Genomic DNA, 57,671 nt, shown 5'->3' with positions numbered 1-57,671 from the left:
TGGCTGCACCAGCAAGGCAATAACGCCAGCTAAAGTTTTGTCCGATTAAGGTAACAACCGGGACCCCCACAATGGTTGCAACGGTTAGGCCCATAAATACTTTCGACATGAAGCTTGCTCGTTTACCTGATGGGGCAATGTCTGCTGCCAGCAATATAGCAGCGCCAAAATAAGCACCGTGGGGTAGCCCACTTAAAAAACGAAACAGTACTAATTGCTGCAATGATGTTGCAATAGCACTTAGACCATTAGCTACACACATCATAGCTAAAAAAATTAACAAAGCTTTCCGCTTACGCATATTAGCCGTACTGAGCATTAATATTGGAGCACCAACTACTACCCCTAATGCATAGGCGCTTATAGCAAAGCCGGATTGTGCAGGTGTTGATGCAAATGTTTCGCTGATTAACGGGAGCATCGGCATCATCGAAAACTCAGAAAGGCCTAAAATAAATGTGCCAAGTGCCAGCACCAATAAAATAGCAGAAGTACTTAGCGCATTGTTAACAACGCTAGGTTGCAAAGACATAATTAACCCTTGTAGATAGAAGCATAAAGAATGTAAGAGAAGAACAAACTACGTTAAAGCTCTAAATCAGTAATGCAGAATACGTAATATTGCTATACTTCAACTTTATTAGGAACGTTCCAATAGGTGTGATTTTACAGCCCGATATTTAATAATCAATGATTAATTTGATCTATTAGCAAGTAAATAAGGTATTGTGAGGGTCGAGTTTAAATAAATATTTCGGAGCAATAAGATGAAAAAATTAAGTAGTATAGTATGCCTATTGGCTATTTTGCTTGTGGTACTTCCAGGGCCTTTGTATAAATGGCAGTTAATTGAGCTTAGTACTGCTTTTACCGGCATTCGCTACGGTGTATTTGTGGCAATTGCAGGGCTTATTTTACTTGTTGTTCAAGCTGGCTTTTTTCGTAAAAGCACACACTGGCCATTATTTGCTATAAATGCAGTACTAGCCATTGTCGCAGTGGCTATGCCTCTTAGTATTATGAGTAAAGCTAAAAGTGTACCGCCTATTCATGATATTTCGACCGATGTAGTTACCCCACCTGAATTTGTTGCTATAGCAGAGCTACGAGCTGATGCCCCTAATTCAGTTGAGTACGCAGGACCAGAAACCGCAGCGCAGCAGCTTAAAGCTTACCCAGATCTAACCACACTAAAATTTAAAGAAAATACAAAACATGTTATTCGCGTGTCTATTGACTCGGTAAAAAGCTTAGGTTGGAACCTGTGAGTGCTGATGTTGAAAACGGAATAATTGAAGCCACAGATACAACCATGTGGTTTGGCTTTAAGGATGACGTTGTTATCCGAGTGACTGCTAAAGGTGATGGCAGTGAGCTAGATATCCGTAGTAAGTCACGAGTAGGCAAAAGTGATTTAGGTAAAAACGCAGAGCGTATAAATCAATTTATTGCCCAATTAAGCACTGAACTTACTCAGCTATAATTACCTCAGGTTAATCATACTTTGGTAGGGCATGCTACTAGGTAGCATGCCCGCTATTAATTATTATAAAGAACTGGGGTGCGACAATTTGTCGCGTGTTCAGCCTTGCCTCCAAGTTATATACTTTGCTCATCTAAAACTCGTTGTAAATAAAGAATAAAATGAGCAGCAAATTATCATCTTTAAAAACACAGTATGTACTTTCTCCTTTAACGCTTAGTATTGCATGTTTACTTTCTCCCTATGCACTTGCTGATAATTCAATTGAACACATTGAAGTTCAAGGTCAACATATTAATTCTCATGCAAATTTAGGTAATGCAGATCAGCTCCTAAGTGAATTAGGCGTTGATTTTTCTGCGGCGGGTGGTGTGTCAAGCCTACCGATTTTAAACGGTATGATGGGCGATAGAGTAAAGGTTTTAGTCGATGGGGCAGATATTACAGCGGCATGCGGTAACCAAATGAACCCACCTTTGTCTTATATATCAGCAAGCCAAATTACCTCATATCAAGTGGTGGCAGGTGTTTCACCTGTGAGTGCTGGTGGCGATAATATTGCAGGGGTGATCAGTGTTAATTCTATAGCACCTCAGTACAGTGATAGTGATGCATTAAGCTGGCATTCGGGTTATGTTTCTGCACAATATCGTAGTATTAATAACGCGCAAGCTGTGGGAGTTGGCGCTCGTATTGCCAGTGACACATTCAGTTTAAACTATCAAGGCGCATATGAAGACGCTGATAGTTATGAAGATGGTAATGGCGACCTTGTTTTAGATACCTTGTATCGCGCCCAAAACCATGCATTAACAGCAGCATTAAGAGATGAAAAACAACAACTCGTTGTTAAATTAACGCATCAAAAAATACCGTTTCAAGGGTTCCCAAACCAATATATGGATATGACTGATAACACCAGTTATGGTTTGATCAGCCAATATAAACGCACTCTCGACAGTGGTGAGTTCCAAGCTCAGATCAACTATAACGATGTAAAGCACGAAATGGGTTTTTTCACGGCGGAAAAAACCGGCATGATGCCGATGAATACCGATGCGCAAGATATGAGTTATCAACTTAACTGGCGTTTAGAACTCAATAAAAACACCACATTATTATTAGGACAAGAATACTTTGGTTATCGTATTGATGATTGGTGGCCAGCAATTGAAGGTTCAATGATGATGGGGCCGAATGAATACGTAAATATAAATGATGGTGAACGCGATCGCTACACTGCTTTTGCAGAGTTACAAAAGCAGCTAGATAAAAAGTGGTGGGTATCAGCGGGCGCACGAATTGAATATGTGCAGACGGATGCTGGCGAAGTACAACCTTATAGCGATATGGCCATGGATGGCGGCATGGACGATATGTCAGATATGGATTCAATGGGCGATATGTCATCGATGATGATGGATGACCCAAATCAAGATGCAGCAATGGCATTTAATGCTATGGATAGAGAACGTAGCGATACATTAGTTGATGCAAGCCTACTCGTGCGCTATCAAATAACAAATGAAGATGAGCTAGAATTTGGCTTAGCACGTAAAAATCGGGCCCCTAATTTATATGAACGCTACAGCTGGGGAGTGAGTACCATGTCAACCAGTATGATTGGCTGGTTTGGTGATGGTAACGGTTATATTGGTAACCCTGATTTAGAAGCAGAAACCGCACATACACTCAGTAGCAGTTATACTAAATCAGCGAAAGATGATACTTGGCAGATAAGCGCCAATGTTTGGTATACCCAAGTTGATGATTATATTGATGGCACGATTGTGGGGAACACTAACCGTACTGAAATGGCCATTACGCAGCGAAATACGCTCCAATTTACTAATTTAGATGCTACTTTATACGGTGGAAAAATTGAAGCCGCTGTACGAATCAGCGATAGCAAAAGCGCAGGTACATGGGACTTAACAGCGGCTATTACCAGTACTCATGGTGAACGTGATGACAGTAATGAACCACTTTATCAAATTATGCCGTTACACAGTAAAATAGCATTAGCTCAGCAAATGGGTAATTGGCAGAGTTCACTCAGTTGGGAATGGGTTGATAGTAAAACACGTATTGATCCTCGTCGTCTTGAAAATCAAACAGATAGTTATAGCTTATTCAATTTACAGACGAAAGGTACGTGGGATAAGCTAACCGTTAAACTAGCTGTAACAAACTTACTTGATGAATACTACCAACAGCCACTAGGTGGGGTGAGTATTGCCCAATATAAGGTGGATATGAGCCAAGGCTTTACGCAACTTGCAGGGCAAGGTCGCTCAATCAATTTGGCTATGAGTTATAGTTTTTAGAATTATAAATTAAGAATAAAGCTATGACTATAAATAGCTTTATTCTTCTTCAGTTTCATCTACATGATTAAGTTGGCTTTGCTCTAACGCTAGCTTTTCGCGCTCAGCCTTTGAAATGTATGCAGGCTTATTACTTTTATGTAATTTTGCGTTAGCGCGTTTATCTTTTTCTGGAATTTAGTGACGATCTTCTTTCTACGGTTCATGTTTGATTGCGCCGACGGCTACTTAAAATTGGTGGCGTAGTATACAGCGTATAAGTAACGTTTAGCTATTTAAATATTCAATATGCAAAGCTAGCTTAAAGGGAGTCAACAGCGTTACAATTATAACTTCTTGCCTACCTTTTATTTTATAGGAATTTGCTTTGAAAAATTTTGTTTTAGCCAGCCTAGCATTACTCACCTCTAGCGTTCACGCAAACGTTAATAAGATCAGCGAAGATGCGGCGATATACGCAGTGAATACTTACCAAGATGCACAAATTCATACTTTGGCTAACTTAGTGTCATACCCCACAGTTAATAAAGAAGGGGTGGCTACACCATCAAACCCAGACTTTATTGGCTTTAAAGCATTGTTAAAAATGAAAGCGGCAGAGCTTGGCTTTGACTATCAAGACTTAGGCTACACCGTGTTGATTGGCATGGGTCAGCAAGCTGAAAAAGTCACCATAGTAACTCATGGCGACGTGCAACCGGCTGATGCGAGTAAGTGGCAGCAAAGCCCATTTAAAGTAGATAGCACGTCAGAGTCGGGTAAATTAACAGCCCGTGGTACAGAAGATGATAAAGGTGCAATCGCTACAGCACTTTATGCAATGAAAGCCATTAAAGATCAAGGCATAAAGCTTGAAAACCGCATAGAACCGATGATTTATTTAGCTGAAGAGTCAGATTGGGGCCCGCTTGAAGAGTTTATGAAAACCTATCAACAGCCTAAATATGCGGTAACCATTGATGCATCGTACCCAGTTGTCGTAGCAGAAAAGGGTTGGAGCTTAATTGCGCCAACGTTTTCAGGCAACTCAAACCAAACAAGTGTATATGTGAGTAATTTAGAAGGCGGAGCATTTGTAAGCCAAATCCCAGAGGATGCCAGCGCTATCTTAAATAATGCGACAGAGGCAGATATTGAAACGCTTAATACCAATATTGCCGCACTTAAGGATGTCAAAGTTGCTGTTACTGAAGTTAACCAAGGTATTAAGGTTTCAGTTAAAGGCACGTCAGCGCATTCATCAGAGCCAGAAGCTGGCTTTAATGCCATTGCTCATTTAGCAGAAGTATTTAAAGGTATTGAACTTGAAAATAACAGCGACGGGCAGGCTATTGAATTTATAAATCAGTTAATTGGCCTTGATTTATATGGTAATAATTTTGGTGAGATTGCTTATAAGCATGATTTTATGGGGCCGATGACAGTTTCGCCTACGTTATTAAAACGAAATGGTAATGAAATTACCTTATCTGTGAATTTGCGCCGTCCAGTAGGTAAAGATGAAACTGTGCTAAAACAACAAATCGACACGGCATTGGCTAATTGGCAGGCTAGTAATCAGGTTGCGTTAAAAGATACACAGGTCATCATTGGCACACCGATGCTGCTTGATAGCGCACCCCATGCCCAAGCATTACTGGATATATTTAAACACTTTACGGGTGATAAAGATGCTGGCTTTGTATCGATAGGAGGGGAACAAACGCAAAGTTATTTGATAATGCAGTGTCGTTTGGTCCATCCATGCCAGGCAAAAAATACACAGGTCACTCAGAGCATGAGTTTATAACCGTTGAACAACTTAAACTCAATCTTAAAATGTACACCGCGATGATGGTAAAACTGGGCAATATGTAATTTACTAAGCCCTGCTGATTGAGTGTAAACTACGATTAGGGGAGTTTACACTCAACTATCAACTATCCAGCAGACAGGTTAAATTTGAGCCGTGTTTTTGGGTTTTGTTCCTGTACTTTGCTTTGTGAGCGTTGCGTTGTTAAATCGATTATAGGTTTATTGCGTACACACATTAAAACCTTATTCGCTACCTGACAGCTGCCTTGATATAGCTTGTTGTTTAACTCATAGCTGCAACGTTCATTTACATTTTTATCTTGGCATACATGCCAGGGCTGATCACTCACATGTCCTGCATGTGAAAGGGTATGGCTTGAATAGAGTATAATAAAGCCAAACAATACTGATGATAATTTATTTAATTTAGTTAAAATCATGATCACTCCTGTTATTTGGCTATTTCGCCACTATAGCAACCAATAAACATATTTTCGGCAACACTGGCTGCGTGATAGTGATAGCCTCTGATGTCATCATAATGACCTCTACAGCTGTCAAGATCATCATCTTCATTCCCTTGTCCGTCGAGCATACCGAAAATACCATAACCATCAAGCGCATAACCTAGCATACTTGCATGGTCATCTGATTGCTCTAGGGTTTCGCTACAACCGGCCGCACCATGATAATGATACCCTTCAACTAAATTGATATGGCCAGCACAATCATCAAATGCGGCAATCGTGTAAGCTCCTAAAATCGCATCAACAGGCGCAGGAGGAGCAAGTGCGACACCATTAAGGGAAATACCCACATTATCGCGTCCAATTGCTATGGCGTTATTCGCTTTTATTGGGGTGATGGGAATTAATACACTTTGACTAATACCACCATTAACATACTCTATCGAGCATTCAACGCAATGGTTTTGATATTGCTGTTCAACATCTGGTCTTGCTGCCCCTTCACAGGAAACTTGGCTGTCAGTAATTTTTATTTCGCCTGTACTTTCATCATAAAGTTTCCAGTTATCATCATTATAATGGGTCGCAAGTTGAGTAATGAACTCGCCGGTTAAATCATATACTTCGCCATCACCATCAAACCAGATCCCAGCTTCCTGGGCATTTGATGTGGTATACCGTGGGCAGAAAATACCTATATCGTGGCTTGCTGGTGCACCAGCTATTTCTATTTGATAACATTGAGATTCTTCATTATTAGTGAGTGTACAGGTTTGGGTAATAATCTCTGAATCAAGTGCACCATTAGTGAAGTTAAGTGGGTTAACTTCAATGATTACCTCAATGTTAGTTGATGATGAAGAATCAGTAGCTGCATCTTGTATTATGTCATTCTCAGAACTACCGCATCCTATTAATAACATGGCTAAAGCGAATGCTGCGACATTCTTTCTATTTATAGGGTTGTCACTCATATCTGTACCTTATAGTTGGCTATAATTTATTCTATTAAAGAAATGTGCAAATACAGTGCAAAAAAATAGAAAGATATAATTCACCTTTATAGTAGTGAGCTCAGCTAAAAAGAGGTGTTGACTATTGGGCTTAAAGCCTGAAAACACTCTTGGGGCTAAAACTCACATGGTGGATTCTCAAGAATTGCTTGTGATGTTACTTGGCCGAATAATGCTTGAGTAGCAGCATCACCTGGTAACGTATCACTAAATGTTAATAAGTCTGCAGATTCACCTGTTATTGTTTCGTATAACACTATTGATGAAAGTGATGTACCTAATAATGTAGCGTGATTATTATCTGACATATACATCTCTAGCTCTGGTGATATTGTCAAAGCTTGATTCCATGTTAATCCAATAGGCGCAACACAACTACGCTGTGTTTCAGCAATACCAGCATGGATCCCATGCACGTAAATTGCATCTTGTGGTCTATTAGCAAGGGGGTGTTCAGGATAGAGGATAGGGGTAGCACCGATTGCTTTTGCCTGTTGTATCAAAGTTACTGTAGCATCAACCGGATAGAGTACAGTTTGGCTTTGCGAATACTTTTGGCCTTGTAGAATCACATGGGTCCATTGCTTATTTTGCAGTGTTTTAATTATACTTTCATCATTAGCAATATTATCAATAAAAACCCCTTGGTGAGTTACAATATTCACTATTTTATTAGCTGCGCTATGAGAGAATATTTTTTTTTAATAAAGACTCAACGTTTGTGACATGGCTGTTACCTAATATTAAAATGTTATATGTATCTAGCTCTCGATTGTCAGGGATAGCTAAATTATCTGTCGATTTGACTGGTTGAGATGGGCCATCTGCAACCGGAATTTCATCCTCTGAAGTTTTTGAAGAGCCACCGCCACATGCGCTTAGCATAAGCATTACAGTATAGATAATTAAATGTTTGTTCATTTTTCCCTCGTATTTATTAGTTTCAAGCGCAAATGGAGCTCGGTCAAAACTGTTTGTTTAACATACGTATTTTTAGTTTGTATAAAAAATATAGAGTTTTGCACTAGGGTAAAAATAACCCGTTATATCATGAGTACAAATTAAACTTGGCGCGCTATTAAGTACAACAATCTAGCTTTATGTCAACGTAAAATCAACATATTGAATATAAAATGTTAATTTTGTGTTTTTTTTGGTGTGGTACTTTTAATATTACATAGGCATATGTGTAACAAATGCTTAGAAGGTAAAGTCAATAAATTAATTCTTTTGAAGATTGTTTAGTTGTAACTGTGCACATAACTAGATCTATCTTTTATAAAGTACTTAACAATTGTGCCTTAAAATGGTAAAAAGTTTCTATAAGGATAATAAATATAAAAGCTGAGTAGCAGTTACAATGGATTTTTTAAATTTAGCATTTACTTTCCCTACAGCCATTTTTACGGCGCTTCTTTTGGTTGTGATACTTTTTTGGCTGATAACTCTTGTTGGTTTTGCTGATATAGATATGTTTGAATCAGATCTCGATATTGATGCCGATGCGGCACAAACTTCAAGCGTGTCATCATGGTTTAACCTGGGGTTTGGTGGGGTGCCAATTACAGTTTCACTTAGCCTCATCGTGATGACCAGCTGGTTAATCAGTATTTATGCACATAAATTATTTGCTCACCTATTAGGTGATAGCATTTTATTTTATCTGTTTGGCATGCTAATGCTGTTGGCGAGCTTACTTGTAGCACTTCCTCTTGCTGCTATTATAACTAAACCTCTACAGCGCTTTTTTACCAGCGCCGAAACTTCAAAAAGCACAGACTTAATTGGGTTAGAATGCATTGTAGTTACAGGGAAAGTGACTAGCACTTTTGGTCAGGCTCGCGTGCAGTTTCAAGGTACTGAGCAACTCATTCAAGTGCGAAGTAACGACAATGAACCGTTTTCATCAGGTGACACAGCCGTGTTACTTGAACACCTCAAAGAACAACAGTGTTACACCATAACCCGTAAACCATGGTAAATGGCTTACGTAATTGTACCTGTAGCATATAAAAATCGACAATCAAGTTAGGACATAACATGGAATTTTTAGATAACCTCATCCCTATACTCACGTTTGTAGGTATAGCAATAGCGATCATTTTTGCTATCTTGCTTATCGTTGGTAAGTTTTACCGCAAGGTTGAGCAAGGCCAAGCTTTAATCATCAACAAAATGAAAAACGAGCCTGATGTCACTACAACGGGCGGTATTGTTTATCCGGTGATCCATAAAATGGAAGTAATGGATATTTCGACCAAGCGCATGGTACTTGAACGTAAAGATAAAGGTGGCTTGATCTGTAAAGACAATATCCGTGCCGATATAGCCATTACTTTCTATATACGTGTTAATGAAAACAAAGAAGATATTTTGCGTGTAGCTAAACATGTAGGGTGTGCACGTGCATCTGAGCACGACACGCTGCAAGAGCTATTTGAGGCAAAATTCTCAGAAGCGCTTAAAACGGTTGGTAAACGGATGGACTTCGTTGAGCTATTTACTCATCGGAACGAGTTTCGTGACAACATAAAAGAAGTGATAGGCCAAGATTTATCAGGTTATACCCTTGAAGATGTTGCGATTGATTACCTTGAACAAACCTCAATAGATAAATTAGATTCACAAAATATTTTAGATGCAGAAGGTATTCGTCGCATTACAGAAATGACGGCTTTGCAAAATGTATCGACCAACCAATTAAAGTGTGATGAGCGCGCTAAAATTGAGATTCAAAATCAAGAGGCCACCGAGAAAACACTCGAAATTGAGCGTCAAAAGCAAGACGCCATGTCACGTCAAGTGCGCGAAATTGAGACTGTAAAAGCCCGTGAATTTGCAGAAGCTGAAAAAGTGCGCCAAGAAGAGCGCCTTAAATCGGAGCAAGCACGCTTACAAGCCGATGAAGCAATTGGAATCGCCGAACAAAACAAACAACGTGAACTAGATATAGCAGAGCAAAATCGTTTGCGTGTGCTCGGTATTGAAGAAGAAAAAGTATCGCGCTCGCGTGAAATTGAAGTGATCGAGCGTGAAAGAGAAACCGAAATTTTACGCATCAACAAAGAAAAAGCCCTTGAGGTTGAGCGTAAAGAAATTGCGGATGTGGTGCGCGACCGTGTAATTGTCGAAAAATCAGTGGCCGAAGAAGAAGAACGCATTAAAGACGTTAAAGTATTGGCTGGCGCAGAGCGTGAAAAAGAAGCGGTAATTATTCGTGCCAAGGCCGAGGCGGAAGAAGCGCTGGTGAAAGACATTGAAGCGGCAAAAGCACAAGAGCAAGCGTCAGAATACAAGGCGCGTGAGCTTGAAACAATGGCCAATGCAGAACTTAGAATTGCAAACCAACAGGCAGAGTCTAAGAAGATTTTAGCGCAAGCGCAGCAAGTTGAAACAGCCGCTAAGGGCCTTGCTGAGGCTGACGTAATTAAAGCGAAGGCAGAAGCAAATGCAATACAAGGTGAAACAGACGCGCGTGTATTGCAACAAAAACTGCAAGCGCAAGCACAAGGTGATCGCGAGATTGGCTTAACACAAGCCCAAGTACAAACCGCGATGGCTGATGCAAACGAGAAACAAGGTGAAGTAGAAGCAATTAACCTTGAACGTAAGATGCTCGCAGAAGCAAAAGGCCTTGAAGAGAAGCTACAAGCGCTTAATGCAATGGATCAAGATGCCCGCGATTACGAAAGCTTTACGCTGCAACTAAACCAACAAAAAGAGTTAGTACTTGCTAAAATTTCAGCAAGTAAAGACATTGCCGAGCATCAGTCTCATATTATGGCAAAAGCACTGGGTGATGCCGATATCAATATTATGGGTGGGGATGGTCAGTTCTTTAATCAATTTATGAGTGCAATCAGTTTAGGTAAATCAATTGATGGTTTAGTTGATGAAAGCCAAACAGTGCAAACGGTGTTTAAAGATCACTTAAACGGCGACCGTAATTTAATAGAAGACCTAAAAGGTGTATTAGCAGGGGCAAATGGCTCAGCTGAAACACTAAAAAACTTTAACATGAGTAAATTACTTAAGCAGCTAAGTAATACAACGGCAGCTGAAAAAAGCCAATTACTGAGCATGTTAGGCGGCAATTTAGGTAGCGGCTTAGATGATAAAATTAAACTAGATCCCAAAGACTAGTTTTGCCAATGCTAAGAGCCGCAACAGCAAATGTTGCGGCTTGCTTTTATTAAATATCAGGAAAGGTTTTCATGACGGACGTAACTCAACAAGCGCTAGAGCAAGGCTCTTACGATTTAATTAAGCGCCGCTTATCTAATTTTGGCACTGATTTAAAAACCCAAATAGACACAGTAAATAAGCAACGTATTGAAGAGTTTGGCAGCACAGAGTTACAAGTCAAAGGGCGCGTACGCGTTCGTACTGAACAAAACTGCACCCCCCGCGATATTGTTATTGTGGGTGATAAAATCATTTTTGCTTATAACGTACAGTTAGGCTTAAAAAAAGAAACCGCTATTAGTGATGTATTCAGTGTTCAAAAGCTAGTTGAACAAGATGATCATTACGAAATAGAACCTTACCCTGATACCACCCGATTTTTAACCGACAGCCGGTTTATTCGTGATTTTGAAGAGCTGTATACCTATTACAAACAAACCAGCCTACAGCACCTATACCAGCAAAATGGTAAGCTGTTTGCGTTATTCCAAATTGGTGACAAGTTAACAGATGTACGCGTTTTTCGCTGGGAAATTCACCCAGATAACACCATTAATTACATTGATAACCGCGGTGAGCGAGATATTCAACACGCTCATGACTACGATTTTGAATGGCTCAAAACAGATCGCAACGATCACATTGAAGGGCGTTTTGCCCACATAAATATTGCCGACCAACTGTTTGTTGAAACCACCGGTGGTACACTCACCATTAAAATCGAAAACAGCACAGACACAGGCGAAGGTATTTACCAAGAAGCGGTGGATGATAAAAATCAATCCCTTGCTGACAGTGATGTTGATTATGCGCTGGTGGGTGACTTAATACTCCTTAAAATACTGCCATACCGCGAAAAAATATGGCGCTATTTTATTTATAATACGCGTACACAACAGGTTATGCGCCAAGACGCTATTGGCAGTGCATGTGTAACCTTACCAGAAGACCACGGGATTATTTTTCCCGGTGGTTATTATTTACAATCAGGCCAAGCCCGCTCATTTGAAGAGCAAATAGACGATTTAGAGTTTCACCGTCATGTTAAATCACCTAACGGTGAAGATGTTTTGTACGTGTTTTACGAGCCAAGTGAAGGGCGTTATGCGCTGTTTGCCTACAACATTATTGATAAAAACCTGCAAAACCCAATCTACTGCCACGGCTACGCTATTTACAACGATGGTTTAACACTGACCTTTAAAGCAGACAAAGACGAAGCGGAGCGCGTTCACCCAATACAAATTTGGCAAAGCCCGTTTGTTTCCAGTGAATTTGCTGCCAATGCTCCAGTACTTACCAGCTTTTTTGGCAAAATAGGCAACCCTGATTTAGTGCGCGGTATTTCTGATTTATACAGTGTGTGTAAAGCTATTAGCGAGCAAAGCCCAAGCCTCAATCACTATGAAGATATGATAGCGTTAAGCCGTAATATTTTTGACCGCTACCATTGGCTTAACGAGAGCGAATTTGCAGAGATTGCAACAAGCCTGCACAGTATATTTGAAACCGCCGAACAAGTGCTTGACGAGTTTGAAAAAGTCACTGAAATTCAAAATAAAGCTAAACAATCACTGGTTGATATTAATAAGCAGTACACGGAGGTCACCCGTGAAGTGCGCCCAGATAGCTTTAAAACCGCGCCTGAGTTTGTGCAAGCAATTGACGCACTCAAAATATTAAAAGGGCAAATAATCAGCCTTGAAGATATTAAGTACATTGATCTCGATGCCCTTAACGAGCTACAACAACACGTTGATGAAAAGCTTAGCGAAGTAAGCCAAGCTACAGCGGCATTTTTACAGCAAGACAGTGCCTTGCAACCTTACCATGATAAGTTAGGCGAACTTGAAGCACTGAGCACAAAAAGCGAAAGTGTCAGCGAGCTAAAAACCTATATTGCAGCCCTGGATGAGCAAAGTGTAGAACTTGATTTACTTAACCACACGATGCTTGATTTGGACATTGATGACAGTCGCGTTCGTACGCAAATATTAGAAGATATCAGCGCCGTTTATGCACTGGTTAATCGTGCAAAAGCCAGCATTGAAATACGCCAAAAAAGCTTAGGCAGTGTTGAGGCAAAAGCGGAATTTGCAGCGCGTTTTAAACTGTTTTCGCAAAGCATTACCAATGCGCTGAATAATGCAAAAACCCCTGAAGCCTGTGATGACCAACTTTCACGGCTGCTTATCCAGCTGGAGGAGCTTGAGTCTCAATTTAGTGAGTTTGATGAATACCTAAGCGAAATTATTGCCAAGCGTGATGACGTTTACGAAAGCTTTGAAGCACACAAACAAAGCCTGATTGATGCTCGCCAGCGCCGCGCTCTTAATTTGGCCAATGCCGCAGAGCGTATTTTACAAGGCGTCAACCGCCGCGCTCAAAGCTTTACTGAGCTTGATAAACTCAATACCTACTTTGCCGCTGACCCGATGATCAGCAAGTTACGCGCATTAACTGACGAGCTTAAAGAATTAGGCGATGAAATACGCGCAGATGATATTCAATCTAAGCTTAAAGCCAGTAAAGATCAGGGCATTCGTTCACTGCGTGATAAACAAGATATTTATACCGATGGCGGTAACACGGTCAGCATTGGTAAGCATGCATTTAGTGTAAACAAGCAACTGCTTGATTTAACGCTGTTGCCGCGCGATGAACAATTAATGCTGCATTTAACAGGCACTGATTATTTTGAAGCCATTGAAGATGAGCAAAGCCTTGCCACACTTGAGCAAAGTAAGCATTTATGGCAACAAGCTCTGGTATCTGAAAATGACACAGTTTACCGCGGTGAATACCTTGCAGCGCAATTATTGCTAGCGTGTGAAAATAGCGAGCACTCGCTTACTTTTAGCCAGCTACACGATGCGCAAGCGGATGGCAGCTTATTAAATGTAGTACAAAAGTTTGCTGAACCGCGTTATCAAGAAGGCTATGAAAAAGGCATACATGATCACGATGCATGCGCTATTTTAAGCACCTTACTGACGCAAAAAAGTACCCTAGACTTACTTATTTACCCCGCCAGTTGCCGTATCATTGCGCAATTATTTAGTGCGCAATTAAGTACAGAGCAGTTAAGTAATTTTTATCATCAGGCAAATAACGCCATATTGATGGATAAACACTTTGCAGCAACACAATTTATTACCAATTTAACCGAACAAATAAGCACGCAAGTCAGTCATTTTTTACCGCAAGTTGCGTTACTGTGCCAACGCTTCACTGATTTTTCATGTGATTTAACAGCCGGATATTTGATACAACAACTAGCGCAACAAAAATCACCAGATAAGCTTAGCTTTGTGGTGTCGCAACAGGCTAAAAAGCTTGCCGAACAATTCACAAATGAGGCAAAGGTAAAAGGCTTTAGTAGTGAATTAGAGAGCGCGCGTAAAAATGTGAACAGCACCGATGAGCGTGCTTTGTTGTATTTAAGCTGGTTAAACGCGTATTGCTTACATTACCCACAGATAAGCGCTGTTGAGCAAGCGGAAGCCGCTAATTATTTGCACTTAAGTGCCAGCATAGGGTTAACTTACCAAGTGCTAGATGTAACCCCTGCAACGCAAGTTGAAAACCTAATGGGGCAACATAAGCGGGTAAAAGAGCAGGTTCTTAACCTTGATTATGCTGAATTTTATGCTCGTACACGGGACTACATCACCGAGCAAGTACCTGCATTTGAGCAATATCATCGCCTGCGTACCGACATACTTGCAGAGCAAAAAGAGCGCCTACAACTCGATGAGTTTAAAGCCCGGCCTTTAAGTTCATTTGTGCGTAACCAGCTTATTAACAAAGTGTACTTCCCAATTATTGGCGATAACTTAGCCAAACAAATTGGCTCTGCGGGTAAAAATAAACGCAGTGATTTAATGGGCATGTTATTGCTTATATCACCACCCGGTTACGGTAAAACAACGCTTGTTGAATACGTGGCAAATCGACTAGGGCTGACCTTTGTAAAAGTAAACTGCCCATCAATAGGGCACGACCAAGTCTCACTTGACCCAGCGCAAGCGATTAATGCAACCGCTGAAAAAGAGATTGCTAAAATCAACCAAAGCTTCGAAATGGGCAATAATGTAATGCTCTATTTGGATGACATACAGCACACTAATCCTGAGTTTTTACAAAAATTTATTTCATTGTGTGATGGTTCGCGCCGTATTGATGGTGTGTGGAACGGTAAAAGTAAAACCTACGATTTACGTGGTAAAAAGTTTGCCGTGGTTATGGCGGGTAACCCGTACACGGAATCTGGCGAGAGCTTTAAAATCCCTGACATGCTAGCCAACCGTGCTGATATTTATAACTTAGGTGATACCTTAGCCGGCTGCGAGCAAGAGTTTGCCATGAGCTTTATTGAAAATGCATTAACCTCAAACTCAGTACTTGCGCCGCTTGCTAATCGTAATATGGAAGATTTATACAAACTTGTGCGTATTTGCGAGGGCGAAGATATCTCATTAAATGAGCTTGAACATGGTTACTCTCAAGCCGAGGCAAACGAAATTAAAGCGGTATTAACCCGCTTAATGACCATTCGTAACACAGTGCTAAAAGTAAATGCTCAGTACATCGCTTCAGCCGCACAAGACAATAACTACCGCACTGAGCCGCCTTTTAAACTGCAAGGTAGCTACCGTAATATGAACAAAATGGCAGAGAAAGTCGTCGCTGCCATGAACGATGAAGAGCTTGAAAATCTAATACGCGATCACTATCGCGGCGAGGCGCAAACTCTCAGTAAAGGCTCAGAAGAAAACTTACTTAAACTAGGAGAGTTGCGCGGTACACTCAGTGATGAGCAGCAGCAGCGCTTTGCACAGATCAAATATGATTTTGTAAGGCTCAATAAGCTCGATGGCGCGGGCAGCCCGGTAATGATGGCTGTTGAACAAATGAGTTATTTGCATGAATCATTGCAAAATATTGCCGGTAAGTTGAGCAAAACTAACCTCAGCCACGATTACAGCGAATTATTGCAAACACTTGGGCTCAATGTGCAAGGGACAGACAACAACCATGCAATACAAGCACTTGCGCAAGCTGTTGAAAGCGGCTTTGGGCAAACACCGTACAAAGACGTGCTCAAACAGCTAGCAGACAACACGGCTGAAAATAACACGAATCAAACATTAGCTATGCTGGGGCAACAGTTAGCAGAGTATTTAGCCTCTTTAGATAACAAAGAGCAGCTTCAAACCTTGATAGAGACCATAGCGAGTAACAATACGGCTTCGCATATTGATGCATTAAGTGAGCAGCTGAGGGACTCTATTAAAAATAATAATATGCAACACGGTGTGCAACAGCTTATTGCTGCGTTAAATAGCCAAACCGAGCAATTAAATACAAAAGCCGAGCTCGCAGAGCTTACCCAAGCGATAACCAATACTAACCCTAACAGTGCTATTTTAGCATTACAGCAGGCATTACTTGCTGGTAGTGAGGTACAAATAAACGCCTTGAGTGAGCAATTGCTTAGCGCATTGACTACACTGGATCACAGTGAAAAATTAGCCGATATATTAACAGCGCTAAAAAGCACCAACAGCAACGAGCAAACTCAACACTTAATAAGCCAGTTGCTCAGTGAGTTAAAGGCTGCGAATAATCGTGATGTGCTTGAGCTTATTGCACAGCAAAGCGTAGATAATACGCAACAAAACGCTTTGCAACACAGCGAACAAAAACAGGCCTTAGAGACACTCACAAGTGCAATAAAAAATCAGCCAAGGCAAGTGGTTACGCAGGTAAGCGAAAAAGATCAGCAAGATGGTTCTATGCCAACGTTGTTATAAAAAACATAAGTTGTTTTTAAACATAAAGGAGAAAAAGAGATGGAAATCAACGCACCAGAATTATACGACTCAATGGGCGAGGCAAAGATAGCCGCTATTTATGTGAATGACGGTCAAGAAGTCATTGTTAATCAAGCACTGTTTGATGTAGAACTTGAAAAAGCCGTGTTAGAGGTAGTGACACCACAAGCAGGCGTTATTCATAACTTTAAAGCAAAAGTAGGTGACATTGTAAGCTCAGAACAAGTCATTATGCACTTACGCGAAAAACGCCACGGCGAACACACCGCAGATAAAAAATTACCGCTGGAAGAGGAAGTTGCTTTATTAAGAGAAGAAAACGAGCGACTCAAAAAACTGCTAGCACAACAGCAACTAACAGCTGCTTGTTAGTCGTTTAGAATAATTGTTCAAGCCACTATTTTACCCAATGGTACAGTTTTGGTTGAGTGTATTTATTGTTTTTGTGTTTTCCTCCCAAGTAAAAATGGGGAAAGGACTCTTTGATAAAATTGGTATATTTGAAAGGTCATTATGAAATATCTCTTTATTGTGCTTTTAACTTTTAGCTTCTCAAGCCTTGCTTGTATGCCTTCGGTGAATATCGATATCGCAGAGGTATTCGTGGAAGTGCCTAATCCAGTTTTTGAAGAAGGAACGGTTATTAACGCGAAGACAGGAAAGGTGACTGCCAAAATATCTTTTAATGAAAAAGGGAAAGTTGTTAAAATTAAAAATTTGGATTTGACGCCTTCTTCTTTGCCTTTAGCGCCAATTGAAGAGGCTTTATACTCATCAAAACGACATTTTTCTTCGCAGAAAGCTACATCACATAATATTGCAATTGATTTTCCAATTGAATTTAAAGAGAAAATAAAATTCCGTTTTAATTTAAGCCCGCCAATTATTGAAAAATAGAGTATTTCAAATATAAAAAATGCATCAAAAATAACGTCAAATGTTTGCTCGGCGTTTATTTTTCGCTTTATTTTAGCCAAGTATTACCCGCAACGCTAAGGGCACTTAGTCTACCTTGAGTTTGAATGCATAATAATAAATCAGCGTGTTTACACGGGTACTTTGATGTTTTCAGGGTATTTATAAATGGAAAAATATCCATGAAATCAAAACCCAACGAAGATTTTGATGTTACAGCATGACCTTATTGGTGATACGTCTCTTTAGATAGATAATGTCTTTATGCTTTAGGATAAACCACAATTTTAGTCTCTTAATGCAGTATTAGGTTTTAAATTATGCTCAGTATTTTACTTATGGTAGGTGCTATACAATTCGGCGAGATAAAAGCTTGCAGTGATCCTTCTATAACGGCATTAGATACCTTCCAAACTAGAGTGGAGTATCTAGGTAAGACACCACAACTTTTTGCCGATGACAATTTAAAAGTTAGAGCCTCATTGCCGTCTGCTTGCTCGTATGTAAACTCAGAATCTGAAGTTAAATTCGATGTAACAAGTGAAGGTCAGATTACGAATTATAAAGTTTTGTTTGAACACCCTATAAGAATTCATTCCCGTGTAATCAAAAGGGCAATACTAAAAACCCCAGTTAATAAAAGTGCCTGGGGCACAATCGGAAATAAGGTAAGGGTTATTTATGTTCAATATAAAAATAAAATCGAACAAACACATCAAAACTGACCCTACGGCTAAGCAGCTGTGTTTTAAAAAAAGCTAGCTAATAGAGCTAACGTGCCACATCAATAAAAGTACCTTGAAAAGGTATGATTAGATTTAAAAGCGTGTACAATTCTTTTCGGTAAATTTTGGTGCTTTATATAAAACCATATAATCACCTTTCCTTAACCTCATAATTTAATGGAAAATCAATCATGTGGAAGTGTTTAGTTTTATTATTTTTACTAACTGGGTGTGCGGTACAGTATGAGGTTCCAACCTCTGGCGATACTGCAAATGTTCGAATTGGCACGCGTGTTGGCAACGACCACACATGGGTTTATGGATACAGTAATGCACAGTGTGATGATAAAAAAACGTGGTTAAGGTTAATTGGTGAGCCAATGGCGTCGTGGGCTGAATCTTCCAAGCGATTAGGTATGCCTTTGTGGGATTACCCTAATGGGGCAGCCCATGAGATTTTAGTTCCCGCTAATAAGGCGCAATACATTATGGCCGTTCAAAATCACTACACATTTAAATGTGGTACTTTCATTTCTCATACATTTGATAAAAATAAAGATTATGAAATCATTATTGGCGACCAACATCGCTGCTCAGCAAGCATTTATGAAATAGTACCTACGTCAGAGCAAGCAACGGATTTTAAAAGGGCGCTAATAAAAACAGTGAGCATGGTTGATGGTGTATCCCAAGCGTGTAAGGATAAGTTTTAATACAAGCTTACTGTAGCAAGAAATTTTTAAGCTAGTAATACCGCCCGCAATAATACTAAATTATTTAGAGGGTTGAACCTGACGCTAACGGCGTTTAAAACTTCTGATTTACGACTGCATGGATGCAGGAGGTAGAGCAATGCAGAAGCAATTGCGAGAACAACTAAATAACGTAATTTTGCCTTGTTAGTGGCGAGGTTTTCTTACCTCAAAATTGACTCCTCAATTAAGCGAATTGGTATAACCATAAACATCAAAAAGCCAAGCAAAATAGCTTGGCTTATAAACAATTAATAGTTAACTACTGTATTAATTTAACTGCGTCGACAGTGATATTTCAGCATTCATTAGCTTCGATATTGGGCAACCTTCTTTGGTTTGTACGCATAGTTCGTCAAACTTTAGTTGTGAAATACCCTCAATCTTAGCCTCTACATTGAGCGCAATGTGGCTCACTTCAAAGCCATCATCAACCTCATCTAGACTAACAGTTGCGGTGGTTTTGATGTCATCGGCTACATAATCTGCTTCAGTGAGTGCCAGTGAGAGCGCCATGCTGTAACAAGCACTGTGGGCTGCTGCAACCAGCTCCTCTGGGTTAGTGCCAGCTTTGTCTTCAAAGCGAGTGTTGAACCCATATGGCTGGCCCTCAAGTGCACCGCTTTCGCTACTTATTGATCCTTTACCTGATTTAATATCCCCAGACCAATTGGCTGATGCTGATTTTTTAATCGTCATAATGTCTCCTTGGGTTTGTTGTGTAAAGTTTGCAATAACATTGCAAGCTCTTCATGCTTATACCGGCTAATCGGTATTTACACGATACTCGAGTAGGGTTTTGCAATATTGACACCAAGGTTTATTTTGCGTTTCGCCTACACCGCTCTGAACAGTAAATTACGTTGTCCCAGTCCCGTTGCCATTTTTTGCGCCAGGTAAAGTCACGGTTGCAAACGGGGCAGGTTTTTTGCGGTAAATGTAATTTCTTATGCGCCATTGTTACGTTTCTTTTTAGTGTTTTTTGGTCGCGGTGTAACGCTTACATGGGCTTTGAGTATCGCTGGGATAGCCTGTTGTACATCGCGCCGTTTACGGTATTGCCACAGCCTATCGCGCGCTTCTTTTGAGGCTTTTGTTAAATCCACCATAGGTTCAGGGTAGTCTTCGCCTATTTTAAAGTCGTTAAATAACGCTTCCATTGGCGTTTGTTGCCATGGTTCATGTAAGTATTCTATGGGCAGCTTTTCAAGTTCTGGGCACCACTTTTTTATAAACTCTCCGTTAGGGTCTTGATCTTCAGACTGCTTGATTGGGTTGTAGTGGCGAATGGTGTTGATACCGGTCACTGAGGCTTGCATTTGTATTTGCGGATAATGAATGCCCGGTTCAAAGTCTAAAAAGTAGTTAGCTAAGGGGAAACTCGCTTGCTGCCAGCTTATGTTTAAGTGGTGGGTTACAAAGCTGACCAACATGGCGCGCATTCTAAAATTAATGTAGCCGGTGTGTTTTAAGCAGCGCATGCAGGCGTCAATAATCGGCACGCCTGTTTGCCCCTGGGCCCAACGCTGTATATCCTCAGCGACCTTATCGTCGTCGCGGTAGGGAAATTGATGATACCCCGCATTAAGCGCTTTAAATTCCATTGAACATTCACTTTCAAACTTTTGCATAAAATGGCAATGCCAATGTAAGCGCGAGACAAACGCCGCTAGTGGGCGCTTCCAGCCTCGTTTGTCAGGGTGGTTTGAGTCATATGCATCGATTGCCTTTTGGTACACTTGCCTAAGGCTAATGTTGCCCCACGCTAAGTAAGGCGAGAGCCTAGAGCAATGGGTTTGGCTTAAACTGGGGCTTGAAATGCCTTTTTGATAGCCTTTGCCTCTACTTTCAAAAAAGCTTTGCATGACTTGCTGGGCTTTCAACGCACCGCCAATTTGAAAGTGTGGGTTTTGCTCTGTATAGGTATCGGGTAAAGAGGGGGCTTGGTAATCGTTTAATGTCACCGTATTAACGTTTTTCCAGTTTGGAATAGCAATAGGGCTGTGCATGTATTGATGCCAATGTTCGTTCCAGCCTTTACGATTTTTGGCCCCGCGTATAACCCCACCTGTAGAAAACTCAAGCCAGTTTATTGCATGGTGTTTACACCATTTTTTTACTGCTTTGTCGCGCTCAAACGTATTATTTAAGCCGATTTCTTGATGGCTCAATAAGCTGGCAATTTCAAACTGCTTGTTTAATGAATCGAGTAGTTCATCCATAGGGTTGCTGAACAGATAAACGCGGGCATTAAAGCGCGCGAGCTGTTTATTCATTTCAATCAACGATTGATAAACAAAACGCCAATGACGCTCGTTATAGTGAGCATCATCAAGCAGCAGCGGCTCAAAATTATAAATAAGCAGGGTCGGCAGTGCGCTGTCAAACGCGTACTTAAGTGGCTGATGATCAGATAAACGTAAATCTCGTTTAAACCAGACTATATTAACTTTTTCGCGCATTAGTAACTGCTTAATGGCCAATCTGCAGCATCGGCTGAGTCTATGCTATAAACCTCATCACCTCGCCAGCGCTTAATAAAGGTATTTCCGGGGTCATAAGTGTGAGTTTGTTTAACTAGGTTAAAATGCCTGCCAGAGCGAGGATCAGCACCCACCCCAGCAAGATATTGCCAGTTGCCCCAGTTCGCTGCTACATCGTAATCAATGAGTTGCTGTTCAAAGTAAGCCGCACCAAAACGCCAATCTAATTTGAGCTCGTTGACTAAGCAGCTGGCAACCAGTTGACGTCCACGATTAGACATATAGCCCGTTTGATTGAGTTGTTTCATACACGCATTAACAATGGGGTAGGGGGTGGTGCCCATGCACCATTGTTTAAAGCGTCCAGGATAAAAACTGGTGAGTGGTTTGTTTGAACTTATGCCGCTAAATGCAAATAATTGATGGTCATAGCGCACACTATAAAGCTGAAAATATTCACGCCAAAGTAGCTCAAAGTAAATCCAGTAAGTTGAATCATTCGCTCCGTGTTGTTGCTCATATTCTTGCAATGCGTGCATGATTTGTTGCACCGACACATTACCATTGGCAAGCCAAGGCGAAAATTTAGTTGAATTTGCCATGCCATCAAGGGCATTACGAGTCAGTTTATATTTGCTTGGAGCTGAACTTGAAAAGTACTGGTCAATATGGTTTTTAGCTGCTATTTCACCCGCATCAAACTCACAGTTTACCTGTTCAACCTTAGGTAAAGATTTAGGCCAAGGTACAGGGGCAATTAACGGCGCAGGGAAATGGCTTGGTCTCTGTACAGGCGATTTTATAGAGAGGTTTGATGATTCTACCTTTTTACGAAATTTACTGAATGTTGACGGCAGTTCACTTAAATCAAAGGGCAGTTGATGCATGTCATACAAGGTAAATGTATTACTTTGTTTAAGTGTAATCTCGCTGTATTTATTGGTGATAGCAGTGAGAGATTGCCGTTCGTATAAGCCAATTTGGTCACTGCAGTAAATCACACGGGTATTGTGATGAGAGTAATAATGATCAATCACGTCCAGCGGCGCTTTAAAATAAACCACCAAGTGTTGGCCGCGTGCATTTAGCTGGTTGTTTAATTGGTGCAGCGATTTAACCAAAAACGCCCATCGCTGTGCGCCTAATGTTTGACAGTTAAAACGGTTGCTTTTAAACCACTCAGGGTTAATGCAATAAATAAAGCTGATTGATGAGCTTTGTTCGCATGCACGCCTTAAAAGCCTGTTGTCTGATAACCGTAAGTCATTGGTGAACCAATATACAGAGTGTGTCATATAATAAACTTGCCATTAGGGTTTTACTAATCCATTGTGTTTCAATACGTGACAAACACTGAACACGTTTAATACGTGTGACTTTTTATTTCTTCATTACTAAAGCGAGCGATATGTGTTTTTAGATTTAACCCAGCATCACGAAAAACCAAGTATTTATAACCTACTAGTAGGCGGTATTACTCCTCGCCCAATTGCGTGGGTAAGTACGCTTAGTGCTGGTGGCGTGGCAAATATTGCGCCTTATTCATTTTTTACTGTGGCCAGTGTTAACCCTCCTGTATTAAGTGTTACTCAGGTAAACCCACGAGATAAACAAAACAAAGATACACTAACTAATTTAATCACAAATAAAGAGTGCGTGGTTAATATTGTCAGTGAGCAGCAAGTTGAGAAAATGAACCAAAGCTGTGCAAACTACTCACCTGAAGTCAGTGAATTTATAGCTGCAAATATCGAGTCTACAGCAAGCCAAACAGTAAAACCTTTAAGTGTCGCGTCATCAAAAGTTCGTTATGAGTGCACCCTTCGCGAGGTGATTACCATTAGTGAACAATCCGCTGGTGGTAAAATGATGTTGCTTGATGTCGTAGGGGTTTTTATTGATGACAGCGTGCTTATTGATGGCTATATCGACCCGAATGCTTTAAATACCATTGGTAAAATGGGCGGTGATCACTTTACCAAAACAACTGAACTTTTTAGTTTAAAGCGGCCACTCATAAATAAGTAAATACTTTGTCAGCATTTTGCACAATGTTTACACTTTGTGTGTGTACTCTGGTTGATAATATCAATACAGAGGTGTGCTATGTCTTTATTAAAACCTATTTCGAAAATGTTTGCTTTGAGCGTGTTATGCACAAGTTTAGCCGCATGCAATAGTAGCTCCGAGGTTGATGATGAAACTATAAATGCAGTGCCAATTGTTAATGCTGGTGTTGATCAGTTAGTAAACAATAGCGATAGCGTTTATTTACAAGGCAGTTATGACGATGATGATGCCTATGTCACTATTTTATGGTCACAGCAATCAGGTACTGCGGTCACAATTAACGAGCCCAATGATATCGCTACACAAATAATAATTCCCACGTTGTCAGAAACTGAAACCTTAGTATTTACTTTAACGGTTGATGACGGTGTAAATGATGCTGTTAGTGATAGCGTAGAAATTACAATAACGGTGTCTCAAAACAGTGATACTGATTTAATCTCAAGTTGGATAATTAACAATAATAGCGCATCAACCTACATCAATAATGGCAGTACCGGGGTCACCGAAAATGTACAGCTTGCTGAAGTTGTTAGTTTATTAGATGTAGAGTATATGCATGTTAATACCGCAGGTGTCCCTCGCTATGATGTAACACTTAGCCAAGAGCAAGTTGATTGGCTGAATAATCGCCCTCGTGCAGCCACTGATTTTGCAAACGGCGTAACCACCGCAGAGGCTGGGCAAACGGTATTATTTGGCGAAGACATTGGTTATAACAGTAGTACTGAAAATTGTACTGATACTGGAGGTAGTGGCTATTGGCCGCCAGGTCCAGGTTGCCCAACTGAACAAAGTGTTGATGCATATTTCACTCTTGAACCGACAGAGAACGAAACCGAGTGTGAAACAGGGCTTGGCACAATTGGTTTAATGGTTAATGGCACCAGCATATTTAACTGGGGTGATGGTATGAGTTATGGTCAAGGAGTATGGTACAACTTAGCCCCGATAGCAGAACAATATGATGTAGATGTTTGCGGTGGTCATGCTGCTAATGGTGAGTATCATCATCATTTTTATACAAGCTGTTTAGCAACTATGCTTAATGATGACGGCTCGGACCATTCACCTATTTATGGTTTCGCGGCAGATGGATATCCACTGTATGGACCTTATGAAAGTAAAGAACAACTCGCATTAAGTGGCTGGGAAATGCGGGATTATAGTGCACCAACAAGTGAAGGTGGGTGTGCAACCGAAGGTCAGCGTAGCTGTATTTTAGTGGATCAATATGATGTCAGCAAAGGGGTTGAAACCACGCAAGCTGGACCTGCTATTGGCGAATCAGTTTCTACTTTATCAGGAAATACTTTGGCTGCCGATGATGGCTATTACTTTGAAGATTACTATTACGTGCAAAAAGAAGTGACTGGGGCACAATTAGATGAGCATAATGGCCATGATACCAATGACGGTAAAGGCTACCATTACCATATTACGTTAGTAAAAGACTCTGATGGTAAATTACAGCCCTCATTCCCTTATCAAATAGGGCCGCGTTTTAAAGGTCAGTTACCTGAAAATTCAATCGGCAGTTGCAGCACTGGTAATGTAATGGGCCCGCCGCCGCGCTCTTAGGGGGTAATATGAAAATAACGCTTTTGAGTATCTGCTTGGTATTACTATTTAAGCTAAGTATAGGCATGGCACAAATGCAAATGGATCATTCTCATTTACCGATCGCTGTGCCAGATAATGCCACTGTGCCTGCACTTAGTTTAACACTTGAGGCTGATGTAATGTCAGGTTATAACTTAAGTATAAATACTAAAGGTTATATATTTATGCCACCACCAACAGGGCTAAATATGATGCAGTTAATGTCCGCAGACCTTGACGAATCGACCCACCAGTTAAAAGGGCATGCCCATTTATACATCAATGGGGTTAAAATTCAGCGAGTGTACGGCAAGTACGTACATTTACCTGCTGATTTGTTTAGTGCAGGTTTGAATACCATTTCTATCACATTAAATAACCATGGACACATGTATTGGACAGCAAATAACAAAAAAATAGTGGCTACTTTGTATATTAACGACCAAGTCGATACATTAGTGACTTACCGTTTTGAAAGTTTTCCAATTGATGGCTAAATATTAAAAAAGTATGGATACTTTTTTCTTTTATAAGTGACCGATGAAAATACATAACAAGTTATTCTTTATTTTATTTAGTTTCAGCTTTGTACTGATCGCAGGCCTAATACTGCTAATGCAATGGAGTATTGGCCAAGGCATGATTAATTATGTAAATGCAAAAGAAGTTAAAGCACTACAGCCACTTATAGCTAGTTTTTCGCAACAATATGAGGCTGAGGCATCATGGCAATCTATCCGAGGGGATAACCGACAATTCTTTAGGTTAATACAAAAGCAATTAAGAGATAGCCAGTTTGTACCCAGCAGACCTATGCGAGAAAGAGCGCCGCGTGCATTTGACGATCAAGATCAACGTATGAACGAACCCAAACCACCAGAGCATAGACTTCCACCTGGGCATGAAGCGGATTACGCACTGCTCGATAGTAAAAAGGCTTTAGTCGCAGGGCGTTACAAAGGTGACCTTGATTATACAAATATACCTATTGAGTTAAATAAAGTCGTTATAGGGTATTTAGCAGTATCAAAGCGTCATGGTTTAATAGATGGCTATGAACTGGATTTTTTAGAGCAACAAACCAGCTATTTATGGCTGATTGGTATAGCTGCGGTGTTATTTACACTGCTTATTTCCTTCTTTTTAGCACGTAACTTAGTCGACCCCGTGAAACAAATTGCCAAGGGGATGCAGCAACTCAGCCAAGGTAACTTTGAGTATAAATTAAAGCTCGAGCGCCAAGATGAGTTGGGCCAATTAAGTGAAGACTTTAATAAATTAGCATTAACCTTGGCTCACAATGAACAAGCCCGAAAGCGCTGGCTTGCTAATACATCACACTGAACTGCGTACGCCGATTGCAATTTTGATGGGGGAGCTGGAAGCGATGCAATTAGGAGTGCGCCCCCTTACTATTGATAATATTCGTTCTGCGCATGATGAAGCTGATCATTTAAAGCGATTGATTGATGACTTACATATGCTTAATAGTGCTCAGTTAGGAGGTATGCACTTTACCAAGCAACCACTGATAATAAATGAGTTATTAACGGCCGTGCAGCAAAAGTATATGCCGGTATTTGAACAACATAATATTGAGTTTTCTGTATTACAATTATCGACTAAGATTGAATTAAATGCAGATAAAACTCGCTTGATGCAGCTATTTGGCAATATTTTAATGAACGCGATTCATTATGCTCAGTGCTCAAGGTTAGCGTTACTAGTTAAGTTACTCACTGTTTCTGAAGAAAGTTTTATACATATTCGCATCGAAGATAATGGCATCGGCGTTGAAGACACGCATTTGCCACACCTGTTTGAATATTTATACCGAGTTGATGATGCGCGAAACCGCCAACAGGGCGGGTCAGGATTAGGCTTATCACTGTGTCAGCATATAGTGCATGCCCACAAAGGTGACATTACCGCGCAGAAATCTAAATTAGGTGGTTTAGCAATACTCATTAACATACCTGTGGAGCATTAAAATGTCAGCACCCGCTAAAGTCCTGATTGTAGAAGATGAACTTAAATTGGCTAATTTAATGAGTGATTTTTTGTTAAGCCAACATTTTGAGACTCACCAAATTCACCGAGGTGATGAAGTACTTCCTTGGCTTAAAGAAAACCACCCGAGTGTAATTTTACTTGATGTCATGCTGCCTGGTGTAAGTGGAATCGAGCTTTGTAAAGCAATAAGACAGTTTTCAACTGTGCCTATTATGATGGTCTCGGCCAAAGTAGAAGAAATAGATCGGTTACTTGGATTAGAGTTAGGTGCTGATGATTATGTTTGTAAACCATTTAGTTATGCAGAAGTGGTTGCCCGAGTTAAGTCTTTACTGAGGCGAAGTGAACTTGCTCAACCGGAACAAAATTCAGATATGCATTTAGATGAAACGACCTATAGTGTTCATTTTAAGGGGCGTTCGGTTGAACTCACCAGTGTTGAGTTTCAGCTTTTTAAGCCGTTATTTGAAAAGCCAAATCGTATATTTAATCGTGAGAGCTTAATGAATAATATGTACGACGATCAGCGCATTGTTAGCTTTCGCACCATTGATAGCCATATTAAAAAATTACGTAAAAAATTGGATGAAGTGTGCGAGCAAGATAGCGTTATTCAATCTGTTTATGGTGTTGGTTATCGTTTTGTAAAACCCTAAACTTCCTTATTTCTTGCACATTGTTTGCGCTTTTTAAGAATACTCTTGTAATTAGTTACTTCACTAACTCTATTTTACAAGAGGTTGAGATATGAAATCGTTAACAGCAATCGCTTTACTAACAGCATTATGTGTTGGGTTTACAGCACATGTAGATGCCAAAGGCCGTGAGAACAAGCCACCACGTCCTGACTTTTCAAGCATTGATAGTGACTCAGATGGCGTGATTAGTTTTGCCGAATTTAGTGAACAAGAGCTCCCGCCAGGCGTTGACGATATTCAACTTATCTTTGATGAGATTGACGCTGATAAAAATGGTGAGATTTCAGAGCAAGAACTTCAAAACCATAAACCACCACGTCGTCAAAGATAAGGAATAACCATGATCAATAGTATTTCATCAGGCGCTAATTTTGAGCCAATGCAACGCCAAAAAGCTGAGCCACTTACAAGTGAACAAACAGAGTTACTAAACGAAACGTTAGCTCAGTTTGACCCTGAGAACCTATCTTCAGCTGATGCACAGTCTATCGTTACAGCTTTTCAGGAAGCGGGGATCCAGCCAGGTCAAGAAATGCAAGAGCTGATGGCTGATGCTGGGTTTGATGCGGCTCAAGTGGGTGAAATGGGGCGTCCTGAAGGCGGCCGGCCACCTGGTCCACCGCCTCAAGGTGGTGTAGAGCAAGTTAATACTGAAGATGTTGTTAGTTATTTAGATGAACTACTTGAAAACTATTCTGAGCAACTAAATGACGAAGATAAAGAATCTATCCTAGCATCTGTACAAGAAAAGTTTGGCTTATCACAAAGCGACTCTCTGCTTTCTTTAAAAGTTTAAGCATCTTAAATTACCTGTGGATGGCTTTCATTCACAGGTTCACTTCATACTGCGACAATTTGTCACATTCTCAATATTCCTAAAATCTTTATCATAAGCGCCTATTTTTAAAATAAAAATTTTAATAGGTCATATTTATGAATAACCTCATGGCACTTTCTGCCATTTCACTTGCACTGATAAACTTTAACGTATTTGCTAATAAACAAAACGATAATATTGAACGCATAAATGTTACTGGATCGCACATTAAACGTACTGATTTTGAAAATGCCAGCCCAGTAACCGTAATAGATGCTGCGCAAATAGCGCAAACAGGTATCGTTAATGTTGAAGACTTATTACAGCGAATGTCATTTTCTGCTGGGGTTGCAGGTAATGCTACTAATGCCTATTGGACCAGCGGTGGTTATGGCACGGCTCAAGTTAACCTTCGTGGCATGGGGATCAAACGTACCTTAGTGCTACTCAATGGGCGACGTATAGTTAATGGCGGTACAGGGGCAAATAGTTCAGTTGATTTAAATATGATACCTACTTCAATTATTGAACGAGTCGAAGTACTTAAAGACGGTGCATCGGCTATTTATGGCGCTGATGCCGTTGCGGGGGTGGTTAACATCATTACCAAAACACAGCTAGATGGCGCCGAGTTTAGTGCTCAAATAGGCGCTGCCGATGATGGTGAAGGGCAAAGCCAAGAGCTGAGTTTTAATGTCGGTGGAGAGTTTGACCGAGGACACTTTGTTTTTAGCGCAAGTTACATAAATACCGAAGCGGTAAGGCAATCTGACCGTATTGATTGTGCTAAAAGCGAAACTGTAAATGCTGATGGCAGCAGCCAGTTAGAGTGTTTTGGTAGTGCGACAACCGCTGGTGGACGGGCATTATTAGCTGATGGTAGCAGTGTGCAGTTTAATCAAGATCCAAACGGTGATGGCAATAGTTATGAAGCATATGACTCAGCTAAACACGGCTTTAATTACATCGGTTACTTAAATGCCGTTAACCCAAGCGAACGTATTAACTTATCGACTAATTTTACCTATCAGCTTACTAGTAACATAAATCTATTTACTGAAGCACAATATAGCAATCGTCAATCGGAACAGATTGTAACGCCGCGTAGTATCAGCGGCATCATGGTGTCAAAAGACTTTCTATATAACCCAACAGGGCAAGACTTAGAAATAACACGACGTCGCAATGTTGAGCTTGGTGCGCCGTATTTTTTTCAAGAAACCAATACAGCCCGCATTGTTGTTGGACTCGATGGCACATTAAATAATGATTGGAATTGGCAGTTAGCTTACAACTATGGCCGCAATACTGGCACTGATGGTTGGACTTTCGATCAAGACATAGCCAAAGTTGCTAATACGTTAGATGAAAATGTTTGTAGCTACGAAAGCGGCGCAGCAATCCCGTGTGGTGATTGGTTTGGTGTCAACGAACTAACGCCAGAGGTGATTGATTATGTAAAATATCGCCGAGAAGGCAATGGTGGCAATGAATTAAGGTCGCTTACTTTTAATCTATCAGGCGATATTATTGAATTACCAGCAGGGGCTTTAGCTTTTGCTGCGGGGGTTGAAAAGCGTGATGAAAAAGGCTGGCGTAACCCGGATTCAACTGTACTTGCAAACGGTGGTGAAGATGCCATTGATGGCAGTTACTCAGTTACAGAAGGTTTTATTGAATTAGCAATTCCAGTACTGGAAAGCTTAGAAGCACAAGTGGCTACACGTTATTCAGATTACAGTACGTTTGGCAGTAAGATGACTTATAAACTCGGGCTTACTTGGCAAGTGGTTGATAGTTTGATGTTACGTGGGGTTAAATCTACGGCGTTTAGAACTCCGATGATCACGGAGCTATTTGGCGGCACAAATGCTGAAAACCTGCGTACGATAGACCCCTGTGAAGGCGCCACCGGTACTATTGCAACAAACTGTTTAGCAGCTGGGCTACCTGTTGATTTTGTGCAAGATGGCACCACAATACGCACCTCAGTTGGCGGCAACCCCGATGTAAACCCTGAATCAGCAGATACCTTTACATTTGGTATGGTTTGGCAGCCACACTTTGTTGAAGGGCTCTCTACAACCGTTGATTACTTTGACATAGAAGTGGAGGACGCCATTACCTCCGTTAATGGTTCAGATACTTTAAAGTTATGTTATACCGATCCTGAGCTTTACAGTGCATATTGCGACACATTTACGCGTCACCCGGTAACCGGGCAAGTTAACTCATTGAGTCAACGCCCAGTAAATGCGGCATTTGAAAAAGTCAGTGGGATTGATTTTAATACACGCTACAATACAGAGCTTTTTGGTTTAACTAGCCAGTTTGAACTTGATGCGACACGCTTACTTAAACATGAAAATACGCCGTTTGCAGGGCAAGATACGCAAAGTCTATTAGGTTATATCACCGAAGATCAGGGCAGTTATACCAAATGGCGAGCAAATTTAGGCTTGAGTGTAAAAGCGCAGTCATGGTCAGCCTATTATGCAATGCGCTATATTGGCACCGCTGATGATGTCAATGGTGGCGGTCCAATTGGGCGTTCAGTACCGAGTATTATTTATAATGATATTCAAGGCAGCTATTTTATTACGCAAAGTACGTCGTTATCTTTAGGGATTGATAATATATTCGACAAAAAAGCGCCGTTTTTAACATCATGGAATGACGCCAATACCGATGTCATGACCTATGACTTACTCGGTCGTCGTGGATATTTAAAGCTCAATATTAACTTTTAATAAAAGTGCTACAGCATTAAACAATTACAGCCAGATGCAGTTGTGTGCATCTGGCTTTTTGCTAATTGATAACGGTTTTTATGGTACTACTGCCGTCTTCTTCAGTGAATTTAAAAACAAAGTCTTTCTTGTCGTCATTGTTTATATCGACTAACAGTATATCGCTATTGTTATCAGGGAGTTTATGCTTGATTTTTTTGCGTTTAGTGCTGAGTAAATCATCATCACCATAGTAGACCGACAGTGTTTTACTGCCGCTTTTATAAATAGCGTCGAGTTTACCATCACCATTAATATCAGCTAAAAGCAAAGGCTTTAATGACGAGTTATTTGACATAGAAAGTGGCATTTCAACTTCAAAGTCGGCATTGGGTTCTTCGCTAAATGTGCCATCTGCAAGTTGCTTGTGAACAGAAAATTCAACATCAACATCGGTATCACCGCCTCCCATGGCCATAGAAGCCAATGTGCCAAAGCCAAAGTCGATATTGAATCGTTGTAACTCCATTAAGCCATCGTTATTAAAGTCTTCGTCAAACTTTAAGTTACCTATCATACTTGTTTGTGGCAATGTACGCGCTTGTGTAGAAAATCCCCCGCCTGCAAGGCCCATATAAAGGTTGCGATGCACTGTCGCACTCATGGTATCCATGCCATCAGCATCAGGCATAATTTTGCTGATCAGATCTACAAAACCATCATTATTGATATCACGTATTAAGTCTATATAGTGATAATTGTCGTTTTCTGTTTTACCAAACTTTACCGGAAAAGTAATGTCAGTCACTTTATCTGCAAAGGTTGCGCCTTTAGTTAGTAATACGTTGGCTTGTTTATCATTGCTAAATACTAAGTCAGTGTGGCCATCTTGATTTATATCTATCACTTGGGGGGCAATACTAATATCGATATCTAACTTAAATTGTTTAGATCTAAAGTCACCTTGAAATTGCGCTTGCTTGGTAAATACGTGAGGGTGGAACTTACCTTGTTGATCCTGAAGATACAGCGTGTTTGTTTCAATATCAGGCAATAATATATCGCTTAGGCCATCATTGTTCGCGTCAATGACAAAGTTAACTTTAGTAAATTTGTCGACCTCCAATTGATTTAAAACAGACTCAAAACTAAACAGCAGTGTACTTTTACTCTGCTCGCTCAGATAGACGCCATCAGTGGCTAAAATAAGCGCTTGAGGGTTTAAAGTATTTGCAAGTGTCGCGGTATCAAAACCAATTAAATTTTTAGGTAAAGTTAGCATTTGGTTTTGGTTATTTGCTAAATCAACCTTCGCAAGCTGTTGCAGCTCGTCATTAAAAGCAAACACAATGGGTGAGTCTGTTGTAATTAAGCTTTTTGTGGTTTTTATAGTCAATTGCTGACTAGCAAAAGCAAGTGGCGCTAAAAATAAAACTGATGTAGCTAATAAAGGCTTGAGCATTGTAAGTTCCATTTAATTTTAATCATTGGTAATTTTTGTAAATGTATTGTTAACAATTAAGCGGGTTTTACAATCTTAGTTTTGTAAGCAAGTGTAATAAATCTATATGTGTAAATATGAGAAAGGAAGGAAAATAGAGTTTGTAAAAATTATACTCGCAACATTATCAAACGCTGCGAGTAATTTTTAAAAGGCTAGCTAAAATCATTTTTACTATGGCGTTCTGCCAACTGCTCCTCTTCAGGACCCCAGACGCGATTAACACGTTTGCCGCGTTTTACTGCAGGGCGGCGTTCAACTTGTTTAGCCCAGCGAACCACATGGGTATATGACTCAACATCTAAAAATTCGGCGGCATCATATGAGTTGCCAAGGACTAAATTGCCATACCATGGCCAAATCGCGATATCGGCAATTGAATATTCACTACCTGCCATATAATCATGGTCGCTCAAATGACGATTCAGTACATCTAGTTGACGTTTTACTTCCATGGTAAAACGGTCAATAGGGTATTGCATTTTAAAAGGTGCGTAAGCGTAGAAGTGACCAAAACCACCACCTAAATACGGCGCCGATCCCATTTGCCAAAACAACCAATTACGACATTCAGTTTTACTGGTGTGATCGCTTGGTACAAGTGCATCAAATTTCTCAGCTAAGTACTGTAAAATAGCACCTGACTCAAACACACGTGTAACTGGGTTGGTAGAGTGATCCATTAAAGCGGGTATCTTAGAATTAGGGTTAACACCGACAAAGCCTGAGCCAAACTGGTCGCCATCAGCGATTTTAATTAAAAATGCGTCATATTCAGCGTCATTAATGCCAAGCTCTAATAGCTCTTCGAGCATAATAGTGACTTTTTGTCCGTTCGGTGTCGCTAAAGAGTATAGCTGCAACGGATGTTCACCAACGGGTAAGTCTTGCTGATGGGTTGAGCCTGCTATTGGCCTATTAATCTTAGCCCATTCACCGCCACTTTCTGCATCCCATTGCCAAACTGCTGGGGGTGTATAGTCGTCGTTGTTACTCATCAAAACTCCTTAAACGAAGGTTGCTTAAATCAAGGTATAGATGCCATTACGAACAACCCATCCTAGTTGATCATTAAGACCAAGGGAAGTAAAGTTATATTTCATTATGAAAAACCAGTCCTTAATTCTCAACTGAGCAAATTTTGATAAAAAACACGCAACTTAAAATTGCTACATTTAATCTATTTAACTACCTTGAGCCGCCGAATGCATTTTATGAGTTTGAGCGTATTTATAGTGCGCAGCAGTGGGCTAAAAAGCAGCGTTGGATCACTGATTATTTAACTGAAAATCGACCAGATATAATTGGCTTTCAAGAAGTGTTTAGTATTGAGTCTCTCAAATTATTACTAAATGGTCTTGGCTATGAATATTTTGCATTAGTTGACGAGCCAGAGGTGATAGATGATTTTATTTATAAGCGCCCAGTTGTCGCTATTGCGTCTCGATTCCCAATTGTTGCAGTGGCGGCCGTAGAACCTGATACTGAACTTACCAAAGCTCTTGGTTTGAGTGAATTTACTTTTAGTCGCCAAGTGCTTAGAGCGACTATTGAGCTACCACATATAGGGCAAAGTGATTGTTATGTGGTGCATTTTAAATCAAAGCGTTCGATGATAGAAGTTACAGAGTGTAAAGTTGCAACGCCGGAAAAGAATATTATTGAACATTTGAAGGCGGACATTGCGGGAGGTTGGGCATCAACTGTTCAACGTGGTAGCGAAGCCACCTTATTAATGCTTGAAATGATTAAGAGGCGTGAAGAAACACAAAACCCTATGCTGTTAATGGGGGATTTTAATAATAACCTAACCGATGGCGTACTTAGTCATTTAGTCACCAGCTCACTGCGTTTTGCTCCTGCTTTTGATAGTAAAGTCTATCTTGAAAAATATTGCTTAAATGATGCGTGGCAGCTATTCGTAAAGGCGCAAACCGACTGTACCAAACAAGCACAACAAGAAACTACAACAGAGTTGATACGTACACCAACGCATTACTTTGGCGCCAGTAGCTCAGTACTTGATTATATATTGTTATCTTGTGAGTTTGACGCAAGTTACGATGATAGCTTCTTTTCAGTAAGTGATTATCATACCTACGATAGGCATCTGGTTAACCCCGTGTTTGAGCGAGATGACCAAAGCACGGACCATGCAGTGGTACTTATTACATTAACCTTGAGATCTTAAAATTGAGAAAATCGATACATTTATTGTTATTAATGGTGACATGCCTAGCGTGTATGAAAGTAAATGCTGAAAACATTAAGCCTTTTACATCAGATGGCTGTAGTTCTTTTCCTGATGGTACATTTAAACAGAATGAGCTTTGGCTAGGGTGCTGTACCGCTCATGATTATAGTTATTGGCAAGGTGGTACGTATGAACAAAGACAGGTTGCTGATAATGAACTACAAGAATGCGTAGCTAAAGTGGGTGAGCCGCAAATAGCACAACTTATGCTCGCAGGTGTTAGAGTGGGAGGTAGTCCTTACTTTCCAACCTCATTTAGATGGGGTTATGGGTGGTCTTACCCACGTTGGTATCAAGCGTTAACTGACGATGAGAAAGCACAGATAGCGATACTTAAAATTGACGATGCGAATTGATATTTTATCTTCAACTCGCCAACTCGCCAACTCGCCAACTCGCCAACTCGCCAACTAATTTACAACTTATATGCTTCGCTTTTCTTATCTTGTTTCGCTAAATAGTAGCCAATAAGAATTCCTGCCAGGGCGCCAAAGAAATGGCTTTCAAATGACACATGCGGTCGCTGTGGTAGTACACCCCATATTAAACCACTGTATAAAAAGACCACTACCACACTAATTGCAATAGCTTTAAATGAGCGATGCATGAGGCCATAACAAATTAAAAAGCCCCACAAGCCATAGAGCACGCCACTTAGCCCAACATGAATATTACCACGGCCAAATAACCAAACTAACAACCCACCAGCTAGGGCTGTGAAAATAAACACTAACCAAAATCGCTTAACACTGTATTGGCAAACCAGCCAACCAAGTACTGCAAAGGGGATTAAATTACTTATTAAGTGGGCCCAACCGCCATGTAAAAAGGGGGCGAAAAAAATTCCAGTTAAACCGTTAAGGCTTCGTGGGTATATACCTAAGCCATTTAAATTAACACCCGGTAAGCTATTAAAAACTTGTAATACAGTACACAGTAAAATGATGCCAATAAGTGTAAAGCGTTTACTGGCCAGAGGAGGTATACGTGAAGAACTTTTTGGGTTTGCCATACATAAGCTTAAATTGAATATAGGTTTGCCAGAGTATACCTACCTTGATGCTTAAATGAAAAGCCTTACCCGTAGGTAAGGCTTTGTTGCAAGCTAAATCTAACCTAACTTTGTGAGTAGTTTTTTAGCTGCAAGTTCTGAACTTGCTGGATTTTGACCGGTGATCAGTAAGCCGTCTTCTAGAGCAAGTACACCCCAGTCATCGGTTTTTTGGTAATCGCCGCCTTTTTTAATCAGTTCGTCTTCAACTAGAAATGGCACAATGTCAGTAAGTTGCACTGCAGCTTCCTCTGTATTACTAAAGCCTGTTACTTTTTTACCTGCAATAAGCGCTGTGCCATCTGGAGTTCTTTGCATTTAAAAATACCGCGCTTGCGTGGCATACGCCAGCAACAGGCTTTTGTGTATTGATAAAGTCTTCAATTAGTGTAATTGAGTCAGTATTATCAACTAAGTCCCATAATGGGCCATGGCCGCCAGGGTAAAATACCGCGTCAAAGTCGCTAGCATTCACATCGCTAAGCACTTGGGTATTAGCGATAAGTGTTTTTGCAGCGCTGTCGTTATCAAAGCGTTTAGTGGCCTCTGTTGCGGCATCAGGTGCTGCGCTGTTTGGATCAACAGGAGGCTGCCCGCCATTTACTGATGCAAGTGTAACTTCAGCACCCGCATCGATAAATGCATAATAAGGGGCGGCAAACTCTTCTACCCAAAAGCCGGTTTTATGACCTGTATTGCCAAGCTCTGCATGAGAGGTAAGAACCATAAGTATTTTTTTAGCCATAACCGTATTCCTTCAGATGAATTTAATTTTAAAACTAACTTGTAAGCTACTATATGCATTAAGCTAACTTTAAACAACGATGATAAATTTAACTTTATTGATTTAAAAATTGATACAATTAAGTGGTGAATATAGGAGCTGGTATGAAGGTATCGTTTGAACAATTAAAAAGTATGGTGGTGTTTGCACAAATTGTTGAGCAAGGCAGCTTAACGGCTGCGGCAAAGCAGCTTGGGTTAACACGGGCGGTAGCAAGTTACCATTTAAAAAAATTAGAAACCCAGCTTGAAGTCACCTTATTAAATCGCTCAACCCGAACTATGGCGTTAACCGAAGCTGGGATTACTTATTATGAGCGTTGCCGAGTTATTACCGAGCAAGCAAATGCAGCAAATCAGCAAATAGAAAATATTAAAAATGAGCCACAAGGCTTATTAAAAATTAGTTGCCCAGTAAATGTTGGAATGCAATTAATTGTACCTGCTATCAATGATTTTAAACGCCTCTACCCTAAAATAGATATCGATTTACAGCTCAGTGATGAAGTTGTTGACCTTATTAAAAGTGGCTATGATTTTGCGATTCGTGGGGTTGCCCTTAGTGATTCAAACTTACAAGCGACTAAATTGACCACTATGAGCACTTGTATTTGTGGCGCTCCAGATTACTTTGCTCACTTTGGTAAGCCTAAAACACCAGAGCAACTCAAAGCGCATAAGTGGGTGGTGTATCAACTCGGTAGTAAAACACTAACATTACAAAAAGAGGGCAAAAAGCACAGTCTAATTATGCAAGGCGGATTAAGCACCAATAACGCCGCAGCACGTACAGCGTTTGTTGAGGCTGGGCATGGCATTGGGCGCATACCACTTTATGACGCTTGGCCTAAAGTACAAGCTGGGTTATTAGAAATCGTATTAGATGACTATAAAAGTAAAGACATAGAGCTTTATGGGGTATTTCCGCCCGGCGGTGCAGGCTCTAAAAAGCTGCGTGTGTTTATCGATTATTTAAAAGAATATTTTATAAAAAAGCATACCGCTTTGGGTATGCTTAAAGGTATTTAAACTTACAAAGTGCGGTTAAATAACGCCACAGCTTGTTGATACATGTCAATAGCAAGAGCGGGATCGTAACGTTCGCCTTCGTCACGCATAAAAGCATGCTGGGCATTCACTTCTTGCCATTGGTAGTTAATACCTGTGGCTACAACTTGTTGATAAATTTTAGTACGACCTTCTTGTGGTACATGGGGGTCTTGCTTACCCCAAATAAAGTGAATTTCACCTTGAATATCAGCCATGCGTTCAAAAGAATTATTACCGCTTTGTGCTGGGAGTGTATCGCTATGAATATCTGTTGCATATAAACAAAACGCTGCTTTAATTGCGGAATTTAACGCCGCGCGATACGCTAAGTGGCCACCAATACATACACCCATAGCGCCCACTGAGCCTGTGCAATAGGCTTGTGTTTGTGCAAAATCGATTAACGCTTGAGTGTCACTGTCATGGGATTCAAGTGGCTTTGCCCATTTGTCGGCATTACCTTTATCTTTACCTGCATCGTCATAGGCCAGCACAGTACCTATCGGGTTTAGCTCATGAAACACTTCTGGTACGAATACTACAAAACCGTGACCGGCTAAAAGAGCGGCACTGCGTGCTATTGGTGCGGTTTGTTGGAAAATTTCAGAGTAAAAAATAATCGCGGGAAATTGCCCTTCCGCTTGTGGGCGGTAAACGCTAGTGCGCATTGTACCAGTAGCGGTTGCAATATCATGGTTTTGCTGCGTAATGATCATAATGAGCCTTATGCTAAAAAAAGCTCATCATAACCTACCGTTTAACACTAAACGAGTAATGTAAGTTGAAATAATTTAACCTTAAGTTATTTACTTGCTGGCATTTTATTACAGCTGGCGTAGTAACTGACCGTTGCCGGCCAATCTGAAAATATCGCCATCACGCCAACATCTTTGGCTAGCACATCCACAACTTTCATCATATCGCCATCGTTATTGATAACTTTGCTTACGGATTGGTAGTAATAGCCGCCACCATTGCCCAGCGGCCCTGAGCGCTCAAGGCTCCAAGCAATTAGTTTCAGCCCCGCAGCTTTGGCAGCAATTGCATAGGCTGATGGCACTATGTTTTTATGCTCATCAACGGTTAATAACATCCAAATAGGTGGGGCAAGAATACGCACGCCATCGTTATACAGTTCAGCCATCGTTGGTTGCCAAGTATCAGGATTGTTTGGATCAATATTAGCCGTTTCATCACGGCCATCTAAGTACACACTGTTATTAGCAAACTCAGGGTTTTGCGCTATCCAGTATTGAACGTCTGCAAGATTAAATGATTGTGGATAAACGCGGTCACTAGGAATATTTTGTGCTGTATATTCATCTAACATTTTTTGCGCATATTGCGCTTGAGTAAAACCATTAAACGGCATGCTCACTTGCGGCGCTTTTAGCTCTGGGGTCATTTTTACGCCCAGCTGCTTAAACAAGGCAATACTTTGTTTGTGGCTCATTAGTGTACCATTAGCGCTGTACAAATCAGTGCGCCAATTAGGCGTACCATTTAAATATTCAGCGACTGTGGTGGCTTGGCTATTCGCGCCGTCCATCTTGCCTTTTAGCGTTAAAAACTCAGCGAGAGTAATATCACTGGTACAGCATTTTGCTTGAGCCGGTTGGCCATTCTTTGCCGGTTGAAATGGCACTGTGCATTTTGCAGCAAGTTCAGGCACCGCTAAAATATTGGTGGTAGTGTGTAAATCACATTGCGAATGGCGACAAACCAGCTCTTTATCTTTGGTGAAGGCGACATCGCATTCTAAAATACCAGCGCCCATTCGTGCCGCTGCCATGTATGACTCTTTTGTATGTTCAGGGTATTGCATTGGTGCACCGCGATGACCAATAGCAAAATCTGTACGGTAAAATGGCCCTTCGCTGCATGCTTGTAGCTGTGTTTTCAGCTCACTGGTCTGCATGGTATTGATCAGATAATAAGGCCGAGTACCAACTTGAATATTACTCTTTGGCGGCGTTTGGTTGCATGCGCTGAGTAATATAATTAGTAATGTAGCAATCAGTAATTTCATAAATATCTACAAGCAGAGCGAGTTTAAGTTGTTTCTAGTTTAGGCGTTATTTATGGCATTTCTATTAAGGTACTGATTTAACAGCAGTGCTAAAACAATGATAGCACCGCCAATACTGAGTTTAATCAGGTCGGCATCGCGGTTCCAAATAACTACGTTAACTAAAATGCCCGCAGGGATCAGCAAATTGTTCATCACCGCAAGGCCACCCACATTGACCTGGGTTGCACCTTTATTCCATGCGAAATACCCCAAGCCCGATGCAATCGTACCAAGGTAAATAAGGATGCCCCATTGCGTTGTCGTGGTTGGAAGTTTGCTGGTGTTACCAAATAAAGCAAAACACAAGCTCGCAACAATAAGTGCACCGACGAAAAACCAACCAAACACGGTTCGTTGGGGTATCTTGGTATTTGCCATTAAGCGTTTATAGCTTACTTGGCCGGTAGCAAAGCATAAGTTAGCGGCTTGGACTAACAGTAAACCAGTAATAAAGTTTTCATCTATACCTTGGTAGCGAATAGCAACAGCGCCAGCAATGGCTAGTAGTGCAACGAATAAATATTGCGGATTAAAGCGCCGTTCAATGACATCATTTAATAGTGCAATGTATAACGGCGTCATTACCGTAAATAGCAGTACTTCGGGCACACTAAGGTATAAAAACGAATGGTAATAAAAGCTATACATGGCACCAAGTTGTACCGCACCAATTAACATAAGTTTGCCAATGAGCTTTGGCTCTATGCCACGGTATTTTATAAAAGGCAAAAACACCACGGTTGCTAAGGCAACACGTATCAAGACGCTAAACCACGCATCAACTTGGCCTGCTAAATACACGCCGATTAAACTAAACGAAAAAGCCCAAAGTAGGGTGGTTGCAAACAAGTAGGTCATGGTTGAGTTGTCTTTGCAAAAACACGATTCTATACCAGTGAACGATAAAATAATAATCGCATAATAGAAAAACTCCGCGTAGCTGGCTTATAAAGCTAGCGGAGTCCGTTTTTATTGTTGTGCTACAAACTGTTTTGCATCGGCTTTAAGTTGCTCAAGTGCGGCTTTGTTGTAATAACGACTATGTGAAATAACCCCCGTTAGCTTTTGCGTGTTGCGCACGTCAATTAATGGATTAGCGGTTAAAAAAATGATATCGGCAGTTTTGCCTTCAGTTAGTTCACCAAATTGTTCACTCTTACCTAAAAATTCAGGCCCTGCAAGCGTTGCTGATTGCAGTGTTTGCAGCGGTGTTAAACCATAGTCACTAAAAATAGCCAGCTCTTGGTGCAGTGATAAACCCGGATAAATATATGAGTTTAAAAGCCAGCATCGGTTCCTGCAATAATTGGTACGCCGGCTTGTTGTGCCAGTGGCAGTAATTGTGCGGTTTTTATAAAGCGTTCTTTTCGTTGTGCTATTTGTGCCGGCGTGTCTTTATTTGCTCTATCTACACGCCATTGGTAAGTGGCCTTGAGGCCCTTGCCAAGGTAGTTTAAAAACGCATCATCTCGGTGGTTATCTTCATCAATATAGGCGGTAATTTGCCCGCCAATTAAAGTTGGCACAACTGCGGTATTATTCTCAGCTAACACGGCGTATTTATTTAAAGCGGTTTGGGTATCAATATTGGCGGTGATAATAGGTAAAGCACTGTGATAACTCAGTTCCCCAGAGGCCACTTTTGCTGATATTTCAGGCTCGTTGCTTGCAGCTGCTTTTAATAAGTAAGTCATGTGCTCGATGGCATCTAACCCTGCATTAGATACGTCCGTTACAGATAGTGAAAATGGAATATGTCCTGATATCTGATAACCCCGTTTTTTTACTTCTTTGACTGCTTTTAAATACGGTTCTGGCGTTAAAGCGCTATCGGTGATTTTAACAAAATCCACATGCATAGCATCAAGACTATCTATCGCAGCGTTCATTTCTGCGACCGTTTCAACTTCTAAGTCGCCAGGCCAAATTGAATCTTTACCTTCAAGTTTTGGTCCTGATGTATAAATAGTAGGGCCAACTAATTGGTTACTATTTATTTGCGCACGCCAGCTCAATACTGATCCACTTAAATCGGCGGCAGCATCGCGCACCGTTGTAATACCGTATGCCAAATATAACGGTAGCAGTTGTTTGTTCTCTTCTATCAACTCTTCACCGCCGCCAAAATGTACATGCATATCCCAAAGACCAGGCATCAGAAATTGCTCATTAGCATCAATGTAGTTTTCAACAATATAATTATTTTTAAGTGACTGGTTACTACGCTTTATGATCACACCATCGCGTATGGCGAGAGATTGATTGTTGCTCAGCTGCCCTGTTTTTACATCAATAACTGTGGCGTTAGTGATCACTATATCGGCGTGTTCTATTGGTTGCATCGTACATGCGCTTAGTAATAAACAGGTTGAAAATAAAAGTGTATGTTTCATATTTTAGCTCTGGATTTTTTATTCAGACTAGCACAGAGAAAATGATAGGGAATTGATTTGAGTTGGAAGGTAAAAAACAGAGGACGATTGGTGTGAAAATGGGAGCCCATTGCAGGCTCCCATTAGCATCCGTTTGATTTATTCTACTAAACCACGACGCTTAAGTAATGCGTCAGTAGTTGGCTTTTGACCACGGAACTCAATGTAGCTTTGCATTAAGTCACGGCTGTTACCTTTTGATAGAATTTCTTTACGGAAGTTATCACCGTTTTCACGAGTAAGACCACCTTGCTCTGTCATGTGAGCAAATGCATCGGCTGCAAATACTTCAGTCCAAAGGTAAGCGTAGTAACCCGCTGAGTAACCACCGGCAAAAGTATGGCTAAAGTAGCAAGACTTATAGCGTGGTGGTACTGGGTAATAGGCGATTCCGTGTTTTTCTAGTGCTTCGTGCTCAAACTTTTGCACGTCGGTGATATTCATGTCAGAACCAAATGAGTGCCATTCCATATCTAGTAATGCAGCGGCTAAATACTCAGTTGTACCAAACCCTTGGTTAAAGTTTTGTGACTCTAGAACTTTATCAAGTAGCTCTTTTGGAATTGGCTCACCTGTTTTATAGTGCTTAGCGTAGTTAGCAAGTACTGTTGGTTCAATATTCCAATCTTCATGTGCTTGAGAAGGAAATTCAACAAAGTCACGTGCTGTTGCAGTACCAGCAAGACTTGGGTATTTAACATCTGAGAATAAACCGTGTGCCGCATGACCAAATTCATGGAACATGGTGGTTACTTCTGAGAAGGTCATTAACGTAGGTTGACCTTGTGCTGGTTTTGGAATGTTTTGTGCGTTATAAATTACCGGTTTTGTACCTTTTAAGCCACTTTGACCAACGTATGAGCTCATCCATGCACCGCCACGTTTACCTTCACGTGCATATGGGTCCATATAGAACAAGCCAATTGCGCTGCCATCGGCATTAAATACTTCAAACGCCATTACATCTTCGTGGTAAAGCGGTAAATCTTTACGTTCTTTGAATGTGATGCCGTATAGTTTTTCCATTGCGAAGAAAAGACCGTTATGGATCACTGATTGCATTTCAAAATAAGGTTTAACTAATGCAGGATCTAGGTCGTACTTAGCTTGGCGTACTTTTTCAGAATAAAATGCCCAATCCCAAGGTTGCACTGCAAATGTTTCGCCTGATGCATCAATTACCTTTTGAATTTCCGCAGCTTCAGCTGTTGCTTTATTTACGGCTTTTGGTGCTAGATCATCTAAAATACCGTAAACGTTCTCGGTAGTTTTAGCCATACGCGTGGTCATTACATATGAAGCCCAATCTTTATAACCGAGTAACTCCGCTTTTTGTGCACGTAAGTTGGTTTCTTTAATGATGATAGGGCCGTTAGTGTTTTGTGCACGTGTTGCAGAAGCTTTAAAAATACGCTCACGAAGCTTGCGGTTCTCTAAGCTGCTTAAAATAGGCTGTTGAGTCGTATTCACAAGCGTGATCATGTAACCTTCTTTGCCTGCTTTTTTCGCAGCGGCGGCTAGGCTTTCAATTTCACCTTCAGATAAACCAGCAAGTTCGCTTTTGTCTGTTACTAGTACAACGTCTTCTTTGAACGACTTTAATACATTTTGTGAAAATGCGGTTGATAGCTTAGCAAGCTCAGCGTTAATTTCACGCATTTTTGTTTTTTGTGTTTCGTTTAGTTTTGCACCTGCATTAATAAACTTAGTGTAGTAAAACTCAACTAAACGCTGATCTTCAGCGTTTAAGCTGTCTTTATCGTTATACACACTTTCAACACGGCTAAATAGTGCTTTATTTAGGAAGATATCATCAGAATGTGCAGATAGTACGGGTGCCATTTTAGCGGCAATACGTTGGTATTCTGAATCAGAAATTAAACCTGACAAGTTATAAAATGCAGTTGAGACACGATCAAGAAGCTCACCAGAGTATTCCATTTTAACTAACGTATTCTCGAATGTTGCAGGTGCTGGATTATTAGCGATAGCAGCGATTTCAGCTTTTTGCTGTGCAATACCGGCATCGAAAACAGGTTCATAATCTTTTGTTCCAAACTTATCAAACTCTGGCGCCATATATTGCAGTGGGCTTGGCTTCATTAAAACGTTTTCAACATTCATTGTTTGTACTTGCGTTGCTTGTTCAGTTGAATCTTCAACGTGTTGTGAACTACAAGCTGAGAGTAATAAAGCGCTGGCGATAGTGCTAGCGATGAGAGATTTGCGCATAAGAGCTCCAATAAAAAAATTAGCCTTTAAAAACAAATAAGGCATTAGCATCTTAACTTAGCAAATTTTGGATTATATACAACAAAGTTTATCGGTTTAATGGGGGGATTGAGCGCAAAAAATGAAAAAAGCAGATAAGTTATCGGTAAAAATTAAAAAAGTAGCTTAATTATAAATTATACAAAAAAGCTACTGTTGGGTTGTTGTCATATTACTTAATGGGTAATTTAGAAAAAAGTTAATCACGCTAAGCAAAATTAGTTGTAGCCAAGTACAAACTTCTTTTCGCTACCAAAACCTTCCGGTTGTGCATGACCAAATTCTTTATTAATTGAATTCAGCGTTTGCTCTTGCTCGGCAAGTACACATAAAATTTTGTTACGGTAAGCTAAGCTAGATTCGAATAGCGCTAGATCAACCAATGGCTGTAAGCTGGCTAATTTTTGATTTAAGGTTAGTTGTGACATCGCGTTCTCCTCGTGCTGTATTGACCTTACAATATAGGTATAGCAGCGGTTGTAAAGAATTGTTAATGTTTTGTTCATAAAGAGCATAATGAACTTAGGCGTTCTACACTTAAAGTGTATTATGGCGTGTTAAACTTACTAAACCCTGAATAGCTAAACTTTTCTCTGTGGATGCTTATGAACTAAGAGCAGGTAGTTCATTACATATCTTATGTGCTTTTCACTTATGGCGATATTCACATAGGTGGTGATGTCGCGTAAGGCAATCAAAAGCTAAATTGATTTATTATAGTAGGGGATTATTAAATGGGCATAAATGCCTTGGAGAATCTGTGCTCCAAGGCTTTCTTATTATTATAAAGTACCAAGTTTTTTAAGTTTTAATGAAAAGCCAACGATTAAGGCTCCAAAAATAACGGCGTATGTTGCAACTAGCCAAAGCAAGGTATGAATACCCGCACTTGGGTTAAACACAAGGTATAAACCAAATATTACCGATAATGCACCTGTAATAATCAATAGCCACTCACCTGATATCTCTACCCTTAACTTGACCGCTACTAGTATCTCAACAGCGCCGATAGCGATTGCCCAAGCAGCTACATAATAAAGTAATAAAATAGTTGTTATGTTTGGCGCTAGTAGGGTAACTAATCCAGCAATAATAGATAACACACCGCCTATCAATAACCAACGCCAATAGGGGTTATTTTGCCGGGAGTTCCATGCAATCCAACTACGCAGTAAACCGTCAAATAAAAAGTAACCAGCAAAAAACAATAACATAATACTCAACGATGCTTGTGGGGCTAACCAGGTTAGTACGCCTAATACGATTGCTATTAGTCCACGTATAAAAAGCACAGACCAGTTTTTTGCAAGTGTTGTTGTTAGATTCATCTTGTTCCTTAATTATAAGCATAAGTTTACGAGTTTCGAATACACTATTTCACTCTGTTTAAGAATTCAAACTCCACGAGACATATTAGCCTTTATAGCATAGCAGTTCGCAAGCAGCTATTAGATGACCATGAAAAAATAGCGGATGATCCTTGCTGTGTTAAATTCAAAGGGTTCACACCTTGGGCATTACAAATTGATGTACTAAGCTATGTTAATACCATCGATTTTGCTGTTTATATGGAAGTAATCGAAGAGCTAAATATGGCAATACTTGGCTTACTTAATGAACATAATTGTGAGCTGGCAAACCCTGAGTTTGCCAGAGTGGCTGGTTAAATACGAAGTAAACGGTTCAACCCCGCAAATGATAGTTAATTTCATTTGCGGAGTTTGACTACAATTTTGCAATTGTTTGATACAGGACATATGTCCGCTAAACTAAAAAATAGTTGCATAAAATTGTCTAATTTCGCTGATTGTGTCGGTAATTGTTGTAAAAAGTTTATTTAAATGTACATATTTATGCAGTAATAATGTCATGAAGTGTTATAATCTTCATCGTTCGTTCAGCCTCACTACTTCGTTTTGCACTCTCGACAGTGAGGTCCGCGCAGCTTAATATAAGGCGCGAAAAATTGGCCGAGCCCGCTAAGTGAACTAGCGCAACACATACACCGTTGAACAAGAGTGCACACAAAAGGCTAAACCCCAACATGAAAGCAATGAAAAGATCTACGTTAGCAACCCTTATTAATGCAACGTTGTTCTCTGCAGTAGCAGGTACTTCATTTTCAAGCGCAGCAGAAGACGCCCCCGCTGCAGAAAAAAGCAATCAATTAGAAGTTATTCAAATCACCGCTCGTAAACGTGTAGAGAATGCACAGGAAGTTCCTGTCGCAGCATCTGCATTACAAGGTGATGGGCTAGAAGCTGCAAGCTCTGCTGGTATGGATATTCGCTTTTTAAATGCGAAAATCCCAAGTTTAACTGTTGAATCTTCATTTGGTCGTTCATTCCCACGCTTTTATGTTCGTGGTCTTGGTAACTCAGATTTCGATTTGAACTCATCGCAACCAGTATCTTTAGTGGTAGATGAAATCGTTCAAGAAAGCCCAATTTTAAAAGGCTTCCCTGTATTTGATACGGGGCGAGTTGAAGTTCTTCGTGGACCTCAAGGAACGCTGTTTGGTCGTAATACACCGGCTGGCTTAGTTAAAATTGATTCAGCGCGGCCAACACAAGATTTTGAAGGTTATGCCGCCTTATCTTATGGTTCATTCAATTCAATTGATTTTGAAGGTGCTGTAAGTGGTGGTTTAACCGATAACTTATCTGCTCGTGTATCTTTATTACGCCAAGAGCGTGATGATTACATTGATAACCGTTTAGCAGGCAACGAAATTGATGACGCTACAGGCGGCTATCAAGAAACTGCGGCTCGTGTGCAGTTTTTATATGAAAAAGATGACTTAAGTGCACTATTTAACTACCACACACGTGATTTAAATGGTAAGCCAATTGTATTCCATGCAAATGCAATTGAAGCGGGTACTAATAAGCCTCGTGCTGATTTTGACCCAGAAGTTATTTATCAAGATTCAGTGCAGTTTGCGACGCAAAATGTTGAATCGCAAGGTGCAAGCTTAAAAGTTGAGTATGATTTTAATGACTACACGTTAACCTCAATCACTGGTTGGGAAAGTGCTGAAATCTTCTCTCGTGCGGATGTTGATGGTGGTTATGGTTGTGGTAACACATTTGTTCCTGGTTGCCCAACTCCGGAGATGGGGCCAGGTTTCATATTCTTAGCATCAGAAACGGCAGATGCATTACCTGATCATAATCAATACACGCAAGAATTACGTTTATCGAGTGACTTTGCCGGCGATTTTAACTATCAAGTTGGTGCTTTTTATTATAATGAAGAGCAGGTTATCGAAACTTACGGCTATGACGGTTTAGGTGCAAATTTCTTAACAGGTTATGTACGCCAAGATCAAGAAACGACTGCATGGGCTGTATTCGCCTCAAGTGAATATCAGTTAACCGATAAGCTAGAAATCACAGCTGGTTTACGTTATTCAGATGACAAGCGTGACTTTACTGCGTCACGTTATGCATCACCAGAGTCAACTACTGCTAACTTAACTAAATCAGTGGCACCAGAAGATAGCCATGTGTCATGGGATTTAGCTGCTGCTTATAAATACTCTGATGACGTAAACTTATTTGTTCGTGCTGCAAACGGTTTCCGTGCACCAAGTGTTCAAGGCCGTATTTTATTTAGCGATGATGTAACGGTTGCTGACTCTGAAACAATTAACTCTATTGAAGCCGGTATTAAGTCAGATGTACTTGATGGTAGCGGCCGTATTAATGCAACCGTTTTTTACTATCAAATGGATGATCAGCAGCTAACGGCAGTTGGTGGTGATGCAGGAAATACAGCTCGTCTGCTCAATGCAGATAAAACAGTGGGCTATGGTTTTGAAGTAGATACTCAATGGGTATTATCAGATAACTTTGATGCAACTTTTAACTTTAGTTATAACAATACAGAGTTACAAGATGATGGTTTATATTCAGCTGGTTGTTTTGCTTGTACTATAACAGATCCGCTGACAGATCAAGGTTATAGCTTAGACGGTAATAGCTTACCACATGCGCCAGAATGGATTGCTAACTTTATTTTACGATATACAAAAGAAGTGGGCGATGGAGAGTTTTACGCATACACTGACTGGTCTTACCGTAGCGAAATTGACTTCTTTTTATATGAATCGGTTGAATTTACTGGTGAAGCCCTACTTGAAGGTGGCGTGCGCACTGGTTATAAATGGTTCTCAGGTGACTATGAATACGAAGTTGCTGCATTTGCGCGTAATATAACAGATGAGCAAGTGTTTATTGGCGGTGTTGATTTTAGTAATAACTCAGGCATCGTAAATGAACCTCGCTTTATTGGCGCAGAGTTTAAAGTTAACTTCTTTTAAGGTTAACTAAATACACATAAAACCCGCTTTTTAAGCGGGTTTTTTCGTTTATATTACTGGCTGTTACTGCTAAAGTAGCACTAATTATATTTTAAAGAGAATGACCATGGCTGGATTTTGGAACTACCGCGTAATTTTTTGTGAAGCAACTAAAGATGAAGCGGCGCAATATCAAATTCATGAAGTTGAATATAACTTAAATGGTAAAGTAACGAACTGGTCTGAAACAGGTGCTGCACCATTTGGTAACACTGTCGAAGAACCACAAGCAGACAGTGATCGCCTAAAAACGGCATTTGATAAGCCGGTGTTAAAAGTGGTTCGTAAAGAACGAGGTTATGAACTTGTTGACGTTGAAACAGGTGAAGAGGCCTTTGCCGAGCCACCTGCAGGCTTAACGCAATAATGTAAAATGAAAAGGTGCCTTGTGCGCCTTTTTTTAACGCTGATTTAGGTAAAAGGAGTGACGATGACTTTACAGGCAATATTATTTGATATGGATGGCACCCTGGTTGATTCAGAAGGTGTGCACTTTAATTGCTGGAATGACATTTTAGCCGAGTATGGAATTCGTTATGAAGAAGATGAATTTTGTCAGCGTTTTTCAGGTAAAGCAACTGTAGAAGCGGCAAAAGAAGTTGTTAGTCATTACAATTTAGCAATTTCACCGCAAGCACTAGCGCAACGTAAGTATGACTACTTTAGTGAATTTGTCACAACTCACTTGCCACCACTTATGCCATTTGCAAAAGAAACCTTACTTGCCGTTAAGCAAAAAGGTCTGAAAATGGCTCTAGTGACAGGCAGTGCACGAGATGAAGCCTTACCTATCCTTAAAGGATATGGCTTTTATGAACTGTTTGACTGTGTAGTAACAAAAGATGATGTGGTAAACCCCAAACCTGCTGGCGATCCGTATTTATTAGCACTGCAAACACTCGCAATTAATCCTGCAAATGCCGTCGCGGTTGAAGATACCAATACCGGCGTAACTGCTGCTTTTAATGCACAGCTAGCTGTAATTGCAGTGCCTAATAAACATACTTTAAGCCATGACTTAAGCAAAGCAACGGCACAGCTTGTTAATTTACATGAGTTTTTGCAATGGGTACAAAATAAACTATAGTTTAAGTATCTTACTTGTAAGGATACGACAATGAAAAAAGGACTCTATACTTTATTATATTTATGGCTAATTTCACTAAACTTACCTTGTTTATCCCAAAGTGCTGATGAAGCAAGTATCACACCCCACGTACAACTTGCAAAAGTGTATGATAAAAATAACACAGTTGAAGTGTCTGAATACTTAGTAAGTGAAAAGTTTGATGGAGTCAGGGCCATTTGGACTGGGGCTGAGTTTGTCACGAGAAATGGTAACCCCATTTACCCACCTAGTTGGTTTAGCAATGTATTACCTAAAGTGTGGCTCGATGGGGAGCTTTGGACAAAGCATAATGACTTTGCAGCTTTAAGTGGTATTGTGCGCACAGCCAAGCCGGTAGACAGTGATTGGCAGAAGGTGACTTTTCGTATATTTGATATGCCCGATCAAAAAAATCCATTCAGTATTCGTTATAAAAATTACCAACAGTTAGTAAAGGCAATTAACAAGCCACATATCATTGCTGTAGAGCAACACCAATTTTCATCAAACCAAGCACTCACCGCCTTTTTTGAACGTATAATTAAGCAGGGTGGTGAAGGGGTTATGCTGCATCTTGCAAGCGCAAAGCATCAAAATGGCCGCACATCAGCACTATTAAAACTCAAGCCTTACTTTGATGACGAAGCCATTATACTTGGCTATTTACCAGGTAAGGGTAAGTACTTAGGTATGCTTGGTGCAATGCGAGTGAAAAATGAAGCTGGCATTGAATTTACAATCGGCACCGGCTTTAGTGATTTACAAAGGCAAAATCCCCCGCTATTGGTGCCAAGATAACGTACCGTTACCATGGCTATACAAAAAATGGATTACCTCGCTTTGCCAGCTTTTTACGTGAGCGTGTACAGGAATAACGTTTTAAAGCTGGGCTAAATGTGCTAAATTGCGCGGCCTTTTTGTCGTCAACGTGGTGAAGCAATGGTAGTAGGTTTTGATTATGGTAGCTCTAATTGTGCAATGGGTGTCATCGGCGAGAATAATCTTGTTGAACTTGTACCATTGGAGCAGGGAAAGCATTACTTGCCATCGACTCTATACACTCACCATAGTGCATTAGTCGTTGATTTTGTTGCTAAGCACCTAACTGGCACTCCATTCGAACACGATTATAAAAGCCAACGCCAAGCACTTTTAAATACATTGCCACGTATAAAGTCTGACCTTGACTTAGCGGTTGATGAACAAAGCTTATTTATTGGCCGTGAAGCAATTAACGAGTATGTGCAATTTCCTGAAGAAGGTTACTTTGTTAAATCGCCGAAATCATTTTTTGGCGCAACGGGCTTAAAACAAGGGCAAATCAACTTTTTTGAAGACATTGCAACAGCAATGATTTTAAAAATAAAACAACGCGCTGAAGCTTCTTTACAACAACCCTTAACACATACAGTGATTGGCCGCCCGGTTAACTTTCAGGCTGTGGGTGGGGAAGAGTCAAATCAGCAAGCCATTGGTATTTTGGAGCGCGCTGCTAAACGTGCAGGTTTTAAAGACGTTGCATTTTTATATGAGCCTTTAGCCGCAGGGATTGATTACGAAAGTAATTTAACTCAAAACCAGAAAGTACTCGTAGTTGATATTGGTGGTGGTACGAGTGATTGCTCATTTGTGCAAATGGGCCCTGATTTTCGTGGTAACAGTGAGCGCGATCATGACTTTTTAGCCCACAGCGGTAAACGTATCGGTGGAAATGACTTGGATATTGCGCTGAGCTATCACGGTTTAATGCCTTTACTAGGTTTAGGCAGTACCTTTAAATCTGGCTTACCATTACCAAATCAGGCATTTTGGCAGGCGTGTAAAATTAATGATGTAAATTTGCAAAGCCAATTTTATGCACAAGCACATACTCGAGAGTTAATGACTCAACTGCGTGAAGTGAGCGAGCCTGAGCTTTTCCAACGTTTAATCGATTTACAGCAGAATAAACAAGGGCATCAATTAGTACAACAAGGCGAAGCCGCCAAAATTGCTTTATCGTCTGAGCAAAGCTTTAATTGTGACTTGGGCTTTTTAGCTAATGATTTATCTAAAATATTGAATTTAGCTGATCTAGCGTTAGCCGTTGACGACTCTATAAGTCAAATAGTGACACTGGCTAAAGAAGCGATTAAAGAAGCTGGCGTTGCACCTGACGTTATTTATTTAACCGGTGGCAGTGCGCAGTCACCTTTAATAAAAACGGCACTTAAGCAACACTTAGGTGATATTAATATGGTGAACGGCGATCACTTTGGTAGTGTTACCGCCGGTTTAACTAAGTGGGCAAATATGCTTTATAAGTAAGCAGTTACTTACTTATAAATCTACTTGCCGAGTTGCGAGGTATTTTTCGTAATCCGGCAAAGTGCGCTCAAGCTCACTATTCATTAACGTTGAGCTTAATAACATATCTGCACTGACTTCATTACAGGCCACAGGAATATTCCATACTGCAGCCAATCTTAGCAATGCTTTTACATCTGGATCATGGGGTTGTGATGCAAGTGGATCCCAAAAAAATATTAACATGTGTACTTCGTGCTCGGCAATCTTTGCTCCGAGCTGTTGGTCGCCACCCATAGGGCCGCTTAGTAGTTTAACAACCTTTAATCCTGTAGAGCGCTCAATTAAATGCCCTGTAGTACCAGTACCATATAGCGTATGTTGAGATAGGCTATCACGGTGTTTTTCACACCAAAGTTGAAGAGCGGCTTTTTTACCATCGTGGGCAACCAAAGCGATATTTTTATGTGCGGGAAGTGATTGTAATTTTTGTTCCATATTGACTCTTATTGTTATTACATTAGTAGATTAATGGCCAGTGCTATAAATACTACGCCTGTTATACGATCTATCCAAATCTGGCTTTGTGGATGTGCTCTAAAATAGTTTGCAATTTTATCGCCAAAGTAAATATAAGTGCAGTCGATAGGAAAAGCAAAGAGAGGGTAGAGTAAACCAAAAAATGCCAGTTGAAATGAGGTTGAACTCGACAACGTCGGATCAACAAATTGTGGTATGAAAGCAATAAAAAATAGCGCCACTTTTGGGTTAAGCACTTCAGTCATCATAGCTTGTAACATCACATTGGATTTCTTCTTAGTGCTTACGTGAGGCTTATCTTCGCTATTGCATTGTGGTTTCATAAACGTGCTTTTAAGCATAGTTACACCTAAGTAACAAAGGTAGGCAGCGCCAGCGTACTGGACTGTCGCATATGCTGTCTCAGAGGCTTTTAAGATAGCAGTTAAACCAACTACGGCTAATAAAGTGTGTACTACGCCGCCAAGGGCAAAACCAAACGCACTTTGTAAGCCAGCAGCACGGCCATTAGCAAACGTTTGCGCCATTAAAAACGCATTAGAAGGCCCAGGTGCCACTGCTATTAAAAAACTCGCGGCTAAAAATGATAATACAAACTCTGGATTGACGAGCATTACTTTGCCACCTCAGTTGTTGGGTGATAAATGTCTGCTTTGCGCGTGATTAAAATTAGCCACAGTGGTAACAATAGCAATAAATGAAAGGCAATAAATTGCGGTGCATTAAAGGGCAGCACTTGGGTTAATATGACTAATACACCTGCACCACTCATTTGCATTAAGCCAATCAGTGCCGATGCGGTGCCTGCTTGCTTTGGAAAATGTGACAAGGCCATGCCCGCGGCGGAACCTAAGCTCAGTGCAAAACCAAGTGCAGCTATTAATATAGGTAACATAAAGGTGAAGGCTGTTTTAAACTGACTTAATAACAATATAAGCACGCCAGAAAAAATAAGTAAGCTTACCCCTAACTTTAATGCTTTTTGGCTGTGACGTTTGATATACAAAGGCGCAATAAAGCTGGCGACGATACTAATAACTGCATTCAAGGTAAACCAAAAAGTAAAGTCACTCACAGTGCCGCCCAGCTCAGTCATGATCCAGCCCGGTGCAAGAGTGACAAAAGCCAAAATTGCCGACATGGCTATCATGCATAGAAGGCTGTTAAAAAAGAATACATTTGTGGTAATGATTGGCACAAACCGACGTAAGTCTAAAATATGCCCTTGATAGTGACTATCACTTGGCCGAGTTTCTTTAAAAAAAAGCAGGGTGATTATTAAACCTAGGCTAGCAAAACCGACTAAAAATAAAAAGTTCATTCGCCAGTCAAACTGCACGGTTAACCAAGCGCCTAAAATTGGTGCGAGCGCTGGCACAAAACATACAATTCCATTTAAGTAAGTGATCATTTGGCCACTCTTAGCGCTACCGTATATGTCTCGTACAATTGCAAATGCCACAACAAAAGTTGCACAAGCGCCAAATCCTTGTAGTGCTCTAGCAATCATTAAAACACTAAAGCTTGGTGCTAGGTAGGCCAGTAAGCCAGCGATTCCATAAAGGCTTATTCCTGTAATAGCAATGGGTTTACGGCCAAACTTATCAGCTAAGGGCCCTGCAATAAGCTGACCCAAACCAACAGTGAGCATAAAAATAGCAACAGTGAGCTGCACTTTTTGCTCATCCACTGAAAATGCTTGTGCTATTTCAGGAAAAGCGGGCAGATAAATATCAATAGCCAACGGGCAGAAAATAATAAGTAATGCGAGAATTAATACGATATGCAATGAGTGTTCAGTTTTTGGCATGGATGCTCCTTAATCCTGTATTTTATTGTGCCGAACTAAAAAATGAAAGGGATATTCAAGCAACATACGTTGTCATCATAACTAAAATCATTTGTGAGCCAGAGCTTGATTGTTTATTAATCTTTGCTTGACTGGTCTGATGTGTTAATTTATTTCTATATAAACAGCATTCGACTGAGAAAAATAATGAGTGATAAATCTGCCGTTCTAAAAACCTGGTTAAAATTAAAAAAGTTACCGTTTGGTAATTGGCTATTTACTAAAGCCGTCTGCTTTAAAGCCCCTTATTTTGGTTCAATGAAACCCTATATTTTAGATGTTAGAGATGGCTATTGTAGTGCCGTAGTTAAAAACCGCCGTAGAGTTCATAATCACATTGGGACTATTCATGCCATTGCCCAATGTAATTTGGCTGAACTATGTGCAGGGGTTATGGTTGACGCAACAGTGCCCTATAAAACCCATCGCTGGATCCCAAAAGGAATGACGGTTAATTATTTAGCAAAAGTGGATACAGATGTGACAGCTATTGCTGAGATTCAGTTACCAAGGCCATGGATTGATAAAGAAGACTTAGTGGTTCCGGTCAAACTGTATAATACCCGCAATGAGCTTGTATTCACCGCAGATATTACAATGTACATTACTAAGAAAAAATAACCTTATTCTTTTTCTACGGCTTGTTTGTTGAAAAAAGACAAGTCGTTATCGCCTTCGTTTAAAACCGATGTTAGCTCAGGTTTTGACTCAATTGATTGACTGATCAACTCAACAGTTTCGGCCTCATGCCGCTGTTTTAAGTTACCCTCAATAACAGCACCAGCTTCAATACTTAACGTATCTTGATAAACATCGCCGTGTACTTCGGCAGTTTGTTCAATCGTGACCTTACTCGCGTTGAGTGAGCCAATAATTTTGCCTTTGACAATAACGCTATCTGCGACAACACTACCTTCAACAGTACCTGTGGTACCAATTACAAGATGACTAACTCTTACATCACCATCAATTCTGCCATCAAGTTGAACTTCACCCTGACTGACTAACGAACCAGTAAGACGAACGTCTTCAGATATAATTGAAGGTGCGTGATTAGTTCTTTTAAGTTGGTTACCAACTGAGCTAGTATTAGTTTGCTTTTTTTTACCGAACACGAGAAAGCGCCTTTGTAATTTTAACTGGATTAACATGTTTGTCGTTAAGTAACACTTCATAGTGTAGGTGAGTGCTCGTACTTCTGCCAGTACTGCCCATCAAGCCAATGACATCATTTTTAGTAACTGACTGTCCTTTTTTAACTTTAATTTTATTAAGGTGGCCAAAGCGTGTTACAAAGCCATTTTTATGCTCAAGTTCAATAAAGTTACCATAGCCGCCATTGCGTCCGGCTCGTAGTACGGTGCCATCGGCAGGGGCAAAAATTTCAGTCTTATGCCACCCAGCTAAATCAACACCTTTATGAAAAGCACGACGACCATTCATTGGATCTTTACGTAAACCATAGCTGCTCGAAATATAATAGTCAGCAGCGGGTAGTGACTGTGGAAGTTCGCTGAGTAAACTCTCTAGGTTGTTCAGAGATAATAGTTTATCGGCAGTGGCTAAAAATTCGCTGGGGATCCTTGATTCATCAAATAAGTTCAACGGACCACCTTGGGCTGAATCATTAACTGGATAATTTAATTGATTAGCAAGCGCTGTATCAAGGCCTGCACCTTTGAGCATTGTTAAAATGTTTTGTTGGCGCTGATCAATATGAGTTTCTAGCTTATTAAAGCTTTGCTTATATTGCGTACTGAGTGCAGCTAGGCGTTGCTCAAACGAACTGCTTTGCTGTAGTGGTATATGACTTCCCTTAATTTCATCTATTAACGGCTCATGTAAGTCGCTTTGTTGCTGTTTTTCTTCAAGTTCAAGTGTCGTACTATCTTCAGCTGTACTTAGAGAGTCGGGTAGTGATTCAATCATGCTTTGTAGTAATGCATGCTTTTGTTCGAGCGTGGCTAATTGTTCTAACTGTTGTTCATGCAGGCGCTGTTGCGCTTGTTGCTGCTGTTGCCATTTTTGTTGTTTTGTTATTTGGCTTTGCTCAATATCAGAAATTATATTGGTTTGGCTATAAACCTGCAAAGTAGAAACTGTTAACCAAGTTATTGCTGTTAAAATACAAAACACGGCAAAAACTTGCAGCCAAGGGGCTAAGATCACATGCTTCACTTCACCATTTTGACGGATCAAAAG

The 57,671-nt window shown here is 40.5% G+C and carries 50 protein-coding genes and 6 pseudogenes (2 of these 56 cut by a window edge); 29 read left to right on the top strand and 27 right to left on the bottom strand.

The annotated features are described in order from the left end of the window. On the bottom strand, positions 1-532 hold the beginning of the coding sequence (locus ACU8V8_RS11465) for an MFS transporter (RefSeq protein WP_446887571.1). Its footprint begins 671 nt before the window's first position; the window shows 532 of its 1,203 coding nt (coding positions 1-532); its start codon is at positions 530-532; the stop codon falls past the left edge of the window. 235 nt (positions 533-767) lie between these two features. Between ACU8V8_RS11465 and ACU8V8_RS11460 the strand changes: the two are divergent. Together ACU8V8_RS11460 and ACU8V8_RS11455 are read left to right on the top strand one after the other, a co-directional pair. Continuing rightward, positions 768-1,483 (top strand): annotated as a pseudogene (locus ACU8V8_RS11460) (DUF1499 domain-containing protein). Positions 1,484-1,644: 161 nt separating this feature from the next. After that, positions 1,645-3,810 carry a TonB-dependent receptor gene (locus ACU8V8_RS11455; protein WP_446887570.1) on the top strand — a complete coding sequence of 722 codons (2,166 nt, stop codon included), beginning with the start codon at positions 1,645-1,647 and terminating at the stop codon, positions 3,808-3,810. A 39-nt stretch (positions 3,811-3,849) separates the two neighbouring features. Here the strand turns inward: ACU8V8_RS11455 and ACU8V8_RS11450 are convergent. Continuing rightward, positions 3,850-4,016, bottom strand: a pseudogene (locus ACU8V8_RS11450) (DUF2986 domain-containing protein). Positions 4,017-4,177: 161 nt separating this feature from the next. On the opposite strand from ACU8V8_RS11450, the pseudogene ACU8V8_RS11445 reads away from it, so the two are divergent. Continuing rightward, positions 4,178-5,667: pseudogene (locus tag ACU8V8_RS11445) on the top strand (dipeptidase). A 62-nt stretch (positions 5,668-5,729) separates the two neighbouring features. On the opposite strand, the gene ACU8V8_RS11440 reads toward ACU8V8_RS11445, so the two are convergent. The 4 genes from ACU8V8_RS11440 to ACU8V8_RS11425 all read right to left on the bottom strand — a co-directional run bounded on the left by ACU8V8_RS11440 (position 5,730) and on the right by ACU8V8_RS11425 (position 8,005). Further along, positions 5,730-6,044, bottom strand: coding sequence for a hypothetical protein (locus tag ACU8V8_RS11440; RefSeq protein WP_441830386.1), 315 nt, complete (start codon positions 6,042-6,044; stop codon positions 5,730-5,732). An 11-nt stretch (positions 6,045-6,055) separates the two neighbouring features. Then, entirely contained in the window at positions 6,056-7,045 is a 990-nt protein-coding gene (locus ACU8V8_RS11435; protein WP_446887569.1) for a YHYH protein, read from the bottom strand. Between the two features lie 155 nt (positions 7,046-7,200). Beyond that, positions 7,201-7,749: a hypothetical protein gene (locus tag ACU8V8_RS11430; RefSeq protein ID WP_446887568.1), complete on the bottom strand. Its 549-nt coding sequence runs from the start codon at positions 7,747-7,749 to the stop codon at positions 7,201-7,203. Between the two features lie 16 nt (positions 7,750-7,765). Then, the gene (locus tag ACU8V8_RS11425; protein WP_446887567.1) at positions 7,766-8,005 is read right to left on the bottom strand and encodes a hypothetical protein; all 240 of its coding nucleotides are present in this window, start codon (positions 8,003-8,005) and stop codon (positions 7,766-7,768) included. Between the two features lie 439 nt (positions 8,006-8,444). Between ACU8V8_RS11425 and ACU8V8_RS11420 the strand changes: the two genes are divergently transcribed. The 7 genes from ACU8V8_RS11420 to ACU8V8_RS11390 all read left to right on the top strand — a co-directional run bounded on the left by ACU8V8_RS11420 (position 8,445) and on the right by ACU8V8_RS11390 (position 19,459). Then, positions 8,445-9,065, top strand: a complete 621-nt coding sequence (locus tag ACU8V8_RS11420; RefSeq protein ID WP_446887566.1) for a DUF1449 domain-containing protein — start codon at positions 8,445-8,447, stop codon at positions 9,063-9,065. 59 nt (positions 9,066-9,124) lie between these two features. Beyond that, a complete protein-coding gene (locus ACU8V8_RS11415) occupies positions 9,125-11,227 on the top strand; it encodes a hypothetical protein (RefSeq protein WP_446887565.1) in 2,103 nt (700 codons plus the stop codon). 71 nt (positions 11,228-11,298) lie between these two features. Continuing rightward, complete coding sequence (locus ACU8V8_RS11410) at positions 11,299-17,085, top strand: DNA repair ATPase (protein ID WP_446887564.1); 5,787 nt, start codon at positions 11,299-11,301, stop codon at positions 17,083-17,085. A gap of 39 nt (positions 17,086-17,124) precedes the next feature. Then, positions 17,125-17,478 (top strand): biotin/lipoyl-containing protein, encoded by a 354-nt coding sequence (locus tag ACU8V8_RS11405; protein ID WP_441830392.1) that lies wholly within the window; start codon positions 17,125-17,127, stop codon positions 17,476-17,478. A gap of 141 nt (positions 17,479-17,619) precedes the next feature. Next, entirely contained in the window at positions 17,620-18,003 is a 384-nt protein-coding gene (locus tag ACU8V8_RS11400) for a hypothetical protein (RefSeq protein WP_446887563.1), read from the top strand. 338 nt (positions 18,004-18,341) lie between these two features. Continuing rightward, positions 18,342-18,746: a hypothetical protein gene (locus ACU8V8_RS11395; protein WP_446887562.1), complete on the top strand. Its 405-nt coding sequence runs from the start codon at positions 18,342-18,344 to the stop codon at positions 18,744-18,746. A 191-nt stretch (positions 18,747-18,937) separates the two neighbouring features. Then, entirely contained in the window at positions 18,938-19,459 is a 522-nt protein-coding gene (locus ACU8V8_RS11390) for a hypothetical protein (protein ID WP_446887561.1), read from the top strand. A gap of 309 nt (positions 19,460-19,768) precedes the next feature. Here the strand turns inward: ACU8V8_RS11390 and ACU8V8_RS11385 are convergent, their stop codons facing one another. The 4 genes from ACU8V8_RS11385 to ACU8V8_RS11370 form a co-directional block, all read right to left on the bottom strand. Then, a complete protein-coding gene (locus ACU8V8_RS11385; RefSeq protein WP_446887560.1) occupies positions 19,769-20,197 on the bottom strand; it encodes an OsmC family protein in 429 nt (142 codons plus the stop codon). A 121-nt stretch (positions 20,198-20,318) separates the two neighbouring features. Next, positions 20,319-20,456, bottom strand: coding sequence for a DUF2256 domain-containing protein (locus tag ACU8V8_RS11380; RefSeq protein WP_441830395.1), 138 nt, complete (start codon positions 20,454-20,456; stop codon positions 20,319-20,321). Continuing rightward, positions 20,446-21,960 (bottom strand): FAD-binding domain-containing protein, encoded by a 1,515-nt coding sequence (locus ACU8V8_RS11375; RefSeq protein ID WP_446887559.1) that lies wholly within the window; start codon positions 21,958-21,960, stop codon positions 20,446-20,448. The genes ACU8V8_RS11380 and ACU8V8_RS11375 overlap by 11 nt, the downstream gene beginning before the upstream one ends. After that, entirely contained in the window at positions 21,960-23,276 is a 1,317-nt protein-coding gene (locus ACU8V8_RS11370) for a DASH family cryptochrome (protein ID WP_446887558.1), read from the bottom strand. The genes ACU8V8_RS11375 and ACU8V8_RS11370 overlap by 1 nt, the downstream gene beginning before the upstream one ends. 115 nt (positions 23,277-23,391) lie before the next feature. Here ACU8V8_RS11370 and ACU8V8_RS11365 point away from each other — a divergent pair, with 115 nt between their 5' ends. From ACU8V8_RS11365 to ACU8V8_RS11325, 9 genes are all read left to right on the top strand, one after another. Continuing rightward, a complete protein-coding gene (locus ACU8V8_RS11365) occupies positions 23,392-24,009 on the top strand; it encodes a flavin reductase family protein (RefSeq protein ID WP_301562494.1) in 618 nt (205 codons plus the stop codon). 78 nt (positions 24,010-24,087) lie between these two features. Next, the gene (locus tag ACU8V8_RS11360; protein WP_446887557.1) at positions 24,088-25,632 is read left to right on the top strand and encodes a YHYH protein; all 1,545 of its coding nucleotides are present in this window, start codon (positions 24,088-24,090) and stop codon (positions 25,630-25,632) included. Between the two features lie 8 nt (positions 25,633-25,640). Beyond that, complete coding sequence (locus tag ACU8V8_RS11355; protein ID WP_446887556.1) at positions 25,641-26,150, top strand: hypothetical protein; 510 nt, start codon at positions 25,641-25,643, stop codon at positions 26,148-26,150. Positions 26,151-26,193: 43 nt separating this feature from the next. Further along, complete coding sequence (locus tag ACU8V8_RS11350; RefSeq protein ID WP_446887555.1) at positions 26,194-26,997, top strand: HAMP domain-containing protein; 804 nt, start codon at positions 26,194-26,196, stop codon at positions 26,995-26,997. Beyond that, positions 26,954-27,643, top strand: coding sequence for a sensor histidine kinase (locus tag ACU8V8_RS11345; protein ID WP_446887554.1), 690 nt, complete (start codon positions 26,954-26,956; stop codon positions 27,641-27,643). The genes ACU8V8_RS11350 and ACU8V8_RS11345 overlap by 44 nt, the downstream gene beginning before the upstream one ends. Before the next feature lies 1 nt (position 27,644). Then, positions 27,645-28,322 (top strand): response regulator, encoded by a 678-nt coding sequence (locus tag ACU8V8_RS11340; protein WP_446887553.1) that lies wholly within the window; start codon positions 27,645-27,647, stop codon positions 28,320-28,322. Positions 28,323-28,413: 91 nt separating this feature from the next. Further along, a complete protein-coding gene (locus tag ACU8V8_RS11335) occupies positions 28,414-28,695 on the top strand; it encodes an EF-hand domain-containing protein (protein WP_256827090.1) in 282 nt (93 codons plus the stop codon). Between the two features lie 9 nt (positions 28,696-28,704). Next, positions 28,705-29,160, top strand: a complete 456-nt coding sequence (locus tag ACU8V8_RS11330) for a hypothetical protein (RefSeq protein ID WP_446887552.1) — start codon at positions 28,705-28,707, stop codon at positions 29,158-29,160. A 137-nt stretch (positions 29,161-29,297) separates the two neighbouring features. Continuing rightward, positions 29,298-31,931: a TonB-dependent receptor gene (locus ACU8V8_RS11325; protein ID WP_446887551.1), complete on the top strand. Its 2,634-nt coding sequence runs from the start codon at positions 29,298-29,300 to the stop codon at positions 31,929-31,931. Between the two features lie 61 nt (positions 31,932-31,992). On the opposite strand, the gene ACU8V8_RS11320 is transcribed toward ACU8V8_RS11325, so the two are convergent. Both ACU8V8_RS11320 and yghU read right to left on the bottom strand, forming a co-directional pair. Further along, positions 31,993-33,372 carry an FG-GAP repeat domain-containing protein gene (locus ACU8V8_RS11320; protein WP_446887550.1) on the bottom strand — a complete coding sequence of 460 codons (1,380 nt, stop codon included), beginning with the start codon at positions 33,370-33,372 and terminating at the stop codon, positions 31,993-31,995. Between the two features lie 194 nt (positions 33,373-33,566). Further along, complete coding sequence (gene yghU, locus ACU8V8_RS11315; RefSeq protein ID WP_446887549.1) at positions 33,567-34,409, bottom strand: glutathione-dependent disulfide-bond oxidoreductase; 843 nt, start codon at positions 34,407-34,409, stop codon at positions 33,567-33,569. A gap of 143 nt (positions 34,410-34,552) precedes the next feature. Here yghU and ACU8V8_RS11310 point away from each other — a divergent pair, with 143 nt between their 5' ends. Together ACU8V8_RS11310 and ACU8V8_RS11305 are read left to right on the top strand one after the other, a co-directional pair. After that, complete coding sequence (locus tag ACU8V8_RS11310; protein ID WP_446887548.1) at positions 34,553-35,602, top strand: endonuclease/exonuclease/phosphatase family protein; 1,050 nt, start codon at positions 34,553-34,555, stop codon at positions 35,600-35,602. Positions 35,603-35,655: 53 nt separating this feature from the next. Next, entirely contained in the window at positions 35,656-36,021 is a 366-nt protein-coding gene (locus tag ACU8V8_RS11305; RefSeq protein ID WP_446887547.1) for a hypothetical protein, read from the top strand. 59 nt (positions 36,022-36,080) lie between these two features. Here ACU8V8_RS11305 and ACU8V8_RS11300 read toward each other — a convergent pair whose 3' ends face one another. After that, on the bottom strand, positions 36,081-36,677 hold the full coding sequence (locus ACU8V8_RS11300) for a rhomboid family intramembrane serine protease (RefSeq protein WP_446887546.1): 597 nt from the start codon (positions 36,675-36,677) through the stop codon (positions 36,081-36,083). Positions 36,678-36,776: 99 nt separating this feature from the next. Beyond that, positions 36,777-37,461, bottom strand: a pseudogene (locus ACU8V8_RS11295) (type 1 glutamine amidotransferase domain-containing protein). Between the two features lie 143 nt (positions 37,462-37,604). Here ACU8V8_RS11295 and ACU8V8_RS11290 point away from each other — a divergent pair. Beyond that, entirely contained in the window at positions 37,605-38,528 is a 924-nt protein-coding gene (locus ACU8V8_RS11290) for a LysR family transcriptional regulator (RefSeq protein ID WP_446887545.1), read from the top strand. A gap of 2 nt (positions 38,529-38,530) precedes the next feature. Here ACU8V8_RS11290 and ACU8V8_RS11285 read toward each other — a convergent pair whose 3' ends face one another. The 8 genes and pseudogenes from ACU8V8_RS11285 to ACU8V8_RS11250 form a co-directional block, all read right to left on the bottom strand. Further along, positions 38,531-39,265, bottom strand: a complete 735-nt coding sequence (locus tag ACU8V8_RS11285; protein WP_446887544.1) for a dienelactone hydrolase family protein — start codon at positions 39,263-39,265, stop codon at positions 38,531-38,533. An 86-nt stretch (positions 39,266-39,351) separates the two neighbouring features. Beyond that, the gene (locus tag ACU8V8_RS11280; RefSeq protein ID WP_446887543.1) at positions 39,352-40,578 is read right to left on the bottom strand and encodes a glycerophosphodiester phosphodiesterase family protein; all 1,227 of its coding nucleotides are present in this window, start codon (positions 40,576-40,578) and stop codon (positions 39,352-39,354) included. A gap of 39 nt (positions 40,579-40,617) precedes the next feature. Beyond that, the gene (locus ACU8V8_RS11275; RefSeq protein WP_446887542.1) at positions 40,618-41,478 is read right to left on the bottom strand and encodes a carboxylate/amino acid/amine transporter; all 861 of its coding nucleotides are present in this window, start codon (positions 41,476-41,478) and stop codon (positions 40,618-40,620) included. 291 nt (positions 41,479-41,769) lie between these two features. After that, positions 41,770-41,817, bottom strand: a pseudogene (locus ACU8V8_RS11270) (hypothetical protein); the annotation flags it as partial. 80 nt (positions 41,818-41,897) lie between these two features. Then, entirely contained in the window at positions 41,898-43,013 is a 1,116-nt protein-coding gene (locus tag ACU8V8_RS11265; RefSeq protein ID WP_446887541.1) for an amidohydrolase family protein, read from the bottom strand. Positions 43,014-43,151: 138 nt separating this feature from the next. Continuing rightward, positions 43,152-45,284: a M3 family metallopeptidase gene (locus ACU8V8_RS11260; protein WP_446887540.1), complete on the bottom strand. Its 2,133-nt coding sequence runs from the start codon at positions 45,282-45,284 to the stop codon at positions 43,152-43,154. Between the two features lie 257 nt (positions 45,285-45,541). Further along, positions 45,542-45,751, bottom strand: coding sequence for a hypothetical protein (locus ACU8V8_RS11255; RefSeq protein WP_087532048.1), 210 nt, complete (start codon positions 45,749-45,751; stop codon positions 45,542-45,544). A 354-nt stretch (positions 45,752-46,105) separates the two neighbouring features. After that, the gene (locus tag ACU8V8_RS11250; protein WP_446887539.1) at positions 46,106-46,651 is read right to left on the bottom strand and encodes an HdeD family acid-resistance protein; all 546 of its coding nucleotides are present in this window, start codon (positions 46,649-46,651) and stop codon (positions 46,106-46,108) included. Positions 46,652-46,690: 39 nt separating this feature from the next. On the opposite strand from ACU8V8_RS11250, the gene ACU8V8_RS11245 reads away from it, so the two are divergent. The 6 genes and pseudogenes from ACU8V8_RS11245 (at position 46,691) to yegD (ending at position 53,101) form a co-directional block, all read left to right on the top strand. Then, positions 46,691-46,990 carry a hypothetical protein gene (locus ACU8V8_RS11245; protein WP_446889631.1) on the top strand — a complete coding sequence of 100 codons (300 nt, stop codon included), beginning with the start codon at positions 46,691-46,693 and terminating at the stop codon, positions 46,988-46,990. A gap of 377 nt (positions 46,991-47,367) precedes the next feature. Further along, on the top strand, positions 47,368-49,647 hold the full coding sequence (locus tag ACU8V8_RS11240; protein ID WP_446887538.1) for a TonB-dependent receptor: 2,280 nt from the start codon (positions 47,368-47,370) through the stop codon (positions 49,645-49,647). A gap of 106 nt (positions 49,648-49,753) precedes the next feature. Beyond that, positions 49,754-50,053 (top strand): hypothetical protein, encoded by a 300-nt coding sequence (locus ACU8V8_RS11235; protein WP_446887537.1) that lies wholly within the window; start codon positions 49,754-49,756, stop codon positions 50,051-50,053. Between the two features lie 63 nt (positions 50,054-50,116). Further along, on the top strand, positions 50,117-50,773 hold the full coding sequence (locus ACU8V8_RS11230; RefSeq protein WP_446887536.1) for an HAD family hydrolase: 657 nt from the start codon (positions 50,117-50,119) through the stop codon (positions 50,771-50,773). A gap of 30 nt (positions 50,774-50,803) precedes the next feature. After that, positions 50,804-51,669: pseudogene (locus tag ACU8V8_RS11225) on the top strand (DNA ligase). A 64-nt stretch (positions 51,670-51,733) separates the two neighbouring features. Continuing rightward, positions 51,734-53,101, top strand: a complete 1,368-nt coding sequence (gene yegD, locus ACU8V8_RS11220; RefSeq protein WP_446887535.1) for a molecular chaperone — start codon at positions 51,734-51,736, stop codon at positions 53,099-53,101. 12 nt (positions 53,102-53,113) lie between these two features. Here yegD and ACU8V8_RS11215 read toward each other — a convergent pair whose 3' ends face one another. Genes ACU8V8_RS11215 through ACU8V8_RS11205 form a run of 3 tightly spaced genes read right to left on the bottom strand, consistent with a single transcriptional unit; the run spans position 53,114 to position 55,430 of the window. Continuing rightward, positions 53,114-53,578 (bottom strand): methylglyoxal synthase, encoded by a 465-nt coding sequence (locus tag ACU8V8_RS11215; RefSeq protein WP_446887534.1) that lies wholly within the window; start codon positions 53,576-53,578, stop codon positions 53,114-53,116. A 17-nt stretch (positions 53,579-53,595) separates the two neighbouring features. Then, the gene (locus ACU8V8_RS11210; protein ID WP_446887533.1) at positions 53,596-54,234 is read right to left on the bottom strand and encodes a LysE family translocator; all 639 of its coding nucleotides are present in this window, start codon (positions 54,232-54,234) and stop codon (positions 53,596-53,598) included. Beyond that, complete coding sequence (locus tag ACU8V8_RS11205) at positions 54,234-55,430, bottom strand: multidrug effflux MFS transporter (protein WP_446887532.1); 1,197 nt, start codon at positions 55,428-55,430, stop codon at positions 54,234-54,236. Before ACU8V8_RS11205 ends, ACU8V8_RS11210 begins: the two co-directional genes overlap by 1 nt. Positions 55,431-55,616: 186 nt before the next feature. Here ACU8V8_RS11205 and ACU8V8_RS11200 point away from each other — a divergent pair, with 186 nt between their 5' ends. Beyond that, positions 55,617-56,090 carry a hotdog fold domain-containing protein gene (locus tag ACU8V8_RS11200; RefSeq protein WP_446887531.1) on the top strand — a complete coding sequence of 158 codons (474 nt, stop codon included), beginning with the start codon at positions 55,617-55,619 and terminating at the stop codon, positions 56,088-56,090. 2 nt (positions 56,091-56,092) lie between these two features. On the opposite strand, the gene ACU8V8_RS11195 is transcribed toward ACU8V8_RS11200, so the two are convergent. Next, positions 56,093-56,584 carry a bactofilin family protein gene (locus tag ACU8V8_RS11195; protein ID WP_421959134.1) on the bottom strand — a complete coding sequence of 164 codons (492 nt, stop codon included), beginning with the start codon at positions 56,582-56,584 and terminating at the stop codon, positions 56,093-56,095. Continuing rightward, positions 56,574-57,671, bottom strand: the 3' portion of a protein-coding gene (locus ACU8V8_RS11190) for a M23 family metallopeptidase (protein ID WP_446887530.1). Its footprint extends 51 nt past the window's final position; only the last 1,098 of its 1,149 coding nucleotides appear in the window; its start codon lies off the right edge, out of view; the stop codon is at positions 56,574-56,576. Before ACU8V8_RS11190 ends, ACU8V8_RS11195 begins: the two co-directional genes overlap by 11 nt.

The organism is Pseudoalteromonas sp. SaAl2 (assembly GCF_052947895.1).
The sequence above is the reverse complement of the archived record's forward strand: the minus strand, read 5'-3'. Positions and strand labels throughout refer to the sequence as shown.

What these genes read in the sequence shown, in the direction of transcription:
- ACU8V8_RS11205 (WP_446887532.1), bottom strand. Translation starts at nt 55,430, where the DNA reads ATGCCAAAAACTGAACACTCATTGCATATCGTATTAATTCTCGCATTA.
- ACU8V8_RS11325 (WP_446887551.1), top strand. Translation starts at nt 29,298, where the DNA reads ATGAATAACCTCATGGCACTTTCTGCCATTTCACTTGCACTGATAAAC.
- ACU8V8_RS11425 (WP_446887567.1), bottom strand. Translation starts at nt 8,005, where the DNA reads ATGAACAAACATTTAATTATCTATACTGTAATGCTTATGCTAAGCGCA.
- ACU8V8_RS11390 (WP_446887561.1), top strand. Translation starts at nt 18,938, where the DNA reads ATGTGGAAGTGTTTAGTTTTATTATTTTTACTAACTGGGTGTGCGGTA.
- ACU8V8_RS11210 (WP_446887533.1), bottom strand. Translation starts at nt 54,234, where the DNA reads ATGCTCGTCAATCCAGAGTTTGTATTATCATTTTTAGCCGCGAGTTTT.
- ACU8V8_RS11340 (WP_446887553.1), top strand. Translation starts at nt 27,645, where the DNA reads ATGTCAGCACCCGCTAAAGTCCTGATTGTAGAAGATGAACTTAAATTG.
- ACU8V8_RS11235 (WP_446887537.1), top strand. Translation starts at nt 49,754, where the DNA reads ATGGCTGGATTTTGGAACTACCGCGTAATTTTTTGTGAAGCAACTAAA.
- ACU8V8_RS11415 (WP_446887565.1), top strand. Translation starts at nt 9,125, where the DNA reads ATGGAATTTTTAGATAACCTCATCCCTATACTCACGTTTGTAGGTATA.
- ACU8V8_RS11200 (WP_446887531.1), top strand. Translation starts at nt 55,617, where the DNA reads ATGAGTGATAAATCTGCCGTTCTAAAAACCTGGTTAAAATTAAAAAAG.
- ACU8V8_RS11330 (WP_446887552.1), top strand. Translation starts at nt 28,705, where the DNA reads ATGATCAATAGTATTTCATCAGGCGCTAATTTTGAGCCAATGCAACGC.
- ACU8V8_RS11420 (WP_446887566.1), top strand. Translation starts at nt 8,445, where the DNA reads ATGGATTTTTTAAATTTAGCATTTACTTTCCCTACAGCCATTTTTACG.
- ACU8V8_RS11410 (WP_446887564.1), top strand. Translation starts at nt 11,299, where the DNA reads ATGACGGACGTAACTCAACAAGCGCTAGAGCAAGGCTCTTACGATTTA.
- ACU8V8_RS11355 (WP_446887556.1), top strand. Translation starts at nt 25,641, where the DNA reads ATGAAAATAACGCTTTTGAGTATCTGCTTGGTATTACTATTTAAGCTA.
- ACU8V8_RS11230 (WP_446887536.1), top strand. Translation starts at nt 50,117, where the DNA reads ATGACTTTACAGGCAATATTATTTGATATGGATGGCACCCTGGTTGAT.
- ACU8V8_RS11265 (WP_446887541.1), bottom strand. Translation starts at nt 43,013, where the DNA reads ATGAAACATACACTTTTATTTTCAACCTGTTTATTACTAAGCGCATGT.
- ACU8V8_RS11400 (WP_446887563.1), top strand. Translation starts at nt 17,620, where the DNA reads ATGAAATATCTCTTTATTGTGCTTTTAACTTTTAGCTTCTCAAGCCTT.
- ACU8V8_RS11240 (WP_446887538.1), top strand. Translation starts at nt 47,368, where the DNA reads ATGAAAGCAATGAAAAGATCTACGTTAGCAACCCTTATTAATGCAACG.
- ACU8V8_RS11255 (WP_087532048.1), bottom strand. Translation starts at nt 45,751, where the DNA reads ATGTCACAACTAACCTTAAATCAAAAATTAGCCAGCTTACAGCCATTG.
- ACU8V8_RS11440 (WP_441830386.1), bottom strand. Translation starts at nt 6,044, where the DNA reads ATGATTTTAACTAAATTAAATAAATTATCATCAGTATTGTTTGGCTTT.
- ACU8V8_RS11345 (WP_446887554.1), top strand. Translation starts at nt 26,954, where the DNA reads ATGAACAAGCCCGAAAGCGCTGGCTTGCTAATACATCACACTGAACTG.
- ACU8V8_RS11360 (WP_446887557.1), top strand. Translation starts at nt 24,088, where the DNA reads ATGTCTTTATTAAAACCTATTTCGAAAATGTTTGCTTTGAGCGTGTTA.
- ACU8V8_RS11395 (WP_446887562.1), top strand. Translation starts at nt 18,342, where the DNA reads ATGCTCAGTATTTTACTTATGGTAGGTGCTATACAATTCGGCGAGATA.
- ACU8V8_RS11405 (WP_441830392.1), top strand. Translation starts at nt 17,125, where the DNA reads ATGGAAATCAACGCACCAGAATTATACGACTCAATGGGCGAGGCAAAG.
- ACU8V8_RS11275 (WP_446887542.1), bottom strand. Translation starts at nt 41,478, where the DNA reads ATGACCTACTTGTTTGCAACCACCCTACTTTGGGCTTTTTCGTTTAGT.
- yghU (WP_446887549.1), bottom strand. Translation starts at nt 34,409, where the DNA reads ATGAGTAACAACGACGACTATACACCCCCAGCAGTTTGGCAATGGGAT.
- ACU8V8_RS11290 (WP_446887545.1), top strand. Translation starts at nt 37,605, where the DNA reads ATGAAGGTATCGTTTGAACAATTAAAAAGTATGGTGGTGTTTGCACAA.
- ACU8V8_RS11350 (WP_446887555.1), top strand. Translation starts at nt 26,194, where the DNA reads ATGAAAATACATAACAAGTTATTCTTTATTTTATTTAGTTTCAGCTTT.
- ACU8V8_RS11385 (WP_446887560.1), bottom strand. Translation starts at nt 20,197, where the DNA reads ATGACGATTAAAAAATCAGCATCAGCCAATTGGTCTGGGGATATTAAA.
- ACU8V8_RS11280 (WP_446887543.1), bottom strand. Translation starts at nt 40,578, where the DNA reads ATGAAATTACTGATTGCTACATTACTAATTATATTACTCAGCGCATGC.
- yegD (WP_446887535.1), top strand. Translation starts at nt 51,734, where the DNA reads ATGGTAGTAGGTTTTGATTATGGTAGCTCTAATTGTGCAATGGGTGTC.
- ACU8V8_RS11380 (WP_441830395.1), bottom strand. Translation starts at nt 20,456, where the DNA reads ATGGCGCATAAGAAATTACATTTACCGCAAAAAACCTGCCCCGTTTGC.
- ACU8V8_RS11455 (WP_446887570.1), top strand. Translation starts at nt 1,645, where the DNA reads ATGAGCAGCAAATTATCATCTTTAAAAACACAGTATGTACTTTCTCCT.
- ACU8V8_RS11260 (WP_446887540.1), bottom strand. Translation starts at nt 45,284, where the DNA reads ATGCGCAAATCTCTCATCGCTAGCACTATCGCCAGCGCTTTATTACTC.
- ACU8V8_RS11435 (WP_446887569.1), bottom strand. Translation starts at nt 7,045, where the DNA reads ATGAGTGACAACCCTATAAATAGAAAGAATGTCGCAGCATTCGCTTTA.
- ACU8V8_RS11285 (WP_446887544.1), bottom strand. Translation starts at nt 39,265, where the DNA reads ATGATCATTACGCAGCAAAACCATGATATTGCAACCGCTACTGGTACA.
- ACU8V8_RS11335 (WP_256827090.1), top strand. Translation starts at nt 28,414, where the DNA reads ATGAAATCGTTAACAGCAATCGCTTTACTAACAGCATTATGTGTTGGG.
- ACU8V8_RS11305 (WP_446887547.1), top strand. Translation starts at nt 35,656, where the DNA reads ATGAAAGTAAATGCTGAAAACATTAAGCCTTTTACATCAGATGGCTGT.
- ACU8V8_RS11250 (WP_446887539.1), bottom strand. Translation starts at nt 46,651, where the DNA reads ATGAATCTAACAACAACACTTGCAAAAAACTGGTCTGTGCTTTTTATA.
- ACU8V8_RS11300 (WP_446887546.1), bottom strand. Translation starts at nt 36,677, where the DNA reads ATGGCAAACCCAAAAAGTTCTTCACGTATACCTCCTCTGGCCAGTAAA.
- ACU8V8_RS11370 (WP_446887558.1), bottom strand. Translation starts at nt 23,276, where the DNA reads ATGACACACTCTGTATATTGGTTCACCAATGACTTACGGTTATCAGAC.
- ACU8V8_RS11215 (WP_446887534.1), bottom strand. Translation starts at nt 53,578, where the DNA reads ATGGAACAAAAATTACAATCACTTCCCGCACATAAAAATATCGCTTTG.
- ACU8V8_RS11375 (WP_446887559.1), bottom strand. Translation starts at nt 21,960, where the DNA reads ATGCGCGAAAAAGTTAATATAGTCTGGTTTAAACGAGATTTACGTTTA.
- ACU8V8_RS11320 (WP_446887550.1), bottom strand. Translation starts at nt 33,372, where the DNA reads ATGCTCAAGCCTTTATTAGCTACATCAGTTTTATTTTTAGCGCCACTT.